The following is a 57,671-nucleotide window of genomic DNA, read 5'->3' as shown; positions in this document are numbered from 1 at the left end:
GGGGCGCCGAAATCATAAGAATCAGCGCAACCCAAGGGTTAATCGCCAACGCGGTAATCAACACAATGACAGGGGCAATGGAGGCCAACTTGCGTTGGTTTAAGAAGTCGACGTAAAAATCACAAATCACGCTGATCCGATCAATGCTGCAGGCTTGCCAATGGGCGACGGGTTGCTGTCGGATCAGTGCCAAGTTGTGTTGCCGCAATACGCGAGCTAAACGATCTTGCAGGCGTTCGAACAACGTTGACTGGAACGCCCCGCCTGCTCGGGCTTTAGCGAAGGTCAGCATCGATTGGCTCAGCAGCGCAGCACCAGTAATACCAAACTGAGTGAGAGGCGGCTGATTACCGTCAATAATGAGCTGATGGAGAATTAACGTAAGCCACCACATCAACACCAGCTTACTGACAAATAAGCCAAGGCTGATAAAAAGCAGCAGCGACTGTTGCTGGTGAAGCGGTTTACCTTGAGCGGTCAGCCATTGATAAAGCTCGCGCTCATGTTCAGCGCTGAGTGGTTTGCGTAACTGCATTTAATTCCAAGTCAATTTGATGTTGCATGGGTTGAAAGACGATGCTTTTGTCCTTAATGACGCCAACATAATTGAACCTAACGACCACCCATGGTCCGTTCACCGATTGCTCCTGCATAAGTGAACATACCGACCATCCCTGCTCCGTTCACCGATTGCTCCTGCATAAGTGAACATACCGACCATCCATGGTCATAAAAAAGGCCGGAGCTTGGCCCGGCCTAAATGAGGCTAACTTTCAACTTAGTGAGGCTCAACGTCGTTTTGAGGCCGATCCATGTCTTCGGTTGATTCCAGCCACAGCGCATTAATAATGCCGAATGAACAGGCCAGCAATACGCCTAAAATCCAAGTGAAATACCACATATTTTTCTCCTTATCCCACGGTTTTAGTACAGCGCATGGCTGCTGTTTGATTCAATATCAGCCGCTTTCAAACGGCCCCGCATGACGTAAAAGCTCCAGCTGGTGTAAGCCAAAATGATCGGCACAAACACCATCGCGACCCAGAACATGACGTTCAGCGTAAGCTGACTCGAAGTCGCATCCCAAATGGTCAACGACGCATTAAGCTGGGTGGTACTTGGCATCAAGAACGGAAACATCGAAAAACCCGCCGTTAAAATAATGCCAGCAATACTCAATGAACTGGTCAGAAAGGCCCAGCCGGACGCGTTACGCAATGACAGTAATGCTGTGGCAAGAGCCGCTCCAATACCCAGAACAGGCGCAATCATCATCCACGGATAAATGCTGTAGTTCGTCATTAGGCCATTTGGTGCCACCTCAACAGTTTTCAGCAGCGGATTAGAAGGCGCCGATGGGTCGATGGCCGAGGTAATGATGTAGCCGTCAAGACCAACATGTACCCACAAGCCCGCTAAACCAAACAGTGCGGCGGTTACAACACCAAGAATCGTTGCCACTTGTACCGAGCGTTGGTACACCATATCGGTCGTTTTTAGCTGCAACCAAACGGCACCGTGCATCAATAACATGCTGACGCTCACCAACCCTGCCAAAATGGCAAATGGGTTGAGTAGCCCGAAGAAACTACCGGTGTATGTGGCTTTTAGGTAAGCATCAAACTCAAACGGTACACCTTGTAGCAAGTTGCCAAAAGCAACACCGAAGATCAGTGCCGGCACTAACCCGCCAGCAAACAGCGCCCAGTCCCAGCCACTACGCCAACGCGGATCTTCAATCTTGCTGCGAAAATCAAAGCCCAGCGGGCGCATCCATAATGCCGCCAAGGTCAGCATTAAGGCGAGGTAAAAACCGGAAAATGCGGTCGCATATATCAATGGCCAAGCCGCAAAGATGGCGCCGCCGGCAGTGATAAACCAAACCTGATTACCATCCCAGTGGGGGCCGATGGTGTTAATCATCACCCGCCGTTCATTGTCGGTGCGGCCCACCAAGGTCAGTAGCGCACCCACACCCAAATCAAAGCCATCGGTGACAGCAAAGCCAATCAATAGAACACCAACCAGCACCCACCAGATTAGTCGTAGCGTTTCGTAATCCATTATGCTTTCGCTCCTTCTGTGGTCACTGAAGTGTCAGCAACGGTTGGTCGTTCTCGGCTGGTATCGCCACTGTGTTGTGGCCCTTTTTTGGCAAACTTAACCATTAATCCAAAAGCAATGATGAACATCACGGTGTAGAACACGCCGACAGCAACCAATGAAATCACAAGATCGCTCACGGCTAAGTTAGACGCAGCAGTATGAATCGGTAGCACTTCGGCAATAGCCCATGGCTGTCGGCCATATTCAGCGACGAACCAACCGGCTTCACAGGCAATCCATGGCAATGGCAAGCTGTACAGCGCCACTTTTAGGAACCACTTAGGCTTGTCGATTTGGTGGCGAGTACTGAGCAAAAATGCGTAGGCAAAAATAATCAGCATTAAAAAGCCGCTGGCGACCATGATCCTAAAACTCCAGAACATGGGCGCAATGTTGGGCAGGCTATAGTCTGCCGCCGCATCCAACTCAGCTTCCGTTGGCGCCGCCATATTTTGGGCAAATGGCTCTAACAGCAAGCCGTAACCCAACGACCCCTTAATTTGGTCAAACAGCAAGGATTCTTGCTCGTTCAGCCCAACATCTTGGCGCTTTTTGAGCAGCAGGTAGGCTTCGGCGCCTCGAATGATTTTGTCGCGATTTTGCGCCTTTAAGTCTTTTAATCCGGTTACCGGCTCATCAAATGAGCGGGTCGCAATAATGCCCATCAGATACGGGATTTTCAGTGCAAAATCTGTGGTTTGTGTTTCCTCATTGGGGAAGCCAATGATCGTAAACGCGGCCGGAGGTTCATGGGTTTCCCACTCGGCTTCAACGGCAGCTAATTTGACCTGCTGCACATCACCCATTTCATAACCACTTTCATCGCCCAGCACAATCACCGAGAGCGATGAGGCCAGACCAAAACAAGCCGCAATAGCAAAGGAGCGGCGAGCAAAGGCAACGTTTTTGTTCTTCAGTAAGTAATAGGACGAGATGGCCAGTACGAACATGGCACCGGTGACATAACCCGCAGACACGGTATGCACAAACTTCACTTGCGCCACCGGATTAAAAATTAACTCTGCAAAGCTCGCCATTTCCATGCGCATGGTGTCGGGGTTGAATTCAGCCCCTAACGGGTTTTGCATCCAGCCATTGGCAATCAAAATCCACAGCGCGGAGAAGTTACTACCAAACGCCACTAGCCAAGTCACCATGAGGTGCTTCACTTTCGACATTCGATCCCAGCCAAAGAAAAATAACCCGACAAAGGTAGATTCGAGGAAGAAGGCCATTAACCCTTCAATGGCCAGCGGTGCGCCAAATACGTCACCGACATAATGGGAATAGTAAGACCAATTCATGCCGAACTGGAATTCCATGGTGATGCCCGTGGCAACACCAATGGCGAAGTTGATGCCAAATAACTTGCCCCAGAATTTGGTCATTTCTTTGTAGATTGTCTTGCCTGTCATCACATAGACAGATTCCATGATGGCAAGCATGAAGGTAAGACCTAGGGTCAAGGGGACAAATATAAAGTGGTACATGGCTGTAAACGCAAACTGAAAGCGCGATAGCTCGACAACAGTTTCATTCATTACTCAGGCTCCCGTAATACAGCATGCACTGAACAACACGTCATCCAATAACATTGCTGCGACGAACCGGTTCGGAAAGGTTCGGTGTGATTCGAAAAAACAGCCTTAACATTAGCATTCGCTAATTAACTTTTCTCAACAATTTAGTGACAACATTGCATTTTTTTTAGACTAAGGCGGCAAGTGTGGCCAAGCCACGCCATTCCCCCCGGAAGCGCAGCATCAGCAAGCGATAAAATTACGCCTGCTCCGTGCCGCTTTCAAGACATTCCTTGATACAAATCACAATTTGTCTGCCAATCTAAGCTTACGCATGAGAGGCGCCAGTAGATTGCTTTTTCGATTCGGGCGATATCTCGACCACTTTCATACCCGGCAATTTTTTCAATGCGCCTAAAATTAGACTGCTCACCAAACCAATCAGAAAATAAATGCCGACATAGTCGTCCGAGATCAGAATCACGCCAATGGCCATTTCAATCGCCGAGGCAATGAAAGCCGCAATAATGAAAATGGCAAAGGTCCAGTAAGCCACAAAGCCTGCCGTTCGTGCTTTCGATGGCGGGCGCTTTTGCAAATGCTCTATACCCCAAAACCCAATCACCACCACGATGCAGATAAAGACGTAGCCAAACACGGTATCGAAAATATCTTCGCTGGAACCACCCGCAGTTTGGATGTCATTGATTTCTGAGAAGGTCACTAACCCCATCAACAACATAAAAGGAATGGCCACAAACTTTTGCTTATTGTTGAATTGATGGGTGCTTTTGGGGCCAAGCTGAGCCAGCGTTTCCGCTTCAATTTGCTTCAAAAGCGCATCATCTAGCCCAGACTCACGCTTTTGCTGCGCCAACTCGATTTTGAGCTTTTCCACTTCCAGCCGAGTTTTGATATCGACTGCTCGGTGCCCTTTGCTCTGATTCAACCCTAGCCCCTCAATGAGGCGGCGACCATAAAGCAGTAAATAGTAAAAAAGTAACAGCAAGCCACTACCGGCATTGGCTTTAAAAGTATCAATTAAACTATTTATTTCAGCCACTTCCATGCTATCAGCCCTAGAATGAGCACCGATACGAGCGAACATCACCGATGAAGTTACGTTGACATAAGATCAAAGTTTAGCCGCCTTTTGGGTTCGCCATTGACTTTCACCAAGACAAGCATCGATACAACCGGTAAATCCCAACACATTGGTCAAGGTGGTTATATGCGAAAATCGGCCGGCCAGATAGGAGCCATCCATGAGCTGTGATAGAGTTTCTTCGTCCACCAACCAGATAGACCAATGACGATGAATGTTGAACGCGGTTTAGCAAGCGCGAAGCAGAAATGCCACGACACAGGAGTTCGATTTACCGAAAAGCGCGAGGCTCTGCTCAAACTGCTGCTGTCAGCATCAACGCCCTTGTCGGCCTATGAATTGGTGGATGTTTACAACAAAACGAATGAGCACTCCATACAAGCCATGTCTGTGTATCGGATTTTAGATTTGTTCGTTGAAATGGATCTGGTGCACAAACTATCTTCGTCCAATAAGTATGTAACCTGCGCCCACCTAACCTGCGATCACCACCATCACGAGCAATTCTTTCTGGTGTGTAAATCCTGCGGTACTAGCCGCGAAATCAGTATGAGCAGCCCACTCATCACGCAAATCGAGAAATCAGCCAAGGAAGCCGGCTTTACCTTGCTCCAATCCCAGTTCGAGTTAAATGGCTTGTGCGGCGAATGTCAGAATAAGTCAGCTTAAAGCCGAGGATGTCCATGTCAGTTAGCCGCACCAAAACCAGCTTTTATCGACGTTTACTGGTAGCCCACTTAATCGAACAAGGCATCAATACGGTTCCTAAACTGGAAGCCGAGCTAGGACTACCGCGACGCACTGCGCAAGACACCATTAGTGCAATGGCCGACCTAGATATTGAGTGTGAATTTGTTGGTGCCACCAAAGACGGTTACTACCGTATCAATGACTGGGGAGCCGTGAACAAGCAGTGGGTAACACAACAGTTAGCGCACATTCGGCAAGTATTGGGCTATTCAAGCTAACGGTTATCGCGGCATTCGCTAAACCTAAACCAGCCGAATCTGGCAACTTTGATGGTGAAAAACTAAAACGGCAAAAAGATTAAACAGACAACATCGTTGGTATAATCGCTCGTCGTTTTGTATTCGCGATAACCAGAAGAAGCACTAATCCCAACGACATATGAACGGCCATTAAACGTCATCAATTCAGCTAAGCTCTGGCCATTTTCAATCGATAAAACCTGACTCGCTTCTAGTGGAATAATAGTACCAACCGTTGCTAGCGATTCGTTTGTTGACGAAATCACTCGACCATCTCTGGACACAAAGACGCCAAAACACCCCTCAACCACACTACCCCGTTCATTCCTAGGGAGCGTGTCAGTTAGCATGTCCTTAAATTGGGGTTCGCTATCAAACACGATTCCGATCCCCCCTAAAACGCGTTCAGAGTTGTTTAAGTCCGTGATTGAAGCGTTATAAATATAAGTAGGCTTATCATTGTAATAGGGCGAGGAGACGAAGTTAGACACCGAATATTGTTGCGAATCTTTAATCTTAAGGGCCTGAGCCGCACCACTTGAATCATCAACATGTTGGCCAATAAGTTGACGTTCATTGGGGTTAGATACAGATAGAATCTCGCCATTTTTATCATATAGATACAAATTGGTATAAACCGTATACAACTCATTGATGTAGACAAGCGTCGCGGTCAATTCACTTTGTTCGTCAGCAGACAGAGAATCCTTTGCCAATAATTTTCTAAACCCTGTTGTTAAAGCCCACCAACGGCAATCATTGGCCCGCTCATATAAATTTCGATCCATGATATCCACAGCGAGCCGAGCAATAAATTGCATACTTTGTAGTTGTGATGAAAGGACCGTGTTTCGCAAGCGAAGTATAGATTCGCCAAAAATCGCAGCCGTGTTGTCGCCGATTTTCTTTATCTCTTCAAGTACAGGCACAAATTCAGCTGCATCTTCTCGTGCTGCGGTAATAATGCCGTTTAGAACGATTAATTTGAGATCTTCATTTACATCTCGAGAGTTAAAATAGATTTGCTTTAGTGTGCTTGAAAAGAGAGAAGATTGAGTCAAATTGGTGAGTGCATTGCCGTTATGTTTCACTTCATCTTCGCTGATGCCCGAAGGAAATGTTTCGTTAACGGGTAGCATGCTACGCCCGTACCAGTTTAAGCCATGAAAACCCTGGTAGCCTTTCGTTTTAGCTGAGATCGTAATGTAAGAATTATGATTAAAATTGATGATTTCAGGTGTGAGGCTAGGCTCCATCCGGCTTAAATCTGCGGTGCACGAGTGATTAGATGCCTGTATCTCGCCATGCTGATCAACTAGCATCAAGTAGCTGCTGTTGTCTGAATTCAGATCCTCAAAAATCCCTTTCATTTCATCTTCAAACTTAAAGAACAAACATAAAACGCCGATAACTTTTGAATTTGGCTGATTGCTTGTGGTGATTTTGCACGCGTAAATGAGTGAATTTTTCTCTGCCGGTTTCATATCCGTATGGCGATAAACTTCGAGGTAGTCGGCAGAGCTATTAATGGCGTCGTTGATTAACGGGTCATGAGTTTGAACGATAGGGTTTGATGTATCTAACTGAACTTTTACGTCGCCTTTTGTATCAGTGATAATGATGTCGTGATAGACCGAATATTTTTTAACGTACTCAACGAGCCGCTCTCTCAAGTTTTCGATGTCTAGATGAGAAGCATCTGCAAGCTGAAGAAAGTTTCGAATATCGGAATCAGTGGCTAAGAAACCAACATCCGCCGTTCTTTCAAATAGATTCCGGATTAATATGTCTATGGCAACTTGGGCCCTCGATCCTGAATCGAGTACCTTTTTTTTAACTTCTTCGGTCAACAAATTTTCTATCAAGTGCTGTTGTAAGTCACCTAACTTCTCTTTTGTCGCATTCATATCCGAGAAAATCATTGTGTCTATGTTGTAACTATTTATTTTTCCGATCAGAGAAATTTTGCCCCACCAGCTATTTAGGTGGTCTAATTGATTTTTACAGTTTGTAACCGACGGCATTGAGTCCATAAGCTGGCGTTGGTTTTGATTGACGAAAGCCTCCATTTAATCTCCAGAGCAGTTTTTAAGCTTATAAATTCCTTACACATCATACATACGACGCTAAAACGTGACATGTGTCAACAAATAGATCTCATTGAAAAATAGACATTTTTGTTACTACATTAGCCATTGTAGTTTCGTGCCCTGCGTAACGCCCTTCACAGGTTCACATATTGAAACGGCATGGTTGAGCGGGATTAATATCTAAGCGCTCGGCCCCGTTAATTTTGGCGCCCAATTGAGCCAACAAATTGGCAGCTGCCAGACGGGCAACCCGCAATGTTTGCTCACCAGCAAGAACGCAACCAAGCCGCTACATTCATCGCTCAAACCACAACAAAATCGATCCATAAAACTACAAATTGCCGGACGATTTTTAACCATCTCGTCTGCTAAAATTGGCGTCCATACTATTATTTCTCTCGGTTTAACTTGGTTGTTAAGAAGGTAACGTTCGATGCGATTAACTGCAGTAGTGGTTGGCTTAACGGTGGCAGTAACAGCAAGCTGGTTGGCTTTATCTAGCGATCCTGCAGAAGCATCTCTTGTGCAAACCAACAATGCCGTTAGTGTTCGAGTCCAAACCTTAGATAAAGCATCGATTGCGGAGCGTATTCCACTACAAGGCACCGTGTTTTCCCATCATGCGGTAGACATCACGCCAGAGGTCGATGGCCGAATCACGGCCATTAACATTGAGTCAGGGCAACAGGTTCGCCAAGGCCAATTGTTAATTCAGCTTGATAATCGTCACCAGCAAGCCAGCGTCAATCGGGAGCTTGCCAAGTTGCAAGATGACCGTCGTCATCAGAAGCAAATCAACCAATTATTTAAGCAACAAGCGGTATCCGAAACAGAAGTAGATCGAGCCAACGCTCAAGTTGCTATCCAGCAAGCAGAATTAGATTTGGCCAAAGCGTCGTTGGCGGATCGAGCCATTCGAGCCCCCTTCGCCGGCACGGTCGGCTTGGTCGATCTCAGTTTGGGTCAGTTGGTCAACAGCGACTCGGTCCTCACCACGCTGGATGACACCAGCGAGCTTAAGCTCAATGCTTCGGTACCGGCAAAATATCAACATCGAATTCGTGTTGGCAGTCGCTTGATGCTCAGCAGCAATAAACTGCATGGTCAATCGATAGTCGCCACGCTGGCTTATATGGATACGCGCGTCAGCGAAACTACCTTGAACTTGCGCCTGCAATTGGTCATCAACAATGATGATGGCCACATGCTGCCCGGCTCATTCCTCACTGGGGATTTGCCATTAGCTGACGAAGCGGTTTTGAGCATGCCGCTGCAGGCCGTTGCCTATGAAGGCCATCAGCGTTTTGCCTATCGCCTCGATGGCGACAGGGTCCAGAAAGTAGAAATTGAGCTGGGTGCTCGCAACGCCGATGAAGTGGAAGTCATCGACGGTCTTCAGCCAGGAGATGAAATCGTGACTGAAGGTTTGGTCAAATTGAACGATGGCATGCGAGTACAGGTTATCGAGCAAACCAATTCATGAGGCTATCGGATTTAGCCATGTTTCGCCCGGTACTGGCCATTGTGGTCAGTGCCTTGTTCGTTGTGTTTGGTTTGGTCTCGCTGACATTACTGCCTGTGCGAGAAATGCCGAATATCGATCACCCCGTTATTTCTGTTGGCACAGCGTACCGCGGCGCCGCCTCCAACATTGTAGAAAGTCAAATAACCAACCCGATTGAAGATCAACTTAGCGGCATTGATGGCATTGATTACATTTGGTCATCCTCTTGGGACGGTTGGTCCGGCGTAACCATTACCTTTAAGCAAGGGCATAACATGCTCGAGGCGCTCAGCGATGTGCGCGATGCAGTTAACCGTGCCCGTAATGAATTGCCCGACGACGTTGATGAGCCTGTAATCCGCAAAGATGATGGCGATAACGCCCCCATCATGTGGCTCAATTTAGTTGGCTCGCAAATGGATCGGGTCGACATGAGTGACTTTGCGGAGCGGGTGCTCGTTGAGCGCTTAAGTCTGTTACCCGGCGTTAGCGCCGTCAATACATCAGGCGTTGTTGAGCGGGTCATGTACGTCGAAATCGACCCAACTCAGTTGGCCGCTCGCGGCTTGACCACACAAGATATTATTGCGGTTCTGCAGCAAGAAAATATTCAATTGCCAGCCGGTTATATTCGTAACGACAGCCTCAACCGAGTCGTCCGCGTAGATCGCCAATATCAGTCACAACAAGACTTTGAAAGCATCCAACTGACCAGCGGTGTCGATGGCTCAGTTTATTTACGCGACGTTGCCAACATCTATGTGGGCGCCAAAAATGACACCACCACATTCAGAGCCGATGGTGTCGACAGCTACGGCATTGGCATTGTGCCAATGTCGCAAGCAAACCCACTCGATGTCGCCGACGAAGTCAGACGGCAACTGCCATACCTACAACAATTTTTGCCCGAAGGGGCTGAGCTGTACATCGACTACGACAGCACGCAATTCATTCGCGCGGCAATCGATGAGGTTTACTACACCCTCGGTTACGTTGCGATATTCGTGCTACTCGTGCTGTATTTATTCCTTGGCCGCGTAGGCTCCACCTTGATTCCTGCGGTAACCGTACCGATCTCCCTCATCGCATCACTGACCGTGGCCTACTTAGCAGGATTCTCCATCAATTTGGTGACGTTAATGGCCATGGTATTGGCGATTGGCTTGGTGGTGGATGACGCGGTTGTTGTAACCGAGAACATTGCTCGTCATCGTGCCAATGGCGAATCTCCACTTGTCGCAGCTTTCAAAGGTGCACGTGAGCTCAATTTTGCGGTGATCGCCACCACCGTCGTACTGGTTATGGTCTTTCTTCCGCTACTGTTCATGGATGGCCAGATGGGGCGAATGTTTACCGAATTTGCGGTGTTGCTCTCTGCGGCCATTGTGGTGTCATCTATTGTTGCTTTGACGCTCGCTCCGGTCATGGGCGGCGCTTTGTTTAAACAGGCACAAACTCGTCAAAATGCGTTTCAATCCAGTGTTGAGAAAGGATTAGAAAAGCTTCGCATAGGCTATGTTGGACTCCTCAAAAAACTACTCCATCGCAGCAGCTTAGCGCTTGCCATTATTGCCGTAGCCCTAGTTGGCTTAGTTGTTAGCTACCAGGCGCAAAAGAAGGCATTTGCCCCGAAAGAAGACCGCGGCACCGTTAATGTTTACGTCGGCGGCGTTGAGGCAACGAGCTATGAGCGCATGCTAACGAGCATGGCCGCCATCGAAGAACGCTTAACGCCGTTGCGTGACAATGGTCCAATTCGCTCACTCAATTATTCTGCCCCAGCATTTGGCTCGTGGGCCGATCACCAAGGTTTTTTCATCATTCAGTTGGAAGACTGGCAAGACCGTGATGAAAGTGCCTACGATGTGGTGGAAATGATTCGGCAGGCCACGCTGGATGTGCCCGATGTAAAAGTGATCCCTTACGTACCGGGGTTTGGCGGCAGCATGGGCGAGCCGGTGCAGTTTGTGGTGCAAGGTGAAGATTACTATCAACTCTGGCAGCTGGCGCGAAAACTCGCGGACAAAGCTTCTGCTAGCGGTTTAATGGAAGGTGTTGAGTTAGATTACAACCCGACCACGCCAGAACTGATCCTCACTGTTGATTTACCCGCAGCTCGCCAGCTCGGCGTGTCGGTTGAGGCTATTGCTTCAACCCTTGAGGTGCTGTTAGGCGGACGTAACCAAACGCGATTTGAAGAACGCGGCGATGAGTACGACGTCTATCTCAAAGCAGACGAAAATCAGTTCATGTCGGAAACTGATCTGGCCAAGATTTATGTACCAAGCGAATCGGGCGAACTGATTTCTCTCGATACCGTGGTCACGGCCAAAGAGCAGGCATCAGCACGTGGTCTGTTTCATTATCAGCGTAAAAAGTCCATTAACATCAAGGCCAACCTAACAGCCGAAGCCACCCTTGGAGAAGCGTTGGATTTTTTCACTGCCGAAGCACAACAAATACTGCCTTCCGGCTACACCTTCGACTATGCCGGTGAATCAAAGGAATACTTCGATAGTCAGCGAGACGTGACACTGTTATTTGGGCTGGCATTGCTCATTTGTTATTTGATTTTGGCGGCGCAGTTTGAAAGCTTTGTTAGCCCGAGCATCGTGATGATCACCGTACCGCTTGGTTTGTTGGGCGGCTTACTCGGCCTCTTATTAGCAGGGGAAACGTTCAACATCTATTCGCAGCTCGGCCTGCTAATGTTGATTGGCATGGTGACCAAAAACGGCATTCTCATCGTCGAATTTGCCAATCAACTTCGCGATCAGGGCCATTCTATTTCCGATGCGACACTAACCGCGGCAGGTTATCGTCTTCGGCCGATATTAATGACCGCCTGCACCACCTTGCTGGGCGCTCTTCCTATGCTACTGGCGTCTGGTGCAGGGGCAGAAAATCGATTTTCCATCGGCGTAGTGATCGTTGGCGGCATGCTGTTATCCACGGTTATCACGTTAGTAGTGATCCCGTGTTTATATAATTTGCTCGGCCGCTTTAGTCGCTCTCCTCAAGCTCGCCAACATAAACTGGAAAACGCTTTAGCAAACATCGATAACTCCAAATCGAGCTTATAAAATTCTCAGCACAAGTTGCCGATCACTCAAAATGAGTTCGCTTTAGGGCTGCATGCGTTGGTGTTTTTATTGGCATCGTTTGGCCTAATTATGAGGCCAAACGACCGTCGTGAGCCACGCATGAGAGGTTATTCATCACCCTTCTTGAGTGCTAAGGCATCGGTTGCATCCGCTGGATTTTCAAGGGTATACCCCATGTCTTCCAAATCCTGTTGAACACATTTTTCAACGTAGGCTTTGACCTCTGTGGCTGGTATGCCATCGTCTTTTGCCCATTCATTACAGAGCTCAACCGTTTCCTCGTAAACATCTTTAGGAGCCGGACCCGCTGCCAGTGCAGCAACACTCAATAATGCTGTCATAACGAATAGTGTATGTTTCATGCTGTATTTACCTTTGCCATCACGCTGTTAATCGTAAAAGTCTTCGGTTTCTTGCTGTAACCACTTTTGTTCTTGCAGTTGGTAGAGTCGGTCTCGAACATCTTGCTTCTTACGAAAGGCGAGCTTTCTTTTAGCTTTTTCACGTCGACTTAAAGAGGCTTCATCTTCACTTAGCGCATCGAGATCGACCGTTTCCGAATACTCGTCATCTGAATCAAATTCGCGCAACATCACTTGCTCCTATCAGCTTGATTCCGAGTTACTTTTCTAAACTGAAATCGTAACTTTGGAAAACAAAACTAATTTATCGGCAAGGTAAAAATTATTTGTGGAGCAGGCTAGAAATAGACAATGGTGGCAGGGGTTAATTAACTCTCGCCCGCTTGCTTAATGACAAAGGCAGCTTCAGGCTCGGTTTGAGTCAGAAGCTTCTCTAAATTTTGAATGGCCTCTAAACTCGGTGAATTCTTACGGTAGCTCAGGTAAATCGGTCGCAGCCAGCTATCATCTTCGGACAGTAAATAGAGCTGTTGAGAATCTAGAAATGGCTCAACCATCGCACGCGGCAAATAGGCCGCCCCGCCTTTTTGCAACATAAAATCCAATGCGATTCTGCCGTTCGACGTCCTTAAAACCGGCGGCGGAATATCATGATGGCGCTCGGTATGCTCATTGGCATAGCGTGTTCCCCAGTCAACGTAAATGTAGTTTTTTGCCGTTGCTTCTAAGCGACTTTGCTGCTTGGAGCTGACCAAGACCAACTCCGGCTGGGCAATAACGGTGGAATGGATTTCCTCGGTTTTGAGGGGGTCAAAGGTCACCCCAAGATCAAGGGTGCGCTCAAGCAGCGAACGAATAATTTGTTCTCGGCTTAAGGTTTCAACACTAAAGGCGTACCCGGCAAATGTTTCGCTAATAATGCCGAACGCATTATGGAGAAAAGCATCCCAGCTATTGGGTGTACCTGCGAGTACCAGTTGCACGGCTTGCTCTTGGGTTATTGCAAGAGCCGATTTGGACTGAACAATGGTTTGTACGATTTGTTCTGCATAAGGCAACAAACGTTCGCCAGCACTGGTCAGTTTGATGGCATTCCTATCGCGATTGAAAAGGCTGACGCTGTAAAACGATTCTAATTGCTTAATACGTGCACTAGCCGCCGCTTGAGTGATGTAGAGGTTGTTGGCCGCCCTGCCAAAATGGCGTTCTTTCGCAATTTCCAAAAACGTTTGGAAGACTTTCACATCCATCTGAATCCCCTACCTGTTCGCTGCCGCAGATTAACAAACAAAATTTGTAGTTACGACAAAAATTATTCGTTTCAATTTTGCTGATAACGCGACTATTTTCCGCGCACATTTTGTTGCAACAACAACCAACGTGGCCGCCATGGAGAACAGGAAATGAATACGCAAATCCGCTTAGGAACAACCCGGTTTTACGATTCACAGAAATTTGCCAGAGGATTCCAAAAGTCGGGTGATTTTACCGTCAAAGAATCTGACTTACTGACAGTGTACGGCGCAACACTCTCTCAACTTGAGCGTGGGGAATTACAGCCTGAAAGCGACGCAGAGTCGCAATTTTTAGCGGTACTTCGTGGCGAGCAAGCAGCACAAACCGAATTGGAAAAAGTGTGGCTCAAATATGTTGGACTTGCGCGAAACAAAAGACGCTTTCACGCAGTCACCAGCTACCGCCGCAACCACGATGGCGATACCCGTCAATTAGCAGAACAAACTTAGAACATTAGAATTGAGATAAACGAATGAAAATTGCCATCCTTTCAAGAAACGAATCGCTTTACTCAACCCGTCGGCTAAAAGAAGCCGGGGAAGCACGCGGCCACCAAGTTGATATCATCGATACGCTCCATTGCTACATGGACATTACCAGTAGCAATCCCAAAGTGCGCTATATGGGTAAAGATCTGCCTGTGTATGACGCAGTGCTGCCACGAATCGGCTCGTCGATTACGTTTTACGGTACAGCGGTCGTGCGCCAGTTTGAAATGATGGGAACCTTCTGTGTTAACGAGTCCGTGGCGATTAGCCGCTCTCGTGACAAGTTGCGCTCATTGCAGCTGCTGTCTCGCAAAGGGATCGGTTTGCCACGCACTGGCTTTGCAAGCAAACCCGACAAAATTCAAGATTTGATCCGCAACGTTGGCGGTGCTCCTTGTGTCATCAAATTGCTCGAAGGCACGCAAGGCATCGGTGTGGTTTTGGCCGAAACCAATAAAGCTGCAGAGAGCGTGATTGAAGCGTTTATGGGGTTAAAGGCGAACATCTTAGTTCAAGAGTTCATTGAAGAAGCGAAAGGCTCTGATCTTCGGTGTTTTGTCGTTGGCGATAAGGTTGTTGCAGCCATGAAACGCCAAGCCCCAGAAGGCGAATTTCGCTCCAATTTGCACCGTGGCGGCGAAGCCAAGTTGATTCGTTTAACCAAAGACGAGCGAGCCACGGCGTTAAAAGCTGCGAAAGCGATGGGCCTCAATGTTTGCGGGGTAGATATATTGCAGTCCAAAAACGGCCCTGTCGTGATGGAGGTAAATTCATCGCCAGGTTTGGAAGGCATCGAGCTCGCGACCAATAAAGATGTTGCTGGTTTGATCTATGAATTTATTGAAAAAAATGCAAAACCAAATCGTAACAGAACGCGTGGAACAGGCTAATGAACCTACGTATTGGCAGTCACGACATTGCGCCCGGCCAAACGCTTCAACTGAAGTTACCGGTCGCCAAGCTTTATACCGATACGGATGTATCAATACCTGTGTATGTCAGGCGAGCCAAAAAAGCAGGGCCGACGGTCTTTGTTAGCGCTGCGATTCATGGTGACGAGCTAAACGGTATTGAAATCATTCGTCGGTTAATGCACGAGCAAAAATTTAGGCTGCTCAATGGCAGCCTGATTTTAGTGCCCATGGTGAATGTTTACGGCGTTCTTAACCAAAGCCGCTACATGCCTGACAGACGAGATTTGAATCGATGCTTTCCCGGCTCACAAAAAGGCTCGTTGGCGGCGCGCGTGGCAAATACGTTTTTACGCGAAATCGTAGCCCATTGTGACTACGGTATTGATCTGCACACCGGTGCGATTCATCGCTCGAACTTGCCGCAAATTCGCGCCAATTTGGCCGACGAAGAAACACTTCGCATCGCTCAAAAATTTGGTGTGCCAGTACTGATCAATGCCGATTTACGTGATGGTTCGTTACGTGAAGCTGCGGTAGAAAACGGTACTCGAATCCTGCTCTATGAGGCAGGCCAAGCGTTGCGGTTTGATGAGTTATCTATTCGAGCTGGTGTGCGCGGTATTCTCAACGTGTTGGCTGAGTTAGAGATGGTTCGCCATCGCAAACACAAAAACGTGGAGCCGTTTATTGCCAACAAAAGTGAGTGGATTCGCTCCTCTGCGAGTGGCCTGCTGCACGAATGCGTCAAGCTCGGAGCCAATGTAGAAAAAGGTCAGGTATTGGCACAAGTACACAGCCCAATGGGCACCAGCTTGGGTCAAATCGAGGCGAGCCGTGCCGGTATCGTCATCGGCAAACAAAACATTCCGCTGGCGCAAGAAGGTGATGCCATCTATCACATCGCCTACTTTGATGAAGAGCCAGAAGAAATTGTTGAGCACATTGAAAAGCTGCAAGATGTGGTTATGCCCATATCAATGCAATGAGGATGACAGCACATGAAAAAAATGGTGATTGGGAGCCTAGAGCTTTGTGCATTGCCCGAGCTGGGCATTACTGATTTACAAATTAGAGTCGATACCGGAGCAAAAACCTCATCCTTGCATGTCGATAATTTAAAGCAAATGACAAAGGCGGGGCGTCCTTATGTCAGCTTTGATTTGCATCCGGATATCTACAATTTAGAGCAAGTGGTTCAGTGCCAAGCACCTCTCTATGATTCGAGGCGCATCAAGTCGTCAAATGGTGGTGCGGAAGTTCGCTGTGTGATTCGCACCTTAATTCGCATGGGCGAGCAACAATGGCCCATTGAAGTAACGCTAAGTAATCGCGAAGACATGAGCTACCTGATGTTGCTAGGCCGAGAAGGAATGGGCGACCGAGTGTTGGTCGATCCATCACAATCATTTTTAATTGAATCTCCTTAAGGGGCTGATTTATGTCCGGTGAGCCAACGCATTACGCCGACGCTGGTAGCTCGAACTTACTTGCTGTCACGCTGCAACAGTTAAAGCTAGAAGCCACGGATGACGCGCTCGACTTGAGTTATTTGTCAGGCGCGCCACATGAGGATTTAGCAAACCTGATCGAGTCAGTCGCCGACAGCTACCGGCCTCAGATTTGGGCGGCTATTGAGCAAGCGTCATGGTGGGCTGTTTTGCACTTGTTGCAAACGGCAACAGCGCAGCACTTGCTGACTCACCTAACCGCTGAGCAGCAGCGTCGTTTGGCTCACGATATGTCTGAGTCAGACCTAATTTTCTTTGCTGATATATTGCCGTCGCATGTTGTCGATGAGTTTTTAGATCGACAGGAGCCTGAGCTTAGTGAACAACTACAAACCGCATTAACGTACGAAGAAGAGCAAGTCGGCCGTTATGTCGACAGCCGGGTGCTGATTATTCGGTCATCCTCAAGCCTCAAGCGCATTCAAGAAAAACTTCAACAGCAGCCTGAGGCACAGGCGATTTGTCTCATCGCCCGCGATGGTAACTTCGTGGGTATGTGTGACTGGCACGGTTTATACAATACCGATCCCGTTACCAAAGCTTATAAAATCGCAGAGCAAATGGCGCCTTTAGATCACGAGCAAAAGTTGCTAGATGCGGCTCAGGGTGTCAGTGGGCTGCCAGTTGGCGGCTGGCTACCCGTGGTAAAAGACAACAAGGTCATCGGCGTGATTGCCATAGAGAACTTGTTCCTGCGGCTGAAAGAGAAAAGCTTAGAGAATTTCGTTTCAGAAGCAGCTTCGGAAGAAGAAGATCTATTTACTCCGATTAAACAAGCCGCCCAAATCCGAGCTTTTTGGTTATTGGCTAACCTATTGACTGCATTTATGGCCTCAGCCGTCATCGGCATGTTTGAGAAAACCCTGCAACAAGTCGTTTCGCTAGCCATTTTAATGCCCATCGTCGCAAGCATGGGCGGAATCGCCGGTAGCCAAACCTTAGCGGTGGCATTGCGGGGCTTGGCGTTGAACCACTTGCACCCAAGTAATATTCGTATGCTGCTCGGAAAGGAACTTAAAGTGGCGGCAATCAATGGCGCAGTGTTGGGCAGCCTGATTGGTATTATCGTGTGGCAATGGTTCGATTCTGCAGGGTTAGGTTGCATTATCACTATCGCTATTTTCATCAACGGCCTTGCTGCTGCGGCGTCTGGAACCCTGATCCCATTTGTATTGAAGATTGTAAAAGTTGACCCGGCTGTAGCCGGAGCCGTCATTCTGACGACCGTAACCGACATTGTCGGATTTATTTTATTCCTCGGTTTAGGCTCATTACTTTGGAGTCTAAGCTGATAGGTTGGTGGCCAAACGAATGAGGCCACCAATCAAATTGACCCAAGCTATCTTTGTATCCGCCTCACGAAAAGGGAGCCTGTGAATGTTATCGGCAGTGAAACCTCACCCTAAGCTATTGCCACAATAAGGATCGCACTAGTGACCGAGCCACTTGTAAAAATCGCGCTCAGCATTGCTCTTTTAATCGGCGCCTATTTGCTCCGAAAAGTCACATTTAGCTACTTTCTGCAAGGTATTGAACCCAACGAGCAACAGCACAGAGCCAGCAGCATCAGAAATGTCAGCTCACTGATAATGGTTGTACTTATTGGGTTTATTTGGCTATCTGAACTACAGAATGTCGCGTTATCTCTCGCCGCCTTCATGGTGGCAATTGTCGTGGCAACAAAAGAGTTTTTACAGTGCTTGTTGGGGTTCTTTGTTTGGAGCATCAACCGCCAATTTCGCATCGGCGACTGGGTTGATATCAATGGTATGGCAGGCCAAGTTGTTGATGTCGACTGGGTCAAAACAACGGTACAAGAAGTGAATTTGTCTGGTGATTACAGCTATACCGGCAAAACGCTATATATCCCTAACAATACATTGCTGTTGTACCCGGCTAAAAATCTAAATTTCATGCGGCGCTATGTGATGCACAGCTTCAGTGTTGTCCGTGAAGCCAATATCAACATCGAGCCAATTATCGAGCCGCTGCAAGCCGAGTTGAATCAATTGGTGGAGCCGTTTCGAGAAACGGCAAGCCGGTATTCAGGGTTCCTGCATCAACGCATGGATATTGAAGCAACACAGGTTGCGCCTTCTATTGCGTTGAGTACCACGGAGCTTGGCAAAAACAAGCTGACGATCACCATGTTTTGCCCAACCGAACAGGTTGCCGAATTACAGCAACGGGCAACGCGTACGTTTCTTCGTTTGTGGCATGAAATTCAACCTGATGAATCAGTTTGATTACCCTTTTAGACCAGCACACCACGCATAAGAGGCTTTGGTTATGATACGAGTGGCGTATTTTGCAAATCATCAGCTCACCGTCGGGGGAGTCGAATTAGTCGAGCCGTGGCGTGCACAAAATGGATTTATCTGGATCGATTTAGTTCAAGAGCCGAAAGAACAGGAGCGTGCTTTATTGCATGAACTGGGCTGCCACGCGCTAGCAATTGAAGATGCACAGCGAGACAGAAGGCCGCCAAAGGTTGAAAGCTTCGAGGAATTGAGTTTTGTGTTGTATCGAGGCTTTAGTAAAACGGAGGAGCTCCTCGATGTAAAAACGATGGCGCTCGCTGCCTTTGTTGGCGATCGCATTCTGATCACCCGAAGAACCGAGCCATCATTTGGTGTTGAAGCCATGTGGCAAGATGAAAAGCTCAATCACTATGTTCAATCACCTGCACTACTGCTCAGCAAAATCATGAATGCGTCTGCGATTCGATACACGGAATCTATTCTGGAAGCAGAAGATGAAATTAGTGATTTGGAAGATGCGATGTTAACTCGTTCTAACGATGAGTTGATGCACCGACTCATTCTTCTTAAGTCGCACCTTCGAAAACTGCACCGAATCAAGTCTTACCACGCAAAGATGGTACGCCAAATATTAACTGGCGATGTGAATCATTTCGCGATTGATGATGCAGAAATAAAGCACAGCTTTCGCGATGTATTCGATAAGTTTGAGCGTCTAGAAAGTTTAACAGCCATGTATTACGACCTATGCGGCGACTTGATTGAAGGTTATATCTCACTGAGCTCGCACCAGCTGAACAAGACCATGCAATTGCTAACCGTGGTCTCCGCAATCTTCGTTCCGCTAACATTTATTGCCGGTATTTACGGGATGAATTTCGAGCACATTCCCGAGCTATCGTTTAAATACGGCTACTTTATTTTGTGGGGCTTTATGTTGCTTGTCGCTTCCGGCCTGCTGGTGCTGTTTAGACGTAAACGTTGGCTTTAAATACTCGTCAGCGGAGTTGAGCGTCTCAAAGCTAAGCAGCTTCTAACCACCTAACAATGATCCGGCTATCGTTGTTTAGGGGGATCGGCATTTGCCAGTTTCGCTTTGGCGCATGTAGTCCTGACGGCAGCCGCCCGTTTGTATAGCCTCATTGCCTTGTCGCCAACGCCGTAACAGCTAAAGTTAAAGAATAGCGCCTTAAAATCTGCGATAATCCGCCGCACATTTTTCTGCCACAACCTCTCTAACTGAAGAAGCAAGATAACTAACTGAAATGGCTCTAATTATCCTCGACAGCTGCATTAACTGCGACATGTGTGAACCTGAATGTCCAAACCAAGCGATCGCTTTGGGCGAGGAGATTTACGAGATCGATCCGGATCGCTGTACCGAGTGTGTCGGCCATTACGACAAGCCAACTTGCGAGTCGGTTTGCCCGATTGATTGCATTGAAGTTGATGCTGAGCATGTTGAAACAGAAGATCAGCTGCTTGCAAAATTTGTAAAATTACACGGCTGATTCAAACACTTAATGCTTCTGACTGGTAAACCTCCAGCTTCCCCCATACACTAAGCACCATTGATTCCAACAACGTACAACTCACCATGGGTTATTTTTCAACGCTCGGGTTTATCGCCATGGGTGGCGCTATTGGCGCTTGCCTCCGTTTTTTGATTTCGGATTTATGCCTGCAGTTGTTCGGCAAAGGTTTCCCTTATGGCACCCTGACCGTCAATATCCTCGGTTCATTTTGCATGGGCGCGATGTTCATTCTATTAGAGCAATCACAGATCCCTGGCAGCCCTTGGCGGGCATTGATTTCCGTTGGCTTGTTGGGCGCCCTCACCACTTTTTCAACCTTCTCAATGGACAACTTAGCCTTACTCCATCAAGGCGCATTGATGAAGATGGCTGCCAACATGGTATTGAATGTTGGGGTTTGTTTTGGCGCGGTTGCCGCCGGTTATTACCTATTTCAAAAAGGTTAACGGCGCATAGGCTCAGCCACCGACGTGTCGTCATAAGATATTGACTGCTGGGTTACCATTGGCGTCACGCAACTCGCGATAAACCAGCACTGACCATATGACGATGTAATCAATCCGTTACCAGAACAACAAGGTAAATGGGCCATCGCTTTTGTGTTCATGGGTGAGCACCATCAATGGTTTCGCCTTCTTCCCACCCATTGCAGGTTGATCGAGCACAACAACATCAACGTATTAATCATCAATCTATCGCCCCTCGCCAATCACTAACGATGCGTACCTAGCTCAAAATTTTTGTATTTTTGACATGCAGTTATAACTTAAAAAGCGTATTTTAAAGTCGATCGGTTTGACGCTTCTGCAGTAGGCTTAAAGCCTTTGGCTGACGCGGATTAATAACGGAAACAATGCAGCGTACCTATTATTCAGATTACATTCAGTTGCCCTCGCGATAATCGCCGTTAACTATGCCGCAACGAATAATGAGGATTTGCAAATGGCCAGAAATCTCGCATCGCTCGTCATGATAGTGACCAGCCTAAGCTTGTCCCTAGGCCACACCACTCTGTACGCCGCCGATCAAGAACCTCAAACAAGCTACGATCACTTGGTCAAAGTTGAATCAAAAAAAGTTAAAGAACTGTACCTCAAACAAGGTGAAACCTTTGCTGACTACGACCGCATGTTGTTAGCAGTCGCTGATGTCGCTTTTCGCAAAAATGCCTACCGCTCGCAATTTGCTAGCCGTAACCAAATGGAAAAAGGCATCGCCAAAGCCAGTGATAAATTGCAGGTGCTATTCGATGACACGTTTCGCGAAGTGATCAACGAAAAAGGCGACTTCAAATTTACCAATCAGCGTAGCGAGAGCACTCTGTTGGTGGTGCCTAAATTAATCAACGTTTACCTCACAACGCTGGATGAAGCCAGCAGTACCAGCAGCATGAAAACCTATGCCGAAAGCGCCGGTGAAATGACCTTGGTATTAGAGTTGTATGACTCGGTCAGTGGCGAAATACTCGCACGTATCGTCGATCACAAACAAGCAACTGATTGGGGCAAGATGGTTCGTCAATCATCGACTGAAACCCGTCATCAATCACGCCGCATGGTCAAAGGCTGGGCCAGTGATCTTAACGATGGATTAATTGAATCAGCCCAACGTAACTAGTTGAAAGGACACTGCTATGACAAGACTTTTTGTAAAATCCATGGTGTTACTTGCGGCATTTGCAGCCGGCTTAACGAGTACCAGTTCAATAGCCGGTGACGGCCCCAAGCTCGATCACTTGAAAGAGGTGGCTTCCGAGCAAGTGACCCAACTCTACATCGAGGACGGGGTGGATTTATCACAATACGACAGTTTACTGCTGGCAGTGTCGGACGTTAAATTTCGTAAAAATGCCTATCGCAGCAAATTTGCGACGCTAGGCGATATGAAAGCCCAGCTCGAAAAGGTCAAAAGTAATATCCAGGTGATGTTTGATCATTCATTTCGAGACATCATCACCAAAAAAGGCCAGCTTAAGTTTGCCACCGAGCGCAGTGATACAACCCTCTTAGTTGTGCCAATGTTGAGTGAAGTCTTTTTAACCAATGTCGACGGAAAAAATGCCGCAGGCAATGCCGCCACCTATAGCGAGAGTGTGGGTACCGTCACGCTAGACTTGTATCTGGTTAACTCCCAGTCAGGTCGAGTCGTTGCTCGCTTTATTGATGAGCAAGAAGGTTGGGATTGGGATGAAAAAGTGCTTCAAACATCAATGGATAGCTACCATCAATTCATGCGAATTTTTGAAAAATGGGCTGTCTACGTTAATGACGATTTAATCGGTCACACACCTTAGCCGGTAAACCATATTAAAAAAGCCCCTATCATCGGGGCTTTTTAGTATCTGGGTTAGAATGACGTGCGTTTGTAATGGCGATACTCTGGCTGCCAGAACCAGTGTTCAATACTCTGCTGAAGCACTTCATCATCGGTTTGCACCGCAACATCATCCGCCATCGCAGCTTTACCCACCGCAAAGGCAATGCGACGACTCACCTGTTGAATTTCTTCCAACGGCGGCAGTAACGCGCCTTTGCCTTCTGCGGCTAACGGAGAACACTCGGCCAACGCTCGACTCGAAGCCATCAGCATATTGTCAGTCACCCGAGTTGCTTGTGATGCCAACACGCCCAAGCCAATACCTGGGAAAATGTAGCTGTTATTGCACTGGGCAATTTCAATGAGTTCGCCATCATAAGAAACCGGCGCAAATGGCGAACCGGTGGCGACTAACGCTTTGCCTTCAGTCCAGTTGATCACGTCCACAGGGCGCGCTTCAACTCGACTGGTTGGGTTAGACAATGGCATCACAATGGGTTGTTCACAGTTCTCGGCCATGGTTTTGATTACCTGCTCGGTAAACAAACCCGGCGCACCCGAAACACCAATCAACACGGTCGGTTTAGCATGCGTCACCACATCCAGTAGTGAAATCATGTTCATATCAACCGGCCATTGGCCTAAGTCTGATTTCGCTTGTACCAACACTTGCTGGAATGGCAGCAAATTAGCCATGTCGTCAGTTAATAGTCCCCAGCGGTCAACCATGTACACTTGCGCACGAGCATCTGCATCCGGCAGGCCTTCGGCCACCATTTGCGCAACAATCGCTTCGGCAATACCGCAACCTGCGGAGCCGGCACCAAGAAAACAAATGGTTTGATCTTTTAGTGCTCTGCCTGCTGCTTTACAAGCGGCAAGGAGCGAGCCAACGGTGACCGCAGCGGTGCCTTGAATGTCATCATTAAAACAGCAAATTTCATCTTTATAGCGTGACAACAATGGCATGGCATTGTTTTGGGCAAAATCTTCAAACTGCACCAAGGCCTCGGGCCAACGGATCTTCACCGCATCAATGAATTTATCAACGAACTCAGTGTACTCATCGCCACTAATACGCTCATGGCGCCAGCCCAAGTACATAGGATCATCAAGCCGCTGGCGATTATTAGTGCCAACATCCAGCACCACCGGCAAGGTATAAGCAGGGCTAATACCACCACAGGCGGTATACAACGATAACTTACCAATCGGGATGCCCATGCCGCCAATCCCTTGATCGCCAAGACCGAGGATACGCTCACCATCGGTCACCACAATCACTTTGACGTTATGGCGGGTGGCATTATTAAGAATGTCGTCAATTCGGTCGCGATCCGGATAGGAGATAAATAAACCCCGAGCGCGTCGGTAAATGCTGGAAAACATTTCACACGCATGGCCAACCGTTGGCGTGTAAATAATCGGCATCATTTCACTAATATGCGCATTCACTAACCGGTAGAACAGCGTTTCATTAGTATCTTGGATGTTGCGCAAGTAAATGTGTTTGTCGATATCGGATTCAAATGCAGCAAATTGCTGGTAGGCGCGCTTGGCTTGTTCTTCAATTGTTTCAATGGCCTGCGGCAGTAGACCTTCTAAATTAAAGGCGCGCCGCTCTTGCTGACTAAATGCACTGCCTTTATTTAGCAGTGAAGTTTCAAGTAATACGGGGCCTGCGTAGGGTAAATACAGTGGGCGTTTTTGATCATGCATAAGGATTCAGTTTGGTAAGAGGTGGCTAAGTCCATCATATTATGGCTCGAATTTCTGCAAGAGCTTTTTTATTGTGGCCTGCGCAAAGAAAACGTGATGACGCTCTTCGGCAAGTTGCTGGCAACATTAAACGCCTTGATGCTCCTTTACAAGCCCAACCGAAACAGATTTATTTGTGTTCCAGCTCACGTTAATAACTGCAAATAACGTGATCCACATCACGATTTAGGTTCATCGCAAGAACTTTTACATTTAACAAACCCGACAGCTGAATTAACTGACAACTGATCAGCCAGCACGTCATTTCCCCCGCCAATATCTTACCAATCAGCACAAACCGCTAAATGTAATAACCAGCCTGTTAGCAACAAACCACGCCTTAACAAAACTGAAATATTAGAAAAATTTTCCGCAGATTGCATTTAACAAGGTGCTTCAAGAGTATGCGGCAGCAACGCAACAAAACGATTGCGCTTAGCAGCTGGCAATAGCCTGCACTTACAAATGACAATAAATCTTTGGGATTGAGAAAATGCATAACTATTCAAAATTATCGCCGATAGCACTAGCCACCATGTGTGCGCTCAGTGTTCCAGCGATTGCGCCGACAGCGCTCGCAGAAGAAGCCCAAGTCACCGAAGACATTGAGCGCGTTGCGGTAACAGGCTCTCGCATCAAACGTACCGACATGGAAACAGCAAGCCCGCTTAGCATCATCAGCGCGGAAGATATTGAGCTTGGTAGTTTCACCTCGGTCGAGCAGATCTTGCAACAAAACGTAGCATCCAACGGTATGGCAACGGGTGCAGCAAGCAACAATGGCGGCAACGGTGCCGCACGCATTAACTTGCGCGGCTTAGGTGAGCAGCGCACCTTGGTGTTGGTTAATGGTCGCCGTATGGTGAATTCCGGCGTGGGTGCCGATTCGTCCGTTGACTTAAACACGATTCCAGTCGCGTCCATTGAACGCGTAGAAATTCTAAAAGACGGTGCATCAGCCATTTACGGCTCTGATGCTATCGCTGGTGTGGTTAACATCATCACCAAAAAAGATTTTGAAGGCGTCCAGTTGGTCACCGGTTATGCCGGTTCAGCCGAGGGCGATGCAAATACAGGCGAAGTGAGCCTTATTGCCGGCGGCACCACTGATCGCGGCAGCTTTATGTTTGGCATGAGCTACGTTGACCGTGGCGAAGCCATGCAACGCGATCGTGACTTTTCTAAGTGTCCCGATAACGCGTTTGACGATGACGGTGTTTGCCAAAGCGGTAGTTCGCGGATCCCTGGCGGCACAGTGAATGACGGTACCGGTTGGAAGCAGCTCGATGAAGACGGCAATTGGGTCGATCAGTACGAGTATTACAACTACGCCGAGCAGTCTTACCTGTACACGCCGCAAGAGCGGATCAGTGTATTTGCCAACGGTAGTTACGACATCCATTCGGATCTTACTGTGTTCATGGAAAGCATGTACACCAAACGTACTTCTACCCAGCAGATGGCAGCCGAGCCAATTTCAGGTTTGATCATTGATGAAGATGCTCCGGGCAACACGTTCGGTACCGACGTCGAATATCGTCGCCGCATGACCGAAGCCGGCCCCCGTATTTTTGACCAAACCACCGACACCATTCGCTTAGTAACGGGCTTGCAGGGTTCTGTTGATTTTGCTGGCGGACTGGATTGGGATTTGTCTTACGTCTATGGCCGCAACGATTCAACCGATCGCTCCAGCAACTACATCAACCTTAAAAAAGTAGGTGAAACGGTTGATCCGTCGATTTGTGAAAATGATCCGGACATCCCGTGTGGTGACTGGTTTGTGCCTGAAGGTGAGTTATCACAAGACGTGGTTGACTACGTTACGTATACCGACCAAGCCACCGGCGGCAACGAAATGAACGTCGTGAACTTCAATGTATCAGGTGAGGCATGGGAAATGCCTGCCGGTACCGTTGGATTTGCTTCCGGTGTTGAATATCGTCGCGAGAAAGGTTGGTACCAACCCGATGCCGTTACCGTAGCCGGTGAAGGCAGTGCGTCACAGCAAGATCCAACGTCGGGTCACTATGACACCACTCAGGTATACACCGAATTTGCCATTCCATTACTGGCTGACTTACCGTTTGTGGAAGATTTAACTGCCGAAGTTGCGGCCCGTTACTTCGACTACAGCACCTTCGGTGATGACATCACTTGGAAAGTGGGTCTTACCTGGCGAGTGAATCCTGAATTGATGTTCCGTGGTGTGGTTTCCACAGCATTCCGAGCTCCAACGGTTGATGAACTTTACGGTGGCCAAGTTAGCTCATTCGATTACCTTGCCGATCCATGTAGTGGCTACGGTGATTTAAGTGCCGATTCAGCAACGTATCAAAACTGTGATGCCGAAATTGGCGATACCAGCTACACCTATGGCGATTCACAAATCGAAAATACGTGGACAACCTCGGATAATTTAGAGCCAGAAGAAGCCGATACCTTTACCTTAGGTGTGGTGTACAACCCTGAATTCCTTGATGGATTCTCGGCAACTGTGGATTACTTCCAAACCGAAGTCACCAACACCATTAGCCGTATTGATACACAGGCGTACCTCAACAATTGTTACGCTGGCAATACTTCAGCCTGTGATGTTTTGGGTGTTGAACGTTCATCGTTCTCCGGTGAAATTGACTACATGGAGTCACCACTGACGAACGTCGGAAGCATGGATACTTCAGGTGTTGATATGAACCTGACCTACGCGTTTGAAGCTGCAGGTCTGGATTGGAGCACCACGTTAGATACCGCCTACTTAATCGAATACAAGCAAGATGGTATCGATTACACCGGCAAGATCAGCGGTCTAAACGGCGGCTGGGCAGAGTGGAAAAACAATTTAACGTTGAAGGTTGGTGGTGAAGATTGGGATGCGTCATGGCGCTACCGTTACATTCACGGTATGACTGATGACTACTATCAAGAAGCCTATGGCCTAACAACAGAAGTAGGTTCCGTGTCTTATAACGATGTATCAGGTCGCTATCACATCAACGATACGTGGTCTGTTTCAGCCGGTGTCGACAACGTGTTCGACAAAGCACCGCCGTACCTATACTCGTACAGCGATGCCAACACGGTACCAGAAGTCTATGACGTTATGGGTCGTTACTACCACGCTAAAATAACAGCGCGCTTCTAACTCAGTTAGCGCCACAAAAAACAAAAAGGCCAGTCATGATGATATGACTGGCCTTTTTATTGGCTAACGTCGCTATTTGACTCTTTGGCTATTTGGTTAAAAAGCCAAATCTACATGCGGCCGCTTTGATAAAGCACCTGCACGTCTAATGCACCCAACATGGTTTGATAGTCGAGCCCCGAATCGAGTACAAATTGCGTGAGTAGCCCTTTACAAGCCGCAATCAGCTCTTCCGGATTCCAAGTCTTTTCAAAGTAGCGGTCAACGCCTGCGCCGTTAATGGCATCAATGGTGTCCTGATGACTCGCTAACCCGGTTAATAAGATTTTTCGGGTAAAACGGTAACGACTATCGGAAGCAATCTCGGTGAGCATGTCCACGCCACTCTTGCCCGGCATCACATGATCCGAAATGACCAATCCAATCATGGCGCCTTCATCATCCAGCTCTTCCATTAAGGTTAGGCACTCGTCTGCCGACTCACATTCTTCAATGTTGAACCACTGCTCTAGCGGCTCTAAATCGCGGACAACGGCATCCAGTACTTCTCGCTGATCATCAACGCATATGATATTAATTTTGTCCATCGCGTTCCCGTATTGGTAGGGTGACCGAGAAGGTGGTTTTCCCGGGAGCACTGTTCAACACAATTCGACCGCTGTATCGTTCCACCAGTCGCAATACAATTGATAAACCTAAGCCCAAACCAAACTGCAAACCGTTCTTTTTAGTGGTGAAGTTGGGTTGGAAAATTTTGTCTTTTAAGTCGTCGGGAATGCCCGGGCCATTGTCGGTAATAACCACCGCCACATAGCCATTAAGCAGTCGCGTTTTGACGTTAATTTGCGGCGCTTCGGTACCCGCCTGCTCCATCGCATCACAAGCATTTTTAATGATGTTGACCCAAATCTGAATCAACTCAGTGAGGTTGCCGTAAATCAGCGGCAGCTCAGCCCACTTAACATCGAGATGCACCGGCCGCAGGTTACTTTTCAGTAGTGACAAGGCTTGCTCGATGGACTCGGTCACCGATACATCATGGGTACGCTCAAAATTACCTCCGCCTAAGATCTTGACCGATTTAACAATGCCTGTGGCATGTTTTGCGGCGACCTGCATGTCATGAAAATCAACGCCAAGCTGCCAGAAGCTAGCGACCTGCTCTAAGCTTTTGAGCACTTGCTTGTCGAGCACGCTGACGTCATCCATGGTGGAAGCCATTTTCGCCAGCAATTTTGCAGTGTCTTTGCTAACCCCAAGCTTGCTTTGAAAGTCTCGGGTTCGCTGACGGATCTCCGAGCTGCTAAGGCGCTGCCCTTCGGTCAGCCCACTTTTAAAAAATGCAAACTGCTTGGTCTCTCGCTCGCGTAGGTATTGTTCAAAGAATTCACCAATGTATTCAGATTTCCGCGCTAGCACGCCAATGGAGTTGTTTAACTCATGGGCAAGGCCGGCGGATAACTGGCCAAGGGTCGACATTTTTTCAGCCTGGATCAGGCGCTTTTGGGTGCGTTGTTTTTCCAGTGCAGCATGGCTTGAGCGCAGCTGACGAGTGACGAGTGCGTTAACAATAACCGGGTTAAATTGCTCGATGAGCGAGCCATATTGGTATTCGTCTTCAGCGGGCGTGGTGAGTTCGATGTACGCCATTGAACACTCGGTTTCGGCCACCACTTTTGAATAGCTGCGATGGCTGCGACCAAAGAAGCTTTGCAGGCCGATAAACATGTCGGGGCCGGAGCGAAAAATCTCAACCGGCTCATCGTCAATGCTTTGGTAACCCACAATAACGCCTTCTAAGATCAGGTAGAGCTTGTCATTAAACTCGCCCTGCTCCAGCAGCGTCTTGCCTCTTTTGAGGGTGAAATGCCGATCGGCCCGACCAAAATATACCTGCTTAATGCGCTGGTAGGCGGGGCTATCCACTAACTCTGAATCGTACATTCAATTGCGTCCTAAGCACTTGTTTTGTAGTGCATACAGTCCATTTAACTCTAGTTCACTAGAGCGCGCTAACCCTGTGATGGATCAAATTGTGTTAATAGAAATGATAACAAGCTGCGGGAATCTAGCTGCGATCACGAAACCAGTCGATAAAACCACCCCAAAGGCCAAACCTTGGTTGGCCTTTAAAAGGCGTTTTAACTTAATCTGCCGCCACCAACCATGATGAGTCGGTGATGACGTTATGGCACATCTTTACCTCGGGCTGCGAGCAATAAGTCATACCAATGCTCGCGGCTTAATGTAACCCGCTCAAGATCTGCGCAGGCGCGAATTCGATCGGGGTTCACGGTGCCAATAACGGGCTGAATATTTGCAGGGTGACGCGTTAAGAATGCCAGCACAATGGCTTCTTTACTCACTTGATACAAACCGGCGTAGTGCGCCACTTTGGCCGCTGTTTCATGAATATGAGCAGACTGCCCTTCTAGATTCCTACCCGAGAACAGGCCTTGCGACAAACTTCCCCATGACTGCAGCTGTATCTCATGTGTTTGACAGTATTCGAGCATGCCGCTGGCGAAGTTCACGTTCGCACCGTCGGGGTTTGCCACCAAAATACCATCTTCAGCCCATCCTAAATTGGTCAGGCTCATTTCCAGTTGATTGACGATCAGTTGGTCGGGCAAGTGACGCTGCAAAAACTCAATTTGACTAACATTCATGTTCGACACACCGAAATAGCGCACCTTGCCTGAATCGGTGAGTTTCTCGAAAGCACTGGCCACATCGTCGTACTCCATTAGAGGATCAGGCCGATGCAGCAATAAAGTGTCGAGCTGTTCGATGTTAAGGCGCTGCAAAATATTGTCGACGCTCTGCAGAATCCACTGCTCAGAAAAATCGTAGCGATTTGGCCCCTGCCCATCGGCAAAGCGAATCCCACATTTGGATTGAATGGTGAGTTGTTCGCGCAACTCTGGCCGTTCGGCCAAGACACGGCCAAACACTTTTTCTGCTTTGCCGGTCCGATAAATATCGGCGTGATCAATATGATTGACGCCAATATCGAGCAAGGTATCAACAACCTGATGCGCTAGCCTCACATCACTGTCATTAATGTCTTCGCCATGCCACTCACCGCCCAAGCCCATACAGCCATAGGACAGCGTGCTAACATTCGGAAAATATTTGTCTAACGGTAGCCTTTTCATAATCTTCTCTTATGGTTATTTGGAGCTTTATGTAGCCCGCTAAGTATACACACCGAACACCTCAAATCAGCCCAAAGCATCCGCAAAAATAATCAATTCTAAACGACCCGGCATGGCGTTTATTGGCTGATTAAAAGTTGAACTTATTCCAAAATCGGCAGTCTATTATCTTTAGGCCAAACCAAGGTGGTTTGTAGTTGTTTTAAGAAATCACAGGTAACGGACATGAACAAACAAGGTATTTCAAGACGTCGCTTTATGGCGGCGGCAGGCGGTATCGCGGTTGCGGCAGGTTTTGGCACACCGGCAGTTGCGCTAGCAGCCGCAACCAAAGCCAGCAATAACGTTCGCCAACTGGCCATGACCCATATTCACACCGGCGAATCGGCGAACTTAGTGTATTTTGAAAATGGTCAGTACATTAATGATGTGATGACAGAGTTAAGCTATCTGCTTCGCGATTTTCGTACCGGCGAAGTATTGGCGATGGATCCCAACGTATTAGATCAGCTGTATTTGTTAAGTAGCCAGTTTGGTTACCGCAAGCACATGCAGATTATTGGTGGTTATCGCTCTCCAAAAACCAATGAAAAGCTGCGTCAAAATAGTAATGGCGTTGCCAAGAAGAGTTACCACATGAAAGGCCAAGCCATTGATGTTGGCTTTCCTGGCTTGTCGCTAGCAACCGCGCGTAAAGCCGCCATATCGCTGAAAGCCGGCGGTGTTGGCTATTACCCCAAAAGCGGCTTTCTGCACTTAGACTCAGGTCCAGTTCGAAGCTGGGGATAAAAAAACGCGCCAAATGGCGCGTTTTTTGTTTGATGATTGGCCGCCTTAGCTGCGAATCAATTGATCACCTTCACCAATCCACTTATAGGTAGTCAGCTCGGTTAAGCCCATTGGCCCACGGGCATGCAGTTTTTGGGTCGACACCGCAACTTCAGCACCAAGACCAAACTGAGAGCCATCGGTAAATCGAGTCGATGCGTTGACATAAACAGCAGCAGAGTTAACCGCGCCAACAAAGGTGTTCGCACTCGCCAGCGTTTCAGTCAGGATGGCATCGGAGTGCTGCGTAGAATGTTCACGAATGTGGTCAATTGCCATATTCAAATCATCAACAACTCGCACCGATAACGTCAGCGACAACCATTCCTGATCGTAATCATCCGGCCCTGCCGCTTGTTTTTTAATGTCGTGACTTGCCAGAATTTGTTGGCTCGCCGGATCTAAACGTAATTCCACACCCGACTGATGCAACTGCGTTGCCACCTTCGGCAAAAACTCTGCAGCAATGGCCTGATGAACCAGCAGCGTATCAAGCGCATTGCACACGCTAGGGCGCTGTACTTTGGCATTTTCAATAATCGCTATGGCGCCATCTTGCTGAGCAGATTGATCAACAAATACATGGCAAATACCAATGCCGCCGGTGATCACCGGAATCGTTGCTTGCTCAATACACAATTGGTGCAAGCCTTTACCACCGCGCGGAATGATCATGTCGACATAGCGGTCGAGTTTGAGCAGCTGAGTCACGAGCGCTCGATCTGGATCGTTAATCGACTGAACAGCGTTGCCATCAATGCCATGTAGCTCGAGTGCTTGTTGAATAACGGCTGTTAATGCTTTGTTTGAGTGGGTGGTTTCTTTACCGCCACGCAAGATGCAGGCATTGCCCGTTTTCAAACTAAGTGCCGCCACATCAATCGTGACGTTTGGCCGTGCTTCATAGATAACACCAAGTACACCGACTGGCACTCGGCGTTTGCGCAAACGCAGGCCGTTTTCGAGCACTTTCGCGTCAAACTCTTCGCCAACCGGATCGGCCAAATGGGCGACCATGCGCACGTCAGCGGCAATGGCGCCTAAGCGTTCTTCAGTTAACAGTAAGCGATCGATCAACGCATCGGTTAACCCATTACTTTTGCCTTGTTCAATGTCTTGGGCATTGGCTGCCAAAATGGCCGCGCTTTGTTGTTCGAGTAAATCGGCCAAGCTTAAAAGGGCCGCATTTTTGACATTGCTCGATAAGCCCGCAAGCTGATAACTTGCTTGTCGTCCGGCCTGTCCCATCGCATTTAAATCAGTCATTTTCTTTCCGTATCTACAATTAATTAAGCAACAGCTGGCTGAGCCATGCGCTGTCAAACTCGATTGCATTCACACCACAATTAATTCGTTGCGGTGAATCGCCACAGAGCCATATTCATATCCCAATAATGGGATGATTTGGTCGGAGTGCTGGCGTTTTATTTTATCTAAATCACTTGCGCTGTAGCGGCTGATCCCGCGGGCTACAATCACGCCCTCTTCGGTGAGCACTCTAACTGTGTCACCACGATCAAATGAGCCGTTGACGCGTAAAATACCTTTCGGTAACAGGCTGCTGCCCCGCTCACGCAACGCTCGAATTGCACCGCTGTCGATGATCACATCACCATCCGGAGCTAATCCGGCCAAGATCCAGCGTTTACGGCTGGCAGACAAATTGGCCGTGGCGGAAAAGCGAGTGCCCACGCGCTGACCTTGCCAAAGGTTGGTGATCACTTCAGGCTGATGACCTGCTGCGATCACCACATCAACGCCGCCATGGCGAGCAACATCCGCAGCTTGCAGTTTAGTTGCCATGCCACCGGTTCCTAAACCTGAAACGCTATCACCGGCCAGTTGCCTTAAGGTGTCGTCAATATGCTCCACTTCAGCAATCAATTCAGCATCAGGGTTACTGCGCGGATCGGCATTAAATAAGCCGGGCTGATCGGTCAACAGCATCAACAAATCAGCTTCTGCTAACACAGACACCAGCGCCGACAAGTTATCATTGTCGCCCACTTTGATTTCTTGCGTTGCCACGGCATCATTTTCATTGACCAAGGGCACAATTCGTTGGGCAAGCAGAGCATTGATGGTGTCGCGCGCATTCAGAAAACGCTCACGATCCTCAACATCCGCTCGGGTTAGCAACATTTGGCCAACGTGAATGCCATAGAGCTGGAATAACTGCTCCCAAACTTGAATCAATTGACTCTGACCAACCGCAGCTAATAGTTGTTTACTCGCCACCGTGTCTGCCAATTCTGGGAAGCCTAAATGCTCGCGGCCGGCAGCAATAGCGCCAGAGGTACACACGATGATATCGCACCCTTGGCGATGCAAAACGGCCAACTGTCTAACCAGTTCAACCATATGCGCTTTGTCGAGGCGGTTACCGCCGCCAGTGAGTACGCTAGTACCAAGCTTCACCACAATACGGCGATAGTCGGAGGGTTTGTTCATCATTAAGCTGTTAACGTTGAAGTTTCGATTTGATAGAGGCCAGCCAGAATAGGGGATGGTGGTTTTTCAGGCAAGTTTTAATCGGGGTCGATATCGCAACAGAGGACTTGAGCATGCCCACCACGGCGGAAATAAACAGATAAGGTTTGGCACATGGAGCCATCGGAGAGCGACAAATAAGGCGATGAGATGTGCATGCGATCTTGCGATTCCATCGCATTACGAAAATAGCTTCGGCGCCCCCAGTCAGAACTCCCCGTTTGAGCCAGAGGGGAAACCGAACTGGCTAGCCGGCTCGCTTCAACCAGCACTTCTTGGCGGCCTTTATCATTGAGCACATAGCAGCGACGGACATGGCTTAAACGCAACAAACTGCGAGCAGCCCGATCGAGCGGCTGGCCATTACGCAGTCCCATGACAGTTTGCTGAATATGATGTTTGAAATTGTCATACAAACGGCGGCGGCGTTCACAATCCCGACGCCAACTGCGTTGTGATTGCACCGATAAATTCGACATTTGAACACGAAGATCATCGTTGTTGGGTAACTCTCTGCGAGGGTAACCAAACAGATAACCTTGCCCCATATCAACACCGGCGTTGGACAGCAGCATCGCTTGCTCAACAGTTTCTATGCCTTCGGCCAGTACGAGCGAACCACTTTGATGCACAAGGTTAACCAACCCGGGCAACATTTGCTGAATCACCAATTCGCTTGTCGCCCGCAACACCATATTGCGATCGAGCTTGACGATATCCGGTAATAAGGTCCAGATCCGCTCAAAGTTGGAGTGGCCTGCGCCAAAGTCATCAATAGCTACTTTGCAGCCTAAGGCGCGGTATCGAGCCACCGCACTGACCAACCCTTGCGGGTCATAACAGGCTTGCTCGGTCAATTCAATAACCACTCGTGCCGGGGAAACTTTGGCCCATTCAAGTGCCGCAGCCAAGTCATCAGCATCATTGTCATCGGCAATCAATTGCGGCGATAAATTGATGAATAACCAGCCGGAAAAGGAATCGAATGTCGAGAAGTTAGCAATGTGCAGTAAGCGAGATAAGCGCTCTAGCAAACGCAGTTCGTTGTCGGAGGTAGCCGTTGGCGCAAACAGTTGCGCAGGCATCACTGTGGAGCCGTGCACATCCTCGCCTCGCAATAACGCTTCACAACCGATGATCGATTGATGGGAGTAGCCGACGATAGGCTGGAGCAGAGAATAGAGGGATAAGTCTTGATAGTGAGCGCGCCACTGATCTTCAACCAACTCGAGTCGCGAAGCTAGCAGCTCAATATTACGACGCGCAAGTTCAGAGATCTGAGACACAGTTCCCTGGGCGCCAGAGGCCGCCAAACCGGCACTTCGTAACTTTAAATTATTGACTAAATCCATAATAAAGCAGCTAGCACACTTTTATGTTTACGCAAGTATGGAAGGCCACTTTTACATAATGCTTACAAATAAAAAAGTTTTTTGCGAAAAAAATGAATAAAACTCAATAAGTTTCGTGAGAGCAGCAGGTAAATACTAATGTTGGGATGATGTTATAAATGGGCTACAGCAACTGCTGTGTCAGCCATTTGGCCGTTGTCGCAAAAGCGGTGTCGATGGACGAAGCAAAAGTTGGCCGTTTTAACTGTTTTAGCTCACCACGCTCAGAACTCGATGCAATGAGGCTGGCATCTGCCATGGTGCCATAGTCATCATCTGGGTGCGCTAACGCTAACATTGGCACAGGTGTTCGACGCACACCAAGTAAGCCTTGTCGACGCAATGAAAAATTGGCAACCGTCGCCATCATCAATTCAGGGTACGCCGCATCCATACCAAGGCGTGAGGCCCACTGATCAAGCAACATTTGCGGCACTTTGCTGGTGAGGTGTTTGTCCACCATAGCTTCGTGTACAGGGGCGCCAATCGCTACCACCGCCGCCAATGATTCTGGCGCCATATAAGCAGCTCGCACTGCGGCGTGACCACCTGCGCGCATGCCAACCATAGCTATTTTTCGACTATTGACCCAAGGGCTGCTTTTAATGTGCTGTAGCACCTGCAAATGAAGAGCACTGGTATCTTGCTCCAGCGTCCAGTGTTCGGCGTAACCGACTCCCGGCATATCAACGCCCAGAACGGCAATCCCTAAAGGCCCAAGATAATCCCGAAACACTCGGAAATAATCAGACTGAAGCGAGTCACCGCCGCCCGCCATGATCACTAAAGGAACCGGATCATCACTTTTCGGCAAATGAAGATAGCATTGCAATTCTTTGCCTTGGTACGGCACTTTGACGGTTTGCAGCGGGTTGATCATCAACGTACCGGCGTGCTGATAAGCTTGATTAGCCAGCACGTGAGCATCTTCTGCTAACATATCGCCGCGTAAGTGCGGATAACCCGCGATGGTGTAAAACAAACATGATTGGAGGAAATGCTTACGTGCCGCGTCGCGTTCGCCAGCCGCCAAAGCCGCTTTGCCATCATGCATTCGTAGCGCGCCTTCTTGCGACCATTCGTAATTCCAGTTACCGGGACGGTAACCGATGACGGTATCAATCAGATCGTCGTGGGTTCGTTTGTTGGTAGAAACAGCAATGCGAGCTTGGACTTCTTGCAACAGCAATGGATCTAAGCCTTGCCAAGCCCACTTGAATACTTGCATTTGCCGATACCAGCCAGGCTGAGCGGTGCGCTCATGAGCCAGGCTGTTGGCAACCGACGATGTTTCCGAAGCTTGCTTGCGCTGCATGCCTTTGCCTGCGCCATCTTCTTTCATATCTGGTTGCCACGTCACGATAAAAACTCCAGTTAATCGATGCTATCGGATTTGCAGATTGGATCGCTATAATTGAGTTGCATATCCCATGGCAGCTCAATCCAAGTGTCTTGCCCTACATCAGCAATGTACTCATCCACCAAATCACGACCTTGCGGCTTGGCATATACCGTAATGAATTTGGCTTTCGGGTACATCTCACGAATTTTCTTCGCGGTATTCCCCGTATCCACCAAGTCATCAACAACAAGCATGCCTTCGCCATCACCTTCCGCAGCACTCAGTACTTTCAGCTGCTTTTGCTGTTCATCATGAACATAGCTAGTAATGCATACCGTTTGGATCAATCGAAGATTCAGTTCTCGCGCCAAAATACTCGCAGGAACCAAACCACCACGAGTGACGGCGATAATTCCCTTCCATTGGGAGGCTGGTAATTGGCGTGAGGCCAGCTCACGAGTGGCGCGGTGTAGTTCTTCCCACGACACAAAAAATTGCTTCGAACTAGCAAATCCCATAGTGGAACCCTTTTACAATTAATGGCCGAAAATCATTAGCTTAACGACAAACAATGCCGCCAATACCCAAACAGCGATAGACACGTCTTTCGCGCGGCCGCTGAACAGTTTGATTACAGCATAGCTAACAAAACCAAGGGCGATGCCATTGGCGATTGAAAATGTAAGCGGCATCATGATTGCCACAACAGCGGCTGGTGCGGCTTCGGTCAAATCTTCCCAGTTCACACGTGCCAAGCCTGACAGCATGAGCACCGCAACGTAGAACAATGCACCTGCTGTAGCATACGCAGGTACCATACCGGCCAACGGCGCAAGGAATAGTGACAGCAAGAACAACAAACCCACCACAACAGCGGTTAAACCAGTACGTCCGCCTTCAGCCACACCCGCGCCACTTTCAATGTATGACGTGGTACTTGAAGTGCCCAGAATAGAACCAGCAACAGTGGCAGTTGAATCTGCTAGCAAGGCTTTGCGCAAGCGAGGCAGTTTGCCGTCTTTGTCGAGCAGATTACCGCGTTGAGCAACGGCCATTAAGGTACCGGCAGTATCGAACAAATCAACAAACAAGAAGGCGAAAATCACACTGATCATCGACACTTCTAACGCGCCCATAATGTCGAGCTGCATAAAGGTTGGCGCAGGATTTGGCGGCATAGAAACAACCCCACCGTATTCTTGCAGACCCAAAATAACAGACAGCGCAGTAACCACTAAGATGGCAATCAATACACCACCTTTAACGCGGCGATGCTCCAAACCAACAATCATGAAGAAGCCAAGAACAGCCAACAACACTGATGGCGACGTGATATCTCCCATGCCCACTAGCGTGGCTGGATTATCAACAACTAAACCGGCATTTTTGAGGGCAATCAATCCCAGAAACAAACCGATACCAGCGCCAATACCAATGCGCAGCGGTTGTGGAATGGCTTCGATGATCCACTCACGAATCTTGAAGATGCTCAGTAAAATAAAGCAGATGCCTGATAAGAAGACGGCACCGAGGGCAACTTGCCACTCGTATCCCATGCCAAGGACAACACCGTAGGTAAAGAAGGCGTTCAAACCCATACCCGGCGCTTGCGCGATCGGGTAATTGGCGTACAAGCCCATGATCAAACAACCAATCGCGGCAGCCAAACAAGTCGCAACAAACACCGCACCTTGATCCATACCCGCTGCAGATAGGATATTTGGGTTTACGAAAATGATGTAAGCCATCGTCAAGTAGGTCGTCAGCCCGGCGATCACTTCCGTGCGCACATCGGTGCCATGCGCCTTAAGTTGGAACAGTTTCTCTAACATGTGGTTGCCTTGTCGGATTATTTTATAATTAGCTGCAATTAAAATTTAAAGCCGCTAAGGATAGCGGCGAAAAAAAAATTGCCAATCCCTGCGCACCATTGTTTTGATTTGAATCAGTAGCGTAATGTTTGCACCGGCAAGTTTAGCAAGACTCAACATTTTTTTGGCCGGTAACTTAACCCTCTAATTTTGTGTGCATATACAAAACTGTTGGGATTCACGAATATTGGTAAGAACGGCTGAACTATTCGAAGCCTACGCCACCTAAAGCGGTATCTTTTTCACAGTTTATTGACTTTAACAAACGGAAACACTGATGAGTGATGCTTTAAAAAAACCTTTATTATTAACTAGCTTGGCTGGTTTAGTTGCCGGTGCAGCGTTATTTGTTGCATCAAATCAAGTTGAGTTGGCTGGTATCGTCATCACGCTGTCGTTATTGCTATTAGCCTTTGGAGTGAAATTAACTCAGCACTTCAACAACATGACATTTACCGTTTATATCTTTGCGGCCGTGTCCGCTTCGATGTTTTTTCCGCAATTCTTCACTCACATTGGCGATTTCAAATTAGATGGGTTGATAGGCCCATTACTCATGATCATCATGTTTGGCATGGGCTGCTCATTGAGTTGGCGAGATTTTTCGGCCGTCATTAAGGCTCCCAAGGCCGTGATCATTGGCGTGCTTTGTCAGTTCACCATCATGCCTATCATCGGTTTGAGCTTGGCTCTGATGACGGGTTTACCGCCAGAAATTGCCGCAGGCATTATTTTGGTCGGTTGTTCTCCAAGTGGTATGGCATCGAACGTGATGGCCTACATCTCTGGTGCTAATCTAGCACTCTCCCTGACTCTAACGTCGGTTGCCACCTTACTGGCGCCACTCATGACGCCATTACTGATGAGCGTACTAGCTGACCAATTTGTCGAAATTGATCCACTGGCCATGCTGTGGAGCATTGTCAAAATGGTGATTTTGCCGATTATTGCCGGCGTATTAGTGAATCACTTCTTTAAGAACAACTCCAAGTTGATCAACAAGGTGATGCCGTTTGTTTCAATGGCCGCCATCGCGTTAATCATTACCGTCATTACGGCTACAGGACGCGATTCACTGCTGACCATTGGCGGCGTATTAATCATTGCCGTTATTGCTCACAATATATTGGGTTATATCCTTGGTTACACGATGGCCAAGGTTGCAGGCATGGATGAAGCATCAGCTCGCAGTGTGTCGTTTGAAGTTGGCATGCAAAACGGTGGATTGGCATCGGGCTTAGCAGTAGCAATGGGTAAAGTTGCCACCATGGGATTGGCGCCAGCAGTATTTGGCCCAGTCATGAATATTAGCGGCTCGGCGTTAGCGGCTTTCTGGCGCAAGAAAACACCGGTATCGCAACCCGCAGAAAATGCTCAACCCGAGCAGGCATAAGCAGCTATTGAGTACGGCTGCCACAAGACTTAAACGGTCATGTGGCAGCCAGCCGCTTGAATGCTTAAATATTCACCACTGTTCAAAAAATATGACAGTGAGATGACATTTGGTTCAGGCCAAGCCATTGGCGAGTGATTATTACTTCCATACACTGTCGCCACCGTTTTTACGTGTCACATGAGCTTCAGGAGCATCCATTGGCCAATCTATCAACTCTGCAGCCTTCAGCGCTGTGGCAATTCTTTGAATCCATTTGCAGCATTCCTCATCCATCCAAACATGAAGAGGCGCTGGCGACTTGGATCTGCCAATGGGCAACCGAGCAAAAGCTGGACTGGCAACGTGATGAAGTGGGTAACGTCATTATTCGTAAAGCCGCAGCAGCAGGTTGCGAGCACTTACAAACGGTTGTGCTACAAGCCCATATCGATATGGTGCCGCAGAAAGGCGTCAGCAGTAGCCACAACTTTGAAACGGATCCGATTGAGACGGTCATTGATGGTGACTGGCTAAAAGCCAACGACACTACCCTTGGTGCCGACAACGGCATTGGCATGGCGTCTTGCTTAGCGGTATTGGCCGCCGATGACATTGCCCACGGCCCGTTAGAAGTATTACTAACCATTGATGAAGAAGCCGGTATGACCGGTGCATTTGGTCTTCAATCTGGCGTATTGACCGGCACAATTTTGATCAACACCGACTCTGAGCAAGAGGGTGAAATCTACATGGGTTGCGCCGGCGGTATTGATGCCAACATCAGCTTTCCAATCACTCGCGAGCCAGCCCAATTACCTCACGCGGCCACCATTACCATCGGCGGCTTACGCGGCGGTCACTCTGGTGTTGATATTCATTTAGGGCGCGGCAATGCCAACAAACTGCTGGCACGTACCCTGTTTGCTCTACAACAACAGGGTGATATCGAGCTTGTGTCATTTAACGGCGGTTCATTGCGTAATGCGATTCCTCGTGATGCGAATGCGATTGTTCGCTGCGCAGATTTAGCTGCACTGCAACAACAACTGACGACTCTTGAAGCCATTTTCCGCAACGAGTTGGTGGTATCAGAGCCAAACCTGAGTATCACACTGACCGAAACCGATGATCAGCAAGCGGTACTCAACCAAGCCAGCTACACCACGTTCATTCAAGCGATGATGGCAACGGCCAACGGTGTTATGGCGATGAGCCAGCAAATCGATGGCGTGACTGAAACGTCAAGTAATCTCGGTGTCGTGACCACAGCAGACGATCACATCAAAGTTCTGTGCTTGATTCGCTCGCTGATCGACAGTGCTCGCTTACACACGGAGCAAGCGATTAGCAGCACATGGCTGCTCGCTGGTGCATCGGTTGAGATGAGCGGCTGCTACCCAGGTTGGGCTCCAAACCCTGACTCGCCGGTCATGGGGCTGGTTCGTCAGGTCTATCAACAGCATTTTGACGATGAACCTAAAATCATGGTCATTCACGCTGGACTCGAATGTGGATTGTTCAAAACCTCTTATCCAGATCTCGATATGGTGTCCATTGGCCCAACGATTAAGTTCCCTCATTCACCGGATGAGAAAGTTCAGATCAGCAGTGTTGCCAACTATTGGACGTTGTTGGTTGAGCTGCTGAAGGCCATTCCAGCAAAATAATCCGAGCAGCATCACCCAAAAAAGGCGCTTGAGGAAACCCAAGCGCCTTTTTATTTAGCAGCAGCATTTGCATCGTCTGATCGACATCGCCAAGTACGACCAATCCATCAGCCAAACCAAGTCCTAAGATGATGAAGCAAACGGCAAATCCAACTGAGTTTGGCTGGTCGAGCGCAAGCCAACGGAAATACCAACCAAACGGATCCCTTTGCCCTTCCGCCGCTGATAGCCTTCCGCTAACAACTCCAGCAAACTCGCTCGACTAACGCTCGACTGCTTGTGCTCAACGGTCGTCTGACGAAAATCCGAAAATTTCAATTTAACCCCGCAGCGATCAATCCGCTGACTGGCTTCGGCATGGTCAATACGACGCAGTAAATCCGGTAGCAGTTCATCCACTACCGCTTGGCAGTCAGCCAGCGATATCAAATCGTCAGGTAATGTGGTTTCGACACCAACGGACTTGCGGATCCGCTCAGACATGACCGGGCGCTCATCGCGACCAAAACATCTTTCGTGCAGCGCTACACCAAACTTACCAAACTGCTTGATCAGCGCGTCTAACGGCTGTTGTTGTACATCTGCCGCCACACGCAAATTCAAGCGGTGCAGCCGTTCCAATGTTGCTTTGCCAACACCGGGGATCTTCTCTAACGGTAAACGCCTGACAAACTCTGCGATTTGCGGCGGCGCCACCACATATTGGCCATTGGGCTTATTTAAATCACTCGCTACTTTCGCTAGAAATTTATTAGGGGCAATTCCTGCGGATGCCGTTAATCCGGTGACCTTCAGAATGTCTGCACGAATTTGCTCTGCTAACAAACTGGCACTGCCACGAAACAGTTTACTGTCGGTCACATCTAAATAGGCTTCATCCAGCGACAGCGGTTCAATGTGCGGTGTATAACGTTGAAAGATCTGATGGATTTGGGTCGAGACGTCTTTATAAAGCGCCATTCGCCCCGGCACAACGTTGAGATTGGGGCATAAACGCAATGCCTGCGATGTGGCCATGGCCGAACGCACCCCATAACGGCGAGCCTCGTAGTTGCAAGTCGCAATCACGCCACGGCGATCTGAAGCGCCTCCCACAGCCACCGGCAAGTGACGCAGAGCCGGTTGCTCACGCATTTCAACCGCGGCAAAAAAGCAATCCATGTCGATATGGATGATTTTTCTGAGGGACGCTGAATTCATAATGATACTGTATACTTAAACAGTGTTGTTGCCAAGATTCTGTATGAGATTAGGACACTCGAACAGCCATCTCAAATTTTGATAATCAATCCATCGATACCAAATTACGCTAGCCTACACATGAATAACTCGTGTATTTTTTAACGCAGAAACCTGCTAACAATATGCCATGCTACGGCGGCTATGCGTAAAATCAGCCAGTGATTTACGAGCTAACCCACATCGAAGCAGCACAAATGGATAGCCAACCAAGGAGTGAACTTTGGCCACACGAATCGACAGCGTAGATACCGTCCGACTATTGGCAATCACAGGCATTATCGCCATTCATTCGGGGCCGTTTCGTAACCACGGCTTTGAAGCAACTGATGAGTACCAGTTGGGTGGTGTGCTGTTCAACCAATTAGCCAGATTCGCAGTGCCATTTTTCTTTATCATTTCAGGCTATTTCTTCGGCTACAAAGTACGAACCGGCGCTAATCATTTCGACATAGCGAGTAAAACCTGCAAACGAATCATTAGTTTATATCTGATTTGGAGCTTGATTTACCTACTGCCTTACAACGTTTCCTCTTTGTTTATTGACGGCTCTGATGGGCCATTTAGCCTTGCTAACCAACAGTTCAACTTGCTGCTTGAAGAGCCCTCGCGAATAATTTTTGTTGGCGCCAAAGGCCATCTCTGGTTCCTCTCATCGCTCATTCTTTGCACCGCCATTGCTGCATTCTTGTTGCGCTATCGGCAAACAGGATTGCTTATTGCGTTGGCTATCGGCTGCTATGTTGTGGGCGTTTTAGCCAAAGCCTATGAAGCCACGCCGATCGGCATTGAGCTGGATTTCAACACCCGCAACGGCCCGTTTTTTGGACTCATTTATTTCGTCACAGGCTATCTTCTGTCAGGCGTGAATAACCGCGAAAAATGGTTTAGCTACGGACTTATATTATTGCTTGTCGGCGGTGGATTGGGGTTGGTTGAATCGAGTTATTTGCATCGTGAATATGGCGCTTCGCCGTACCCGGACTTTGTGTTCGCTACCGTTATTTTTGGCCTTGGTTCAGCCTTAATGTCACTGTCAAACCACCCGTTGTTATGTAATCGAAAACTGGCCACGATAGGCCAAATGACCTTGGGAATTTATGCCTTACATTACATGGTGATTGATCTGCTAAAACCTTTAGACATCGCATTTAACCACCCGCTTTGGGAGGTCGGTTATGTCTTTGTGGTACTGCTGATGTCAATTGGAGCCAGTAAACTGTTACTGGCATTTCCTCGCACTAAAAAGTTGGTGGCGTAGAGCAAGCAGCAATCGCGTTAGACTAAAAAGGCGATAAGGCAGTGGTGACTGCCTTATCGCCCATTGTTCAACGTGAAAGCTCAGGTCAAAAAATTCAGTACGAAAATCTCAGCTCAAAAAGCTCAGCGCGAAAAGCGACTTTTGGATGAGCTAGACGAGGTGGGTTGTTGTTTTCGGTCGAGCTTTAACGAGCGGCGTTGCCACCAGCGTTTGGCAACCACTTGTAAGTCGGCGCTGCGATCACTTTCATCCATGATCTCAAGCCCAAACAAGGTTTCTACCATATCTTCCTGAGTCACAATGCCTTCGGTTTGACCATATTCATCCACCACCAACAAAATGTGGCTACGCTCTTGTATACAGAGATCAAAGGCATGGGCTAGCGTGGTGGTTTCGATTACCGCTTTGATGTCGCGTTTGAAATCAACCAACGGTCGTTCGCCTTCGCCTTTGGTCATCGCTTCGAGTACGTCGGTGCGAATAATGAAGCCGGTGATATGTTCTTTGTCATCTTCAAACACAGGGATTCGAGAGAAGTGCTTTTTGTCCTGTTGCTGTAAAAATTCAGCAATCGTCAGCGACTGATCGGCAGAAAACACCACCACCCTTGGGGTCATCACATCACGTACTTTGGTTTCTTTGAACTTAAGCAAGTTCAATAAGATGGTCGCTTCTTCCGACGCGATATGACCTTCTTGCTCACTCACTTCCGCCATCACTGCAAATTCGCTACGACTTAACCCTTGCTGCGGTTTGTGACTACTCAACATGCCCGTAATCAAATCGGACATTTTGATAAACGGATACAACAGAATAATCATGTAATGCAGGCTGTAAGCCGTTACGGTCGCCAATCGTTGCCAATACTGGGCACCAATCGTTTTTGGAATGATCTCGGAGAAAACTAGAATCAAAAAGGTCAGTACCGCAGAGAAAATTCCGAGCGAGGCGCTGCCAAATACGGTTGCAGCCTGAGCGCCAGCTCCTGCGGCACCAATGGTGTGGGCAATCGTATTTAAGGTAAGAATCGCAGCCAACGGCGCGTTGATGTTGTCTTTAAGTTTACGAAGTAGCTGGCCACTGCGTTTGCCCTGCTTTTCTTGCAGTGCGATAAATGGCGTACTCATACTGAGCAGCACAGCTTCAAAAACAGAACACAAGAATGAGACCAATATGGCCAAAAGTACAAAAGCGATGAGAAGTGTCATCAGGTTGTTGGTTGCCTCCAAATATAAGCAATGAGTTGAATCGATAATGTCATTTGCCAGTAATAGCTAAGACTGTATTCGATTCGCTTTAGTTCAGTACATCGAACGGCGTTACGACAACGGCCCGTTACTGATGCGGGTTATGTTCCGATTCTAACAGCGACACATACCCGCCGCCATTATAGACCTGTTGAAAACCGGCTTGCTCCAACGCTTGCTCTGCAATACCACTACGTCGGCCACTTCGACAATAAACCACCACGGCGCCATCAGCAGGCAGCTGATAGTGCTTGGCTCCAGCAACAATTAGCTGGTAAGGAATATTTATAGCCCCAGCCAAATGGCCTTGCTGAAATTCCTCTGCCGTTCTGACATCAATTAAGGTGGCACCCGCCACAACCTGTTGCCATGCAATGGTCGGATCTTTTGCTGCCGGCTCAGCCACAGCCACCTTGACGATAGCGACTGAAGCCAACAAGGAACACACAACAGCAAGCAAGCGAATGGTCTTAATCATAGAAATTACCGTAAAAATCCGTGTATACATTTGAAGCCAAAACAATAACAGTAATTTGAATAGGATAAAAAAGTTTGACCAACACCCGCGCCTTTATGTGAATCCCACGTATAATTTTTTGCAGAGTACTCACGAGACTATCAGGTGTTGACCATGAACACTGCTAAGGAGAATGTATGAAAAAGATGTCGATTGGCTTAGCGCTAGCGACAGTGATGCTGGCTTCACCGGCCATCGCTGGCGATGTCGCCAAAGGTAAATCCATTGCCGAAACCATCTGTGTCGCTTGCCATAATCCAGTGACGGGTGAAGGCAACATGGAAATATACCCAAACATCGGTGGCCAAAAAGAAACCTACCTAAAATCGTCCATCAAAGCGTATAAGGATGGCCAACGTAGCAGTCCAATGGCTGGCATCATGAAAGGTATGGTGATGGACCTGTCCGATGAAGACATTGATAACGTATCAGCGTACTTCGCCTCTCTTAAGTAACCGGTTTCCAACAGTTTTTCTTTAAAAAAGCGAGCTTTTTAGCTCGCTTTTTTAATGCTAAACAAACAGAACTGGCGCATAATTTAGAACTGTTTCGTTGTCTTTGATCGATCCTGAATATCATCGACTACCCTTGGTAGCAGCAAGGCAAATTAAATTAATTACAACAATAACAAATTGCTGCACCAATTCTTTGCAACAACACAGCCGCGCTGAAAGGCTAACTCAGCGTAGCAAGGACTAGGTTATGGCCAAATCACACTACCCATTGGCCGTCTGGCTATACGCACCAGCTGATTTACATCGGCTGATGTATGCACTCGCGTCAGATCTGACGCTGCAAAAGGGCCTGACGCAAAAATTCACGCATGCCCGCAAGTTGGGTGTCGACGGTATTATTGTGCCCATCAGCTGGCGGATTGTGGCGCCGTTTCATCCCGATAACGCCAATGATGCCAAGTCATGGCGAGGTTATCGGATGTTGTTTGAGTTACTCCGCTCCGCTGGCCTCAATATTATTCCCGAGTTTAATTTTGCCACCAGCGGGCTATCGGATGTGCGCCAGCAACAATTGATGCCCGACTGGTTTTGGGGCTACTTGCCGCACTGTGCTGCGCAAAAGCAGTGGCCGCAAGACTGCCTGAAATATGTTGATAGCGCAGGCCGTGACAATATTGCGGCACCAAGCCCTTGGGCAAGCGAATTGTATTTGCCATTCGTTGGCCAATGGCTAAAAGGATTTTTCCAATTTTTTGAAGACTTCGCCGCTCATGTGCCACACATCATGCTTGGTGTTGGCCCCGAGGGCGAATTGCGTCACCCGCTACTGAAGCGACACGGTAAACCAGTCCAACTCCCCGTATTTAGTGCGTTGTCCAAAGCCGACTTAGAGCAGCAAATGCGCCAGCGTTATGGTTCTAAAAAAGCTTGGTATGAGCAATGGCAGGTCCAGCCGGAACTATCAACGGGTAAACTGTTAGAGCAGGTGCAGCAAGAATTCGTTGGGCTATATGGTCACATTAGCGCCAGCGAGCCCTTTCAACTTTCCAGTGCTGCCAAAGGCTTTTTCGACTGGTATCAGGGCGTATTAATCAGTCATGCAAAAACCTGCGTGGGATTAGTTGATGAGCAAGTACCAGCGGCATGGCAAACATCACTTGGGTTGCGCTTGCCCACGACTTTTTCCAGCCAAGGCAGTGAGCAAGATCAGCGTGTGCTGGCTGCATTTGCGGGCTTACAACTCTCCGATCAACCGGATCAAGAATTCGATTTTTTCAGTAAATTGCTCGATGGCCTAGGACACGTTACACAACGGGCTCTGCGCCTAAATGTCACAGGCCTTGAACACGCCAAACACTCGCATCGAGTTTCCCACTGGTTAACCCAATTAAAGCAGCTCGATCTGCCAATCATTGCCGAGAATGCCGGCATTGATGCGCTCGCCGAGCACCCAACGTGGGATAGCTTAATTCAACGAGTGACCAAACAACCCACCATGGCGGGTTGGGCGCTGCGAGATCTCAATAGCGCACTGGATCGTCAGTCAGCCGGGCCATTCCGACTACGCCAACTTGCCCATTTGAAACACGGTGGCAGCGCCGATCCACAACAAAGTCGTAAAATATTTCGGGTGATGGGGCCGCTGCACCTCAAGGTGGCCAACCAGAAATTACTGCTGCAAGAAGAGAACTGGGCGGAGTTTGAAGCTCAAATCAAAAAGCTCAGAGGCATTGGCGTCAGTGCTATTTCCACTGACTTATGGTGGGGCTTGATTGAAGGGCCACAGCCCGACGTGTTTGATTGGAGCTACTACGACCGAATGCTCGAAGTGCTGGCAGCTCATGACATGCATTGGGTCCCCATTTTGTCGTTCCACCAAGCTGGCGGTAACGTCAATGACGACTTTATGCAAACCATTCCGTTATGGCTCTGGGGTAAGATTTTAGTCGCCCACCCTGAATTAGAGTCGGTGCGCGATCTCCAGTACGTCAGTGAGTCCGGCGATTCGTCAATGGAGTACATGTCGCTTTGGGCCGACCAATATGTACTGCCGTACTATCGTCGATTTATGGAAGCGTTTGCCGAGCATTACCGCGCCCACGCCCATTTGATTGACGAAATTAATATCAGCCTTGGCCCTGCTGGCGAGTTGCGCTATCCAAGCTATAACGCTCACGACTGGGGCAACTACCCGAATCGCGGCACCTTGCAGTGTTACAGCCGACCAGCGCAGCAAGATTGGCTCAACTATTTAAGCCAAAAATACCGTTCACCGGAGGCCATGAACTACGCATTAGGCACACAAGTACGCGACTTCAGTGAAGTGGCATTCCCTGAGCCGGAAGAATTATTCAACAACAAGCAGTACATGCACAGCGCCTTAGGCCGCGAATTTTTGTATTGGTACCAGCAAGCCTTAGTCAATCATGGCAAAACCATTTTGCAATGTGCGGCAACGGTATTTAGCGGCCCGATGTCCCATGTGCCACTCGGTATTAAAGTGCCGGGCATTCATTGGGAGGTGAGCGATCCTGCGATGCCTCGCGCCGCTGAAATCACCGCGGGCTTGATTGCACCTCACGCCAATATGGGGCCGCAGAACAATGGCGAGTACGCTCGTTTGCTCGAAGATCTCATTCCTAAAGCCTTACGCAGCCGAGTCGTTTTGCATTTCACTTGCCTTGAAATGATCAACAAAGACTATGAAGGCTACTCTCGGGCGGAAGATTTGGTGAACTGGATGGCGGATGCCGCTGCCGAAGTTGGCGTTAGTCTGATGGGCGAGAATGCCTTAGCCGGTGAGCTGTATGGTAAACAAGGCTGGGCTCAGATCACTCGAGCGTTAGAGCGCCAACCCGGTTTTGGCGGCATTACCTTATTGAGGCTGCAAAACCTATTCGATGACCATCCGCTACCGTTACAGCAATTAAAAGCTCTCATCAACCGCGAGCAATAGCCCTCGGTTTCCCGCCACTCAGGCGTTCATTGAGTAAAATGAACGCCTGAGTGCGATATTATCGACATACCAAATCGATTATTTCAAAACACCCCACAGTCGTTTTTTTAATCAAAAATTCGACCTAAACCTCAATCCGCCACTCTCCTTATTGCGCTTTTTGTTCGCTCATGGAACCTTGAAAAGAAATAATGAAAACGTTTTCTTGCAAATACGAACTAATACCATTGTTCGTATCAGCAACGAAAATCGGAAGGGTTGGAGAATCATGGAACAACGACGCAGTAAGCTGTCATTAGCCGAAAAAGTTGGCTATGCCATTGGTGATACGGGGTTTAATTTTTTCTGGAAGAACATCGAGGTGTACTTGCTGTTCTTCTACACCGACGTGTTTGGAATTTCCGCCGCAGCTGCGGGCACCATGTTTCTGGTCACGCGCATCATTGATGCATTTAGCGATCCGGCGATGGGCTACCTTGCTGATCGAACTCAAACGCGCTGGGGCAAGTTTAGGCCTTACCTGCTGTGGGGCGCGTTGCCACTAGCCGCCGCAGCCGTACTGACCTATACCACGCCCGATCTCGATAGCGACGGCAAACTCATTTGGGCATACGCCACCTATATCATGATGATGCTGGCTTACACCTTGGTTAACATCCCCTATTCGGCCATGCTTGGGGTGATTACCGCTGATGATCAAGAGCGTACTAATCTCACCAGCTTTCGTTTCGTTGCGGCATTTAGTGGTGGTGTCGTTGTCACTTGGGGCACGCCTAAATTAGTGGCCTGGCTGGGCGCCGGTAATGACCAACTGGGCTGGCAACTCACCATGATGATGTACGCCATTGCCGCCTGTGCGCTGTTCTATTGGTCATTTGCCGCAACCACTGAGCGGGTGATTGCCAACAACCAACAACCTTCGAACTTCAAACAGGATGCCTGTGATTTACTCGGCAACAAGCCTTGGCTGGTATTGTTCTGGCTTGGTTTGGTGGTGATCATGACCATCTCGCTACGTAATGCCGCCAGTGCCTATTACTTTAAATACTTCGTCGAACGGCCTGATTTAATGGGCTCGTTTCTTACCGCCTGCATGGTCGCCTATGCCGTTGGTGCGGCAGCCACTCCTTTACTGACACGGGTTTGGGAAAAGCGCCAACTGCTCATTGGCCTCATGACATTGGTTGGCGTGCTCTCCATCGCCATGTATTGGCTGCCCGCTGATGCCATCAGCTTAATTTTCTTATTTGGCGTACTCATTTCTCTGGCTTTAGGTCCCAAGTCCCCCTTGGTTTGGAGCATGTATGCCGACACAGCCGATTACTCGGAATGGCAAAACGGCAGACGCGCCACTGGGCTAATTTTTTCATCGGCCACCTTTGCCCTGAAATTAGGTGGCGCGGGCGCCGCGGCCATCATCGGCTGGTTACTGGCGACTATGGGCTACCAAGCCAATGAGGTTCAAAACGAGCAGTCGTCGCAAGCCATCGTTTGGCTCGTAACTCTAATTCCGGGTGGCTTCGCGCTGCTAGCAGCTTGGGTTGCTAGCCAATACTCTTTAAGCCGAGCCAAGCTGCTCGATATTCAACAACAGTTGGAGCGCCAATCATGACGTCTTCGAAACCACCCATTCTCTCTTTTGCAAACGATGGCAGTTGCAGCTTATTTAGCCCAACAGCGATGCCAGCGGCGTCTAGCTTTTTGTGGAATTCCCGAATGATGGCGCAATATAACTGTCGGGGGTATGTGACAGCACAGTTTATGCAGCCTGAGCCGGCCAAATATTCGAAAGGTCCGGGGTTGGAAGCAACCACCTTTATGCAGCCAGAGCAACCCTACTTCAGCCACTACCCTGGTCGTTTTTTTTATATTCAGGAGCGGGCGACTAACACCTTGTTCTCTGCGCCGTATGAACCTTGCCGCGTTGCGCAAGCTGAGTTTGAGATGCGCAGCGCCAGCAATAGCATTCAGTGGCGCGTTAAACATCAAGGCATTGAAGCACTAATCACCACTTGGTTGGGTGACGATGAAGTGGCTGAATACTGGAGCTGCCAACTTATCAATCATTCTCAGCAACAAAAATCGTTGACGCTAACGCCTTATTTCAGCGTCGGTTACTTGTCATGGATGAATCAGCAGGGATATTTTGATCGCACCTTGAATAGCATTGTTTGCCCTGCGGTTACTCCCTATCAGAAAGTGGAGCAATACTTTGCCAATCATCATTTTGCCGATACCACTTTTCTCTGGGCGAGCACCCCGCCCGATTCATGGCAGGCAAGCCAGCAAGGGTTTGAAGGCGAAGGTGGACTGCACCGGCCGTCAGCCCTAGAGCAAGACGCTCTGCCATGCGAAGCCGCGATCTATCAAACACCGGTCGCAGCGCTACAGTATCAGCTCACCTTAGCCGCAGGCGAAACATCTGAGCCCTTGTTGTTGGTGTTTGGAGCAGCCAAAAACACACAAGAAATCCATAAACGAGCAAGCAACTGGCGCACTACTTTTCTTGAGTTGATCAACGGTGACTTGTCACCGGCCATTACAAAAATGCAGGCCCACCAGTTCAAAACCGATCTGCCAGATCAATGGCTGCAGCGTCAGGTCAATCACTGGCTCCACCGGCAAGTGACCTATCATGGCGAAACCAACCGCTTAACGACGGATCCGCAAACCCGAAATTATCTGCAAGATGCGTTAGGGATGTGTTTTATCGAGCCAACTCGAGTCCGCCAAAGCATCATCACCGCATTAAGCCAGCAGCATCAATCCGGAGAAATGCCCGATGGCATTTTGCTGCACCCCGACGCCGAGCTGAAATACATTAATCAGGTGCCCCACACCGATCATTGTGTTTGGCTGCCCATGTTGCTTGAGACTTACTTACAAGAAACCAATGACTTTGAGTTGCTACAACTCCAGTTGCCCTATGCTGATAGCGAGCAGGCAGACACGGTACAAAGCCATATCAGCAAAGCGATGGATTGGCTAAAACATAAAACCGATAAGCGCGGGCTTAGTTTGATTGAACAAGGCGATTGGTGCGACCCAATGAACATGGTGGGCTACAAAGGTAGTGGCGTTTCAGCTTGGCTCACCATCGCCTCTGCTTACGCCTGCCAACTCTGGGGCAACATTCTGAAGCAAGCCGGAGAATCCGCACCAACCACTCATTACCAAGAGCTCGCAGCAGAATTTAGGCACAGCTTTAATCATCACTGTTGGGATCAGGACTGGTACTTACGAGGCATTAGCGATGACGGCATTGCATTTGGTACCGCCGCCGATCAACAAGGCCGCATCTTTCTCAACCCACAGAGTTTTGCACTGTTAGCCAACGCGCCAAACGAGCAGCAAATTGAGCAAATCCGCCGATCAGTGCGCCACCATCTCAACACGCCATTTGGGCTGCAAATGCTGGCGCCAGCATTCACCCAGATGCACGAACACATTGGCAGAGTAACGCAAAAGTTTCCTGGCTCGGCAGAAAATGGTTCTGTCTATAATCACGCCGCGGCGTTCTATATCTACGCCTTATATCAATCTGGCTTTGGCGATGAAGCGTACCAATACTTAACCCGTTTGTTTCCGAGTGATTGTCCCGACGATCAACTCCGGCGCGGTCAATTACCGGTGTTTGTACCGAATTATTACCGAGGGGCGCACGAGTATCATCCAGAACACAGTGGCCGTTCCAGCCAACTGTTTAATACCGGCAGCGCAGCGTGGGTATACCGCATTATCATCCAATGTTTATTTGGTTTTGTTGGCGATCAACAGGGCATTAAACTGACCCCGCAATTGCCAAGTCATTGGCAACGATGCTCCCTAACTCGGAGCTTCCGTGGTGCCACAGTCACCGTCAATTACTGCCGAGACGCAGCAGTTAGCCAAACTCAAATTCACTGCCCACACGCCAAAGTCGATGGCCAACACATTAGTGGTCTACAAGACGGCCAGCACTATGACATCACAGTGACACTGCCAACTTGATAGCGACATAGAACACATAGGCTGCGATGAGTTTATCGCAGCCGATTCCAGCCAATAAAAAAGCCACCCGGAGGTGGCTTTTTTTAATTGCGGTTCGTATGGAGACTAGTTCACGAACTTCTCGTTAATTTTCACCGTCAGCGGGTGATAACCAGCTTTTGCTTCATCAAACACACGTTTGGCAAACGCTTTGCCTTCTGGCGTTTGGCTGAGCGATTCATAGAGCGGCTTCACCAGCTTATTGCGGCCAATACTTTTCAGGAAGCTTTCCAGTTGCGGCCATGCCGGTTTGTAATCATTAGCCACCACCAACATGAGCCAGCTGTGGGCTATTTCATTGTTGCTGCTGTTAGTTAATGCAAAGGCGCCATCTAAATCTGCGAGTTGCTCTTGGGTTAAGGTTTCAGGCATGTTGTTCAGGAAATACAGCCATTGATGAACAACCCAGTTGTCGGTAGTGAGGGCGGCGGCATTTAACTCACCAGCCAGCCAAGCAGTCCGTGCTTGATCAACCAACGTAAATGCCGGTGACTTCGGCATTGGGTGCCCGTCTGGCAAGCCCGGCATATGAATCCAAGAAACAATGCGTGTTTCATCCAAGTCATAAGGTTTAATCAATTTCTCTTTGATGTAAGCCTCAAAAGTTGCGGTGTCTAAGCTCTTGAAGGCGAAATCAGCAAAGTATTGCAGCAAGAACGCATCAAACGCTTCGCGGCCAACCTGCTGTTCGATCTCGCGTAAGAACAGGGCGCCTTTTTCATAAGGAACATCACTAAAGACTTCATCGGGATCGCGCCCCGCCAAGTCAATTTGTAAGCGAGTATCTTCTGGCGCCATCACCGCCATATCGGCTTGAAGATCTTGAAAGCCTAGCAACGCTTCCATGTCGTAACGTTCAGTGCCGTATATCATCTCCATGATGCGGTAAGTCAGGTATGTGGTGAAACCTTCGTTCAGCCACAAGTCGCGCCAACTCGCGTTAGTGACCGTATTGCCCGACCACGAATGCGCTAATTCATGTGCAATAAGCGACACCAGCGACTTATCACCAGCAATCACCGTTGGTGTGATAAATGATAAACGTGGATTTTCCATGCCACCAAACGGGAACGAGGGCGGCAAGATCAATAAGTCATAGCGATCCCAGCTGTACGCACCGTAACGTTGCTCGGTCACTTCCAGCATCGATTCGGTATCTTCAAACTCCGCCACAGCTGAAGCCAATACGCTTGGCTCAGCGTAAACGCCTGTGCGCTTACCCATAGGAGCAAACTGCAAGTCGCCCACGGCGATGGCTATGAGGTAGGCCGGAATGGGCTGCGGCATGGTGAAGTGATACTCACCGTCGCGCGCCGTATCGGGCTCGTTGCTGGCACTCATCACAGCTAGCAATTCTGGCGCAGTGGTAATGCGTGCTTGGTAAGTGATCCGCACACTCGGCGAATCCTGCAATGGAATAAAGCTACGCGCATGAATGGCCTGCGCTTGGCTAAACAAAAATGGCTGTTTTTTGCCAGCCGTTTGCTCTGGCGTAAGCCACTGTAAACCGGATGCACTAGGCGATGTTTCGTAGTGAACGGTGACGGTTTCAAGCTGCGTCGGTAATTCAATGATCAACGCACTACCGAGGTGATGATCGGCTGGCGCGAGTTGAAACGCTAATTCAGCATCACCAGCAGTCACTTTGGAAACCATCAAATCGCGGCTATCAAGTATCAACTGTGAGACACCGGGCTGCAAATGCTCCAATGTGAGTGTGGCGCTACCCGCCAGTACTGAGCGTTCAAAATTAACAGCTAAATCAAGCGCCACATGGCGCACAACAACTTGGTCAAAGTTGCTGTACGAATGAGGATCGGCAGCATTGGTTGACACCTCGACCGATTCAACGGCGGCAGTTGTTTGACCGGCTTGAGGCGTTGCAGATTCAGGCTGCGGCGAGCAACCAAGCGTCGCCATGATGATCAAGGCGGCTGAGACATAAGAAACAATTGATTTCATAGAACGAAAACTTTTCACCACAAAAAAACACCGGCCAATCGTGGCACAACCGTAGCGGCGAGAAAAGTAGAATTGTTGCTAAGAGGCTTTGCTGCGTGAGGATGGTGCTTTGAGTTGATAAAGCCAATACCGACAAAAAACCACTAAGCGATTAAAGTCATAGCTCTAAACCTGTTTTACATCACTTATTTATATCAATTAAATCAGTTATATTAGCAATCTCGACTCAAGGGATTTGAGCAACGATAACGAAAAGGATTTTCAGTGAACATCTCCCCTCCTCTGGTTTATAGCTGGCTCCAAACAGCTAACGATTTTAGCAAACCGCAAGAACGTGTTGATGCGATTGAGCGCATTGTTGAATGTTTCGGATCATTTGAATTGGCCGAACGCTATGTCGAAATTCATATTTCCGAAGCGCGCCTATAGTCATTCTGCCAAATAAAAAAGCCACCTGGTTGCAGGTGGCTTTTTTTGTATTCAGCTGAATTTACTGATTTTCAACTTTATGCAGGTACACATCTTGTTGCGGAAACGGAATCGAAACGCCTTTGCTATCAAAGGATTTCTTAACCGCTTCAATGGTGTCGAAATGCACACCCCAATAATCTTCCGAGTTGACCCATAAACGCACGGTAAAATTCACCGACGAATCGGCTAATTCGCCCACTTTGATAAACGGCTCAGGATCGCTCATCACACGCTCATCGGCATCGACAATCCCTTGGATCACAGCTCGTGCTTCATCGATGTCATCGCCATAACCAATACCAAACACAAAGTCGACTCGGCGGGTTTTCTCAATGGAATAATTCACCAGCGATCCCGTAGACAGAGGCGCGTTAGGAATGATGATGGTTTTGTTATCTGGCGTTTTGAGGATAGTGACAAAAATTTGGATATCGGATACCGAACCAATAAATCCTTGTGCTTCAATCACATCACCCACTTTGTAAGGCTTGAACAGTAAGATGATTACGCCACCAGCAAAGTTCTGCAACGTGCCAGACAAGGCCATACCAACTGCCAAGCCAGCAGCACCCAACACCGCAATAAAGGCCGTCATTTCAATGCCAACCATGGTGGCAACTGAAATCACCAAAGCGACTTTAAGCAAGGCGCCAAGAACGCTCGTCAAAAAGCCGCGTAACGATGGCTCTACATCTTTTTTGCTCATCGCCAAATCAGTTAGGCCCAAAACTTTTTTAATGGCCCACCAGCCAACCCACAAAAAGACAATGGCGAGCAACACTTTGGGCAGATAGGCCATAGCAAGCGTCACACCCTGTTCAACGTAATTTTCCATTCACTTATCCTTAGTTCTACAACATATAGCTACAAATCAATGCATCCGCAGAGATTAGTTCAATAACTCTAAGTTGCAACATTTGTCAGACAAGAAATGGCAGTTAAAACAGCAGGCTGCTCGGCTTCTGTGTGTTGCTAATTCGCCGAGCGTGAGCGTGCATCAAGTAAGGCGCTACGGGCCGCACTAAGTTGCTTCAACATTTTGTGGTTGTCATCGCACCCGCGGAATCTCAATTCCATGAATGCCGCTTCAATGGCATCCTGCAATGCCAGCACTTCAGCTTCCGTCAGTTTAACGCTCGTTGTTGCTGACATGGTCAATCTCCTTGGCAATGGTTAATTGATAGTTGCCAACCGTCATGGCTGACATTGCGACTTCAATCCAGCTATGGTCTGTCTCAACATGGGCCGTCACCACCAAGCCGAGATGTCATCGGCATGGCGCTCTATCCGCACACCAGCACCATGAACAACTGCAGAAGCATCGCCATCAAGCGACTTGAACTCAATGCGATAGGCTTGGCCGGCAAAACCAGCCACATAAACATAACTCATGTGCTCGCCACCGACGATG

At 48.6% G+C, this 57,671-nt stretch carries 52 protein-coding genes (2 of these 52 running past the window's edge); 25 read left to right on the top strand and 27 right to left on the bottom strand.

Features of this window, described 5'->3' with window-relative positions; translation table 11 throughout:
- The 5 genes from K0504_RS01315 to K0504_RS01295 all read right to left on the bottom strand — a co-directional run.
- A protein-coding gene (locus tag K0504_RS01315) for an ATP-binding cassette domain-containing protein (protein ID WP_220102333.1) crosses the window boundary here: on the bottom strand, positions 1-535 show its beginning. It extends 1,193 nt beyond the left edge of the window; the window shows 535 of its 1,728 coding nt (coding positions 1-535); it begins with the start codon at positions 533-535; its stop codon lies off the left edge, out of view.
- A 243-nt stretch (positions 536-778) separates the two neighbouring features.
- Entirely contained in the window at positions 779-901 is a 123-nt protein-coding gene (gene cydX, locus K0504_RS01310; protein WP_220102332.1) for a cytochrome bd-I oxidase subunit CydX, read from the bottom strand.
- 23 nt (positions 902-924) lie between these two features.
- Entirely contained in the window at positions 925-2,067 is a 1,143-nt protein-coding gene (gene cydB / locus K0504_RS01305) for a cytochrome d ubiquinol oxidase subunit II (protein WP_220102442.1), read from the bottom strand.
- Positions 2,064-3,647, bottom strand: coding sequence for a cytochrome ubiquinol oxidase subunit I (locus K0504_RS01300; RefSeq protein WP_220102331.1), 1,584 nt, complete (start codon positions 3,645-3,647; stop codon positions 2,064-2,066). Before K0504_RS01300 ends, cydB begins: the two co-directional genes overlap by 4 nt.
- Positions 3,648-3,954: 307 nt before the next feature.
- Entirely contained in the window at positions 3,955-4,695 is a 741-nt protein-coding gene (locus K0504_RS01295) for a hypothetical protein (protein WP_220102330.1), read from the bottom strand.
- 240 nt (positions 4,696-4,935) lie between these two features.
- Here K0504_RS01295 and K0504_RS01290 point away from each other — a divergent pair, with 240 nt between their 5' ends.
- Both K0504_RS01290 and K0504_RS01285 read left to right on the top strand, forming a co-directional pair.
- Complete coding sequence (locus K0504_RS01290) at positions 4,936-5,400, top strand: Fur family transcriptional regulator (protein ID WP_220102329.1); 465 nt, start codon at positions 4,936-4,938, stop codon at positions 5,398-5,400.
- Between the two features lie 14 nt (positions 5,401-5,414).
- A complete protein-coding gene (locus K0504_RS01285) occupies positions 5,415-5,699 on the top strand; it encodes a helix-turn-helix domain-containing protein (protein WP_225917889.1) in 285 nt (94 codons plus the stop codon).
- Between the two features lie 62 nt (positions 5,700-5,761).
- Here the strand turns inward: K0504_RS01285 and K0504_RS01280 are convergent, their stop codons facing one another.
- Complete coding sequence (locus K0504_RS01280; RefSeq protein WP_220102327.1) at positions 5,762-7,789, bottom strand: cache domain-containing protein; 2,028 nt, start codon at positions 7,787-7,789, stop codon at positions 5,762-5,764.
- A 454-nt stretch (positions 7,790-8,243) separates the two neighbouring features.
- Between K0504_RS01280 and K0504_RS01275 the strand changes: the two genes are divergently transcribed.
- Together K0504_RS01275 and K0504_RS01270 are read left to right on the top strand one after the other, a co-directional pair.
- Positions 8,244-9,293, top strand: a complete 1,050-nt coding sequence (locus K0504_RS01275; protein WP_220102326.1) for an efflux RND transporter periplasmic adaptor subunit — start codon at positions 8,244-8,246, stop codon at positions 9,291-9,293.
- Between the two features lie 17 nt (positions 9,294-9,310).
- Positions 9,311-12,397: an efflux RND transporter permease subunit gene (locus K0504_RS01270; RefSeq protein ID WP_264082951.1), complete on the top strand. Its 3,087-nt coding sequence runs from the start codon at positions 9,311-9,313 to the stop codon at positions 12,395-12,397.
- Positions 12,398-12,525: 128 nt separating this feature from the next.
- Here K0504_RS01270 and K0504_RS01265 read toward each other — a convergent pair whose 3' ends face one another.
- The 3 genes from K0504_RS01265 to K0504_RS01255 form a co-directional block, all read right to left on the bottom strand.
- Positions 12,526-12,780, bottom strand: a complete 255-nt coding sequence (locus K0504_RS01265) for a hypothetical protein (protein WP_220102324.1) — start codon at positions 12,778-12,780, stop codon at positions 12,526-12,528.
- Between the two features lie 27 nt (positions 12,781-12,807).
- The gene (locus K0504_RS01260; protein ID WP_220102323.1) at positions 12,808-13,011 is read right to left on the bottom strand and encodes a hypothetical protein; all 204 of its coding nucleotides are present in this window, start codon (positions 13,009-13,011) and stop codon (positions 12,808-12,810) included.
- 137 nt (positions 13,012-13,148) lie between these two features.
- Complete coding sequence (locus tag K0504_RS01255; protein ID WP_220102322.1) at positions 13,149-14,030, bottom strand: LysR substrate-binding domain-containing protein; 882 nt, start codon at positions 14,028-14,030, stop codon at positions 13,149-13,151.
- Between the two features lie 153 nt (positions 14,031-14,183).
- Between K0504_RS01255 and maoP the strand changes: the two genes are divergently transcribed.
- From maoP to K0504_RS01200, 11 genes are all read left to right on the top strand, one after another.
- Positions 14,184-14,525, top strand: coding sequence for a DUF413 domain-containing protein (gene maoP, locus K0504_RS01250; RefSeq protein WP_220102321.1), 342 nt, complete (start codon positions 14,184-14,186; stop codon positions 14,523-14,525).
- 23 nt (positions 14,526-14,548) lie between these two features.
- Positions 14,549-15,454 carry a 30S ribosomal protein S6--L-glutamate ligase gene (rimK, locus tag K0504_RS01245; protein WP_220102320.1) on the top strand — a complete coding sequence of 302 codons (906 nt, stop codon included), beginning with the start codon at positions 14,549-14,551 and terminating at the stop codon, positions 15,452-15,454.
- On the top strand, positions 15,454-16,464 hold the full coding sequence (locus tag K0504_RS01240; RefSeq protein ID WP_220102319.1) for a succinylglutamate desuccinylase/aspartoacylase family protein: 1,011 nt from the start codon (positions 15,454-15,456) through the stop codon (positions 16,462-16,464). Before rimK ends, K0504_RS01240 begins: the two co-directional genes overlap by 1 nt.
- A gap of 12 nt (positions 16,465-16,476) precedes the next feature.
- Positions 16,477-16,905: an ATP-dependent zinc protease family protein gene (locus K0504_RS01235; protein WP_220102318.1), complete on the top strand. Its 429-nt coding sequence runs from the start codon at positions 16,477-16,479 to the stop codon at positions 16,903-16,905.
- An 11-nt stretch (positions 16,906-16,916) separates the two neighbouring features.
- Positions 16,917-18,278 carry a magnesium transporter gene (locus K0504_RS01230; RefSeq protein WP_220102317.1) on the top strand — a complete coding sequence of 454 codons (1,362 nt, stop codon included), beginning with the start codon at positions 16,917-16,919 and terminating at the stop codon, positions 18,276-18,278.
- 141 nt (positions 18,279-18,419) lie between these two features.
- Entirely contained in the window at positions 18,420-19,232 is an 813-nt protein-coding gene (locus K0504_RS01225) for a mechanosensitive ion channel family protein (protein WP_220102316.1), read from the top strand.
- A gap of 52 nt (positions 19,233-19,284) precedes the next feature.
- The gene (locus K0504_RS01220; protein WP_220102315.1) at positions 19,285-20,238 is read left to right on the top strand and encodes a magnesium transporter CorA family protein; all 954 of its coding nucleotides are present in this window, start codon (positions 19,285-19,287) and stop codon (positions 20,236-20,238) included.
- A gap of 274 nt (positions 20,239-20,512) precedes the next feature.
- The gene (locus K0504_RS01215; protein WP_220102314.1) at positions 20,513-20,758 is read left to right on the top strand and encodes a YfhL family 4Fe-4S dicluster ferredoxin; all 246 of its coding nucleotides are present in this window, start codon (positions 20,513-20,515) and stop codon (positions 20,756-20,758) included.
- Positions 20,759-20,844: 86 nt separating this feature from the next.
- A complete protein-coding gene (gene crcB, locus K0504_RS01210) occupies positions 20,845-21,228 on the top strand; it encodes a fluoride efflux transporter CrcB (protein ID WP_220102313.1) in 384 nt (127 codons plus the stop codon).
- A 496-nt stretch (positions 21,229-21,724) separates the two neighbouring features.
- Positions 21,725-22,399, top strand: coding sequence for a DUF3313 family protein (locus tag K0504_RS01205; RefSeq protein ID WP_220102312.1), 675 nt, complete (start codon positions 21,725-21,727; stop codon positions 22,397-22,399).
- Positions 22,400-22,415: 16 nt separating this feature from the next.
- Positions 22,416-23,075 (top strand): hypothetical protein, encoded by a 660-nt coding sequence (locus K0504_RS01200; RefSeq protein WP_220102311.1) that lies wholly within the window; start codon positions 22,416-22,418, stop codon positions 23,073-23,075.
- A gap of 53 nt (positions 23,076-23,128) precedes the next feature.
- Here K0504_RS01200 and K0504_RS01195 read toward each other — a convergent pair whose 3' ends face one another.
- Positions 23,129-24,817 carry an NAD-dependent malic enzyme gene (locus tag K0504_RS01195; protein ID WP_220102310.1) on the bottom strand — a complete coding sequence of 563 codons (1,689 nt, stop codon included), beginning with the start codon at positions 24,815-24,817 and terminating at the stop codon, positions 23,129-23,131.
- Between the two features lie 532 nt (positions 24,818-25,349).
- Between K0504_RS01195 and K0504_RS01190 the strand changes: the two genes are divergently transcribed.
- On the top strand, positions 25,350-28,001 hold the full coding sequence (locus tag K0504_RS01190) for a TonB-dependent receptor (protein ID WP_220102309.1): 2,652 nt from the start codon (positions 25,350-25,352) through the stop codon (positions 27,999-28,001).
- A gap of 110 nt (positions 28,002-28,111) precedes the next feature.
- On the opposite strand, the gene K0504_RS01185 is transcribed toward K0504_RS01190, so the two are convergent.
- The 3 genes from K0504_RS01185 to K0504_RS01175 form a co-directional block, all read right to left on the bottom strand.
- The gene (locus K0504_RS01185; RefSeq protein ID WP_220102308.1) at positions 28,112-28,588 is read right to left on the bottom strand and encodes a response regulator; all 477 of its coding nucleotides are present in this window, start codon (positions 28,586-28,588) and stop codon (positions 28,112-28,114) included.
- On the bottom strand, positions 28,575-29,945 hold the full coding sequence (locus K0504_RS01180) for an ATP-binding protein (protein WP_220102307.1): 1,371 nt from the start codon (positions 29,943-29,945) through the stop codon (positions 28,575-28,577). The genes K0504_RS01185 and K0504_RS01180 overlap by 14 nt, the downstream gene beginning before the upstream one ends.
- A 242-nt stretch (positions 29,946-30,187) precedes the next feature.
- On the bottom strand, positions 30,188-31,159 hold the full coding sequence (locus tag K0504_RS01175; protein WP_220102306.1) for an aldo/keto reductase: 972 nt from the start codon (positions 31,157-31,159) through the stop codon (positions 30,188-30,190).
- A 225-nt stretch (positions 31,160-31,384) separates the two neighbouring features.
- On the opposite strand from K0504_RS01175, the gene K0504_RS01170 reads away from it, so the two are divergent.
- Complete coding sequence (locus K0504_RS01170; RefSeq protein WP_220102305.1) at positions 31,385-31,948, top strand: DUF882 domain-containing protein; 564 nt, start codon at positions 31,385-31,387, stop codon at positions 31,946-31,948.
- 45 nt (positions 31,949-31,993) lie between these two features.
- On the opposite strand, the gene K0504_RS01165 is transcribed toward K0504_RS01170, so the two are convergent.
- From K0504_RS01165 to K0504_RS01140, 6 genes are all read right to left on the bottom strand, one after another.
- A complete protein-coding gene (locus K0504_RS01165) occupies positions 31,994-33,253 on the bottom strand; it encodes a glutamate-5-semialdehyde dehydrogenase (protein ID WP_220102304.1) in 1,260 nt (419 codons plus the stop codon).
- Positions 33,254-33,322: 69 nt separating this feature from the next.
- On the bottom strand, positions 33,323-34,441 hold the full coding sequence (proB, locus tag K0504_RS01160) for a glutamate 5-kinase (protein WP_404822979.1): 1,119 nt from the start codon (positions 34,439-34,441) through the stop codon (positions 33,323-33,325).
- Positions 34,442-34,515: 74 nt separating this feature from the next.
- Positions 34,516-35,829: a sensor domain-containing phosphodiesterase gene (locus K0504_RS01155; protein ID WP_220102303.1), complete on the bottom strand. Its 1,314-nt coding sequence runs from the start codon at positions 35,827-35,829 to the stop codon at positions 34,516-34,518.
- 163 nt (positions 35,830-35,992) lie between these two features.
- Positions 35,993-37,228: an alpha/beta hydrolase gene (locus K0504_RS01150; RefSeq protein ID WP_220102302.1), complete on the bottom strand. Its 1,236-nt coding sequence runs from the start codon at positions 37,226-37,228 to the stop codon at positions 35,993-35,995.
- Positions 37,229-37,242: 14 nt separating this feature from the next.
- Positions 37,243-37,728, bottom strand: coding sequence for a xanthine phosphoribosyltransferase (gene gpt, locus K0504_RS01145; RefSeq protein WP_220102301.1), 486 nt, complete (start codon positions 37,726-37,728; stop codon positions 37,243-37,245).
- A gap of 18 nt (positions 37,729-37,746) precedes the next feature.
- Positions 37,747-39,042 carry an NCS2 family permease gene (locus K0504_RS01140; RefSeq protein WP_220102300.1) on the bottom strand — a complete coding sequence of 432 codons (1,296 nt, stop codon included), beginning with the start codon at positions 39,040-39,042 and terminating at the stop codon, positions 37,747-37,749.
- Positions 39,043-39,358: 316 nt separating this feature from the next.
- Here K0504_RS01140 and K0504_RS01135 point away from each other — a divergent pair, with 316 nt between their 5' ends.
- Both K0504_RS01135 and K0504_RS01130 read left to right on the top strand, forming a co-directional pair.
- Positions 39,359-40,474: a bile acid:sodium symporter family protein gene (locus tag K0504_RS01135; RefSeq protein WP_220102299.1), complete on the top strand. Its 1,116-nt coding sequence runs from the start codon at positions 39,359-39,361 to the stop codon at positions 40,472-40,474.
- A gap of 200 nt (positions 40,475-40,674) precedes the next feature.
- Positions 40,675-42,123 (top strand): aminoacyl-histidine dipeptidase, encoded by a 1,449-nt coding sequence (locus K0504_RS01130; protein WP_220102298.1) that lies wholly within the window; start codon positions 40,675-40,677, stop codon positions 42,121-42,123.
- A 123-nt stretch (positions 42,124-42,246) separates the two neighbouring features.
- On the opposite strand, the gene dinB is transcribed toward K0504_RS01130, so the two are convergent.
- Positions 42,247-43,323 (bottom strand): DNA polymerase IV, encoded by a 1,077-nt coding sequence (gene dinB / locus K0504_RS01125; RefSeq protein ID WP_220102297.1) that lies wholly within the window; start codon positions 43,321-43,323, stop codon positions 42,247-42,249.
- A gap of 262 nt (positions 43,324-43,585) precedes the next feature.
- Here dinB and K0504_RS01120 point away from each other — a divergent pair, with 262 nt between their 5' ends.
- Positions 43,586-44,623, top strand: a complete 1,038-nt coding sequence (locus tag K0504_RS01120) for an acyltransferase (protein WP_220102296.1) — start codon at positions 43,586-43,588, stop codon at positions 44,621-44,623.
- A 122-nt stretch (positions 44,624-44,745) separates the two neighbouring features.
- Here the strand turns inward: K0504_RS01120 and K0504_RS01115 are convergent, their stop codons facing one another.
- Together K0504_RS01115 and K0504_RS01110 are read right to left on the bottom strand one after the other, a co-directional pair.
- The gene (locus tag K0504_RS01115) at positions 44,746-45,831 is read right to left on the bottom strand and encodes a CNNM domain-containing protein (RefSeq protein WP_220102295.1); all 1,086 of its coding nucleotides are present in this window, start codon (positions 45,829-45,831) and stop codon (positions 44,746-44,748) included.
- A 127-nt stretch (positions 45,832-45,958) separates the two neighbouring features.
- Positions 45,959-46,348, bottom strand: coding sequence for a rhodanese-like domain-containing protein (locus K0504_RS01110; protein WP_220102294.1), 390 nt, complete (start codon positions 46,346-46,348; stop codon positions 45,959-45,961).
- 176 nt (positions 46,349-46,524) lie between these two features.
- Between K0504_RS01110 and K0504_RS01105 the strand changes: the two genes are divergently transcribed.
- The 4 genes from K0504_RS01105 to K0504_RS01090 all read left to right on the top strand — a co-directional run bounded on the left by K0504_RS01105 (position 46,525) and on the right by K0504_RS01090 (position 53,788).
- The gene (locus tag K0504_RS01105; protein WP_220102293.1) at positions 46,525-46,842 is read left to right on the top strand and encodes a c-type cytochrome; all 318 of its coding nucleotides are present in this window, start codon (positions 46,525-46,527) and stop codon (positions 46,840-46,842) included.
- Positions 46,843-47,089: 247 nt separating this feature from the next.
- On the top strand, positions 47,090-49,798 hold the full coding sequence (locus tag K0504_RS01100; RefSeq protein ID WP_220102292.1) for a family 14 glycosylhydrolase: 2,709 nt from the start codon (positions 47,090-47,092) through the stop codon (positions 49,796-49,798).
- Positions 49,799-50,066: 268 nt separating this feature from the next.
- Positions 50,067-51,410, top strand: coding sequence for an MFS transporter (locus K0504_RS01095; RefSeq protein WP_220102291.1), 1,344 nt, complete (start codon positions 50,067-50,069; stop codon positions 51,408-51,410).
- Positions 51,407-53,788 (top strand): GH36-type glycosyl hydrolase domain-containing protein, encoded by a 2,382-nt coding sequence (locus tag K0504_RS01090; protein ID WP_220102290.1) that lies wholly within the window; start codon positions 51,407-51,409, stop codon positions 53,786-53,788. Before K0504_RS01095 ends, K0504_RS01090 begins: the two co-directional genes overlap by 4 nt.
- Positions 53,789-53,893: 105 nt before the next feature.
- Here the strand turns inward: K0504_RS01090 and K0504_RS01085 are convergent, their stop codons facing one another.
- Positions 53,894-55,789, bottom strand: a complete 1,896-nt coding sequence (locus K0504_RS01085; protein WP_220102289.1) for a M1 family metallopeptidase — start codon at positions 55,787-55,789, stop codon at positions 53,894-53,896.
- A gap of 264 nt (positions 55,790-56,053) precedes the next feature.
- Between K0504_RS01085 and K0504_RS01080 the strand changes: the two genes are divergently transcribed.
- Positions 56,054-56,218: a hypothetical protein gene (locus K0504_RS01080; RefSeq protein ID WP_220102288.1), complete on the top strand. Its 165-nt coding sequence runs from the start codon at positions 56,054-56,056 to the stop codon at positions 56,216-56,218.
- 61 nt (positions 56,219-56,279) lie between these two features.
- Here the strand turns inward: K0504_RS01080 and K0504_RS01075 are convergent, their stop codons facing one another.
- From K0504_RS01075 to K0504_RS01065, 4 genes are all read right to left on the bottom strand, one after another.
- Positions 56,280-57,095, bottom strand: coding sequence for a mechanosensitive ion channel family protein (locus tag K0504_RS01075; RefSeq protein WP_220102287.1), 816 nt, complete (start codon positions 57,093-57,095; stop codon positions 56,280-56,282).
- 137 nt (positions 57,096-57,232) lie between these two features.
- Positions 57,233-57,412 (bottom strand): hypothetical protein, encoded by a 180-nt coding sequence (locus tag K0504_RS01070; RefSeq protein ID WP_220102286.1) that lies wholly within the window; start codon positions 57,410-57,412, stop codon positions 57,233-57,235.
- Positions 57,390-57,512 carry a hypothetical protein gene (locus tag K0504_RS18460; RefSeq protein WP_264082950.1) on the bottom strand — a complete coding sequence of 41 codons (123 nt, stop codon included), beginning with the start codon at positions 57,510-57,512 and terminating at the stop codon, positions 57,390-57,392. Before K0504_RS18460 ends, K0504_RS01070 begins: the two co-directional genes overlap by 23 nt.
- A protein-coding gene (locus K0504_RS01065) for a hypothetical protein (protein WP_220102285.1) crosses the window boundary here: on the bottom strand, positions 57,509-57,671 show its end. 173 nt of this gene lie beyond the right edge of the window; the window shows 163 of its 336 coding nt (coding positions 174-336); its start codon lies beyond the right edge, outside the window — the gene reads right to left on this strand; it ends in the stop codon at positions 57,509-57,511. Before K0504_RS01065 ends, K0504_RS18460 begins: the two co-directional genes overlap by 4 nt.

This window comes from Neiella holothuriorum (assembly GCF_019457915.1).
Taxonomy (GTDB): domain Bacteria; phylum Pseudomonadota; class Gammaproteobacteria; order Enterobacterales; family Neiellaceae; genus Neiella; species Neiella holothuriorum.
This window is presented reverse-complemented; position numbering and strand designations above follow the sequence as displayed.

Coding starts and splice junctions, on each gene's coding strand:
- cydX (WP_220102332.1), bottom strand. CDS start 901: ATGTGGTATTTCACTTGGATTTTAGGCGTATTGCTGGCCTGTTCATTC.
- K0504_RS01300 (WP_220102331.1), bottom strand. CDS start 3,647: ATGAATGAAACTGTTGTCGAGCTATCGCGCTTTCAGTTTGCGTTTACA.
- K0504_RS01295 (WP_220102330.1), bottom strand. CDS start 4,695: ATGGAAGTGGCTGAAATAAATAGTTTAATTGATACTTTTAAAGCCAAT.
- K0504_RS01290 (WP_220102329.1), top strand. CDS start 4,936: ATGACGATGAATGTTGAACGCGGTTTAGCAAGCGCGAAGCAGAAATGC.
- K0504_RS01285 (WP_225917889.1), top strand. CDS start 5,415: ATGTCAGTTAGCCGCACCAAAACCAGCTTTTATCGACGTTTACTGGTA.
- K0504_RS01280 (WP_220102327.1), bottom strand. CDS start 7,789: ATGGAGGCTTTCGTCAATCAAAACCAACGCCAGCTTATGGACTCAATG.
- K0504_RS01275 (WP_220102326.1), top strand. CDS start 8,244: ATGCGATTAACTGCAGTAGTGGTTGGCTTAACGGTGGCAGTAACAGCA.
- K0504_RS01270 (WP_264082951.1), top strand. CDS start 9,311: ATGTTTCGCCCGGTACTGGCCATTGTGGTCAGTGCCTTGTTCGTTGTG.
- K0504_RS01265 (WP_220102324.1), bottom strand. CDS start 12,780: ATGAAACATACACTATTCGTTATGACAGCATTATTGAGTGTTGCTGCA.
- K0504_RS01260 (WP_220102323.1), bottom strand. CDS start 13,011: ATGTTGCGCGAATTTGATTCAGATGACGAGTATTCGGAAACGGTCGAT.
- K0504_RS01255 (WP_220102322.1), bottom strand. CDS start 14,030: ATGGATGTGAAAGTCTTCCAAACGTTTTTGGAAATTGCGAAAGAACGC.
- maoP (WP_220102321.1), top strand. CDS start 14,184: ATGAATACGCAAATCCGCTTAGGAACAACCCGGTTTTACGATTCACAG.
- rimK (WP_220102320.1), top strand. CDS start 14,549: ATGAAAATTGCCATCCTTTCAAGAAACGAATCGCTTTACTCAACCCGT.
- K0504_RS01240 (WP_220102319.1), top strand. CDS start 15,454: ATGAACCTACGTATTGGCAGTCACGACATTGCGCCCGGCCAAACGCTT.
- K0504_RS01235 (WP_220102318.1), top strand. CDS start 16,477: ATGAAAAAAATGGTGATTGGGAGCCTAGAGCTTTGTGCATTGCCCGAG.
- K0504_RS01230 (WP_220102317.1), top strand. CDS start 16,917: ATGTCCGGTGAGCCAACGCATTACGCCGACGCTGGTAGCTCGAACTTA.
- K0504_RS01215 (WP_220102314.1), top strand. CDS start 20,513: ATGGCTCTAATTATCCTCGACAGCTGCATTAACTGCGACATGTGTGAA.
- crcB (WP_220102313.1), top strand. CDS start 20,845: ATGGGTTATTTTTCAACGCTCGGGTTTATCGCCATGGGTGGCGCTATT.
- K0504_RS01205 (WP_220102312.1), top strand. CDS start 21,725: ATGGCCAGAAATCTCGCATCGCTCGTCATGATAGTGACCAGCCTAAGC.
- K0504_RS01200 (WP_220102311.1), top strand. CDS start 22,416: ATGACAAGACTTTTTGTAAAATCCATGGTGTTACTTGCGGCATTTGCA.
- K0504_RS01195 (WP_220102310.1), bottom strand. CDS start 24,817: ATGCATGATCAAAAACGCCCACTGTATTTACCCTACGCAGGCCCCGTA.
- K0504_RS01190 (WP_220102309.1), top strand. CDS start 25,350: ATGCATAACTATTCAAAATTATCGCCGATAGCACTAGCCACCATGTGT.
- K0504_RS01185 (WP_220102308.1), bottom strand. CDS start 28,588: ATGGACAAAATTAATATCATATGCGTTGATGATCAGCGAGAAGTACTG.
- K0504_RS01180 (WP_220102307.1), bottom strand. CDS start 29,945: ATGTACGATTCAGAGTTAGTGGATAGCCCCGCCTACCAGCGCATTAAG.
- K0504_RS01175 (WP_220102306.1), bottom strand. CDS start 31,159: ATGAAAAGGCTACCGTTAGACAAATATTTTCCGAATGTTAGCACGCTG.
- K0504_RS01170 (WP_220102305.1), top strand. CDS start 31,385: ATGAACAAACAAGGTATTTCAAGACGTCGCTTTATGGCGGCGGCAGGC.
- K0504_RS01165 (WP_220102304.1), bottom strand. CDS start 33,253: ATGACTGATTTAAATGCGATGGGACAGGCCGGACGACAAGCAAGTTAT.
- proB (WP_404822979.1), bottom strand. CDS start 34,441: ATGATGAACAAACCCTCCGACTATCGCCGTATTGTGGTGAAGCTTGGT.
- K0504_RS01155 (WP_220102303.1), bottom strand. CDS start 35,829: ATGGATTTAGTCAATAATTTAAAGTTACGAAGTGCCGGTTTGGCGGCC.
- gpt (WP_220102301.1), bottom strand. CDS start 37,728: ATGGGATTTGCTAGTTCGAAGCAATTTTTTGTGTCGTGGGAAGAACTA.
- K0504_RS01140 (WP_220102300.1), bottom strand. CDS start 39,042: ATGTTAGAGAAACTGTTCCAACTTAAGGCGCATGGCACCGATGTGCGC.
- K0504_RS01135 (WP_220102299.1), top strand. CDS start 39,359: ATGAGTGATGCTTTAAAAAAACCTTTATTATTAACTAGCTTGGCTGGT.
- dinB (WP_220102297.1), bottom strand. CDS start 43,323: ATGAATTCAGCGTCCCTCAGAAAAATCATCCATATCGACATGGATTGC.
- K0504_RS01115 (WP_220102295.1), bottom strand. CDS start 45,831: ATGACACTTCTCATCGCTTTTGTACTTTTGGCCATATTGGTCTCATTC.
- K0504_RS01110 (WP_220102294.1), bottom strand. CDS start 46,348: ATGATTAAGACCATTCGCTTGCTTGCTGTTGTGTGTTCCTTGTTGGCT.
- K0504_RS01105 (WP_220102293.1), top strand. CDS start 46,525: ATGAAAAAGATGTCGATTGGCTTAGCGCTAGCGACAGTGATGCTGGCT.
- K0504_RS01100 (WP_220102292.1), top strand. CDS start 47,090: ATGGCCAAATCACACTACCCATTGGCCGTCTGGCTATACGCACCAGCT.
- K0504_RS01095 (WP_220102291.1), top strand. CDS start 50,067: ATGGAACAACGACGCAGTAAGCTGTCATTAGCCGAAAAAGTTGGCTAT.
- K0504_RS01090 (WP_220102290.1), top strand. CDS start 51,407: ATGACGTCTTCGAAACCACCCATTCTCTCTTTTGCAAACGATGGCAGT.
- K0504_RS01085 (WP_220102289.1), bottom strand. CDS start 55,789: ATGAAATCAATTGTTTCTTATGTCTCAGCCGCCTTGATCATCATGGCG.
- K0504_RS01075 (WP_220102287.1), bottom strand. CDS start 57,095: ATGGAAAATTACGTTGAACAGGGTGTGACGCTTGCTATGGCCTATCTG.
- K0504_RS01070 (WP_220102286.1), bottom strand. CDS start 57,412: ATGTCAGCAACAACGAGCGTTAAACTGACGGAAGCTGAAGTGCTGGCA.